Consider the following 56754-nt stretch of genomic DNA (forward strand, 5'->3'; position numbering starts at 1 on the left):
GACGTGAATCAGCGGTCGAGCCGGTGCTTCAGGTGCGTGCGCACCGCCGGCCATTCCGATTCGATGATCGAGAACACGACGGTATCGCGATACGCGCCGTCCTTGCCGATCTGGTTGTTGCGCAGAATGCCGTCCTGTTTCGCGCCGAGCCGCGCGATGGCCGCGCGCGACTGATGGTTCATGAAATGCGTGCGGAACTCGACCGCGATGGCCTTCAGTTGCTCGAACGCGTGGCCGAGCAGCAGCAGCTTGGCTTCGGTGTTGAGCGCCGTGCGCTGCACGCGCTTCGCGTACCACGTATGGCCGATCTCCAGCCGACGATGCGCCGCCTCGACATTGAAATAGCGCGTGGAGCCGACGACATCGCCGCTCTTCGGATCGATGACCGCGAACGGATGCGCGCCGAGCCGCTCGCGCATGTCGATGGCCGCATCGATATAACCGCGCGCCGTATCGGGCGAAGGCACGCTCGTGTACCAGAGCTTCCACAACTCGCCGTCGGCGGCGGCGCTGGCGAGCGCGGCTTCGTGCTCGACGGTCAGCGGCACCAGCTTGACGTGCTCGCCTTCGAGCGTGACGGGTTCGATCCAGCGGCTCATGCGTGCGTGTCCTTTTTCTTTGTCGTTGCGTAGCGTGTCAGCGGTCGGGTCAGCGGTTGTTGCGGTTCATGAAAAGCAGCCGCTCGAAGAGCGCGACGTCCTGCTCGTTCTTGAGCAGCGCGCCGTGCAGCGGCGGAACGATCTGCTTCTGATCCGACGAGCGCAGCGCGTCCGGCGGAATGTCTTCCGCGAGTAGCAGCTTCAGCCAGTCGAGCAGCTCGGACGTCGACGGCTTCTTCTTCAGCCCCGACACGTTGCGCAGCTCGAAGAAGCTCTGCATCGCGGCGGCGAGCAGGTCCTGCTTGATGCCGGGAAAATGCACGTCGACGATGGCTTTCATCGTCGTGGCATCGGGGAACTTGATGTAATGGAAGAAGCACCGGCGCAGGAACGCGTCGGGCAGCTCCTTCTCGTTGTTCGACGTGATGATGACAAGCGGCCGTTGCTTCGCCTTCACGAGTTCCCGCGTCTCGTAGACGTAGAACTCCATGCGGTCGAGTTCGCGCAGTAGGTCGTTCGGAAACTCGATATCGGCCTTGTCGATTTCATCGATCAGCAAGACCGACTGCTGGTCCGACTCGAACGCCTGCCACAGCACGCCCTTGACGATGTAATTGCGGATGTCCTTAACGCGCTCGTCGCCGAGTTGCGAATCGCGTAGGCGCGAGACGGCGTCGTATTCGTACAGACCTTGCTGCGCCTTCGTCGTCGATTTGATGTGCCACTGCAGAAGCGGCATGCCGAGCGCGCCGGCCACTTCCTCGGCGAGCATGGTCTTGCCGGTGCCGGGCTCGCCCTTGATGAGCAAGGGCCGCTGAAGCGTCATCGCGGCGTTCACCGCGAGCTTGAGGTCGTCGGTTGCGACGTACTGCGATGAGCCTTCGAAGCGCATGACGAAGATCCGGTGAGGAAAAAAATCCCAGTATAAGTCAGAAGCCCTTTCCCGATGGACGCCTCGCCGCTATCGTTGCAGCCTCGTACGCGCTCGCGCGAAAGGGCGCGGACAACGCCGTTTCGAGCGAAGCACGCGGCTTGCTGAAGCGCGGACGCGTGCAAAGCGTGCGCGATGTGAAGAGGCGAATTGTCGCAGGTCGAATGTTCGACTTTCAGCCGTTTCCCATTGCCATAGCGGCTTTCAGCCTGTCTCCGATAATGGACGGTGCGGAGGTCGCGCGGTACAATTAGCCCGATTTTTTTGGCCTGCGCGGGCCAGCCTGCGGCCATCGGACACAGTCGGACTGACGATGAACCGCTCAAGAAGCAGCGCGGAAGGCGAGTGCGCTCGGCGCGGGCCGCGCCTTCGGAGCGCCGATTTCCCCTCATGCTAGGTTAGAAGCTATGAACAATTTCGTCGGCAAATGTGCCGTGATTGCAGCGCTGTCGGGTCTTGCCGGCTTCGCGACCCAGGCGTCGGCGGACGTCGTGGGCAACGCCAAGGCCGCTCAGGGCAAGGTCGCGATGTGCATCGGCTGCCACGGCATTCCCGGCTATCGCACGGCTTACCCCGAGACCTACGAGGTGCCGATGCTGGGCGGCCAGAACGCGCAGTACATCGCCAATGCGCTGCACGCGTACAAGAAGGGCGACCGCCACTTCGACACCATGCGCGCCATCGCGGTGACGCTGTCGGATCAGGATATCGCCGACATCGCCGCGTACTACGCCGCGCAGACGCCCGAATCGAAGAACAATCCCGACAAGTGATTCCGGTTGGCCGAATGCGCGGTTGAAAGCGCATCGGACGACGTGGGACAGACAACATTGCATGGGGCGGGGCGACGCGTAGCGAGCGATCCCGGCCGACAGGAGAATTCATGAAGCCCTCTCAGGCACTTCAATCCAGCTTCAAGGCAGCATGCGCGGCGGCGGCGCTCATCGGCATGGCGGCGCTGAACACGGCGCACGCAGCCGACGCGGGCAACGGCAAGGTGCTCTCCGAAAGCCACAACTGCGCGGCCTGCCACGGCCCGAACCTGAACAAGCCGGTGAGCGGCGAATATCCGAAGCTCGCGGGCCAGCACGCGAGCTACATCTACTGGGCGCTGCGCCAGTATCAGATGGGCAACGGCAATCCGAACTTCGGCCGCAACAACGCGATCATGGCCGCGCAGGTGCAGAGCCTGTCGCAAAGCGATCTGAAGGATCTCGCCGCTTATATCGAATCGCTCGACGGCAGCCTCGTGCTGAAGAAGTAAGCGCGATTCGGCTGTACGCATAAACGAAACACCCCGCATCGAGCGGGGTGTTTTCGTTTGGAGCGATGTTTAGTCCCTCGAAGCACGGCGCTCGATGAGCGCGAGGTACGCATCGGTGTCCGGCGGCGTGTTGCTTCGCTGCGCCTCCCAGATCACTTGCCCGAGACATTCCATGATCGCGTGCTGCGCATCGTGCGGCGAGCCGAGCCGTGCGACCAGCTTGTCGTGCGCGCGGCGGATGCCCGGCGGCTGATCGATCGACAACTGCTCGCTGATCGCGAGATGCATCGACAGATGCAGGAACGGGTTGGTGCGGCCTCGGTCGGGCGAATAATCGGCGACGCGGGCGTCGGGATCGGCGAGTTCGGTTTGATATTCCGGATGCTCGCGGATCCAGTCGGCGGCCATGCTTTCGAGCGGCGTGAGGATTTCGCCCGCGCGCTCCTTGCGCCACGTTTCGGTGAAGAACTGGCGGACTTCGTCGCGGCTAGGGTTGAACATAAGCTATTGATTCCATTGCGGCATTCATGCCGATATTGTAGCTGCGCAGCGCTCAGACGACAGGCGCGGGCGTCTTCGGCCGATACTCGCAAAGCGGCTCGATGGCGCAATGCCAGCATTCCGGCACGCGTGCCTTGCAGGTATAGCGGCCGTGCAGGATGAGCCAGTGATGCGCGTCCTGAAGAAACTCTTTCGGCACGTTCTTTTCGAGCGCCGTTTCCACCGCGCGCACGTCCTTGCCGGGCGCGATGCCCGTGCGATTCGCGACGCGGAAGATATGCGTATCGACGGCAATCGTCGGCTGCCCGAAGGCAACGTTCAGCACGACGTTCGCGGTCTTGCGTCCGACGCCGGGCAGCGCTTCGAGCGCCTCGCGATTGTCGGGCACTTCGCCGCCGTATTGCTCGACGAGCATGCGGCACGTCGCGATCACGTTCTTCGCCTTCGTCCGATACAGCCCGATGGTGCGGATATAGTCCGTCACGCCTTCCTCGCCGAGCGCGAGCACCGTGTCGGCCGTGTTCGCGACGGGAAACATCCGGCGCATTGCCTTGTTGACGGACACGTCGGTGGCCTGCGCAGACAGCATCACGGCGATCAGCAGTTCGAACGGAGTCGTGTATTCCAGCTCGGTCTTCGGATGCGGATCGAGGCTTTGCAGCGTCTCGAAGATGGCGCGTCGCTTTTTGGCGTTCATCGGGGCGTGTTTGAACCGCTATCGTTTGGATCGGCGTTTGGATCTTCGTTCGGGTCGCTCATGCGCAGACGGCGGCGGCGCTCCTCGGCGGCGTCGATCTGCGCCTGCACGGCGGCGCTGACATGCTCGGTGTTCTTCGGACCGGCGCCGGTCTTCGCCATCTCTTCCTTCTTCTTGCGCGCGCGTTCGAGCGCGGCCTGGATGATCGCGCGTTTCCTGGCCTCGGCGTCATCGTTCGATACAGCGGCCGGCGCGGCTTCAGGCGCGGCCTGCGCCGCACGCGATGCCTGCCGCGCCGACGCCCGCGCTTCCGCTTCCACGCGTTCCCGTTCGATGCGCGCCATGCGCCGGTCGTGACGCGTGCGCGCGGCATCGGCCTGTTCTTGCGTCCACGCGTCCCAGCCGGTGGCGTCGCCGGTGACGGGGATCATCGCGATGCAATCGACCGGGCAGGGCGGCACGCACAGATCGCAGCCGGTGCACAGTTCCGCGATGACCGTATGCATCTGCTTCGCCGCGCCGGCGATGGCGTCGACGGGACACGCCTGCATGCACAGCGTGCAACCGATGCACAGGTTCTCGTCGATGACGGCGAGCGGCCGCGCGCGTTCGACGCCGTGCGTGGTGTCGAGCGGAATCACCGGCTTGCCGAGCAGCGACGCGAGACGTGCGACGCCCTCCTGGCCGCCCGGCGGGCACTGGTTATAGCTGGCCTCGCCGGCGGCGATCGCCTCGGCGTAAGGCCGGCAGGCCGGATACCCGCACTTGGTGCATTGCGTCTGCGGAAGCAGATCTTCGATGCGCGCGGCGAGCGTCTTGGGCGTCGTGGAAACGGTTGCGGTCACGTGGGGTAAAAAGCAGAGGACTCGAAGTGAAACTTGACGGAACGGCGGCTTCAAAGGGACATTGCTGCGGCATCGCGCGCGTCCGGTTTAATGCTTCAGACGTCATTATCGCCGAAGTCCGCAATGTTCTGCGTCCGTGGCCTTTTATCCCAATTGCCAATGCCTCTGCGATGTGCGCATAATCGAACCGCTTTATCGATTGACCGCAGGACGGTGTTCCCCAATAACTTTGGCGCGCCCGTTCACGTCATGTACCCCAATGCGGGCCGCGTGACGCATATCCGGACAACGCGGCTCCCGACTCATGCCATCATGAATCAGCCGAAAATCAAAAGAGATCCTGAAGGAACCCGCCGCCGTATCCTGCTTGCCGCCGCGGAGGAATTCGCAGCGGGCGGCCTGTTTGGCGCGCGCGTGGATCAAATCGCCCGGCGGGCGGAAACCAATGAACGTATGCTGTATTACTACTTCGGTAGTAAGGAGCAGCTCTTCACAGCCGTACTCGAACACGCGCTCAGCGCGCTTGCCGAGGCCGAGCGTTCGCTCGATCTCGACGGCGTCGCACCCGTCGAAGCCATGACGCGCCTCGCGCATTTCGTTTGGGATTACTACCGCGACCATCCCGAGCTGCTACGTTTGGTCAACAATGAGAATCTGCACGAAGCGAGATATATCAAAGGATCGAATCGGACGCGCGAGCTGATTTCGCCCGTCGTCGATACGCTCACGAACATCCTCGATCGCGGCCAAAAGGCGGGGCTGTTCCGCGCCGATGTCGACCCGCTTAAGTTGTATATCGCGCTGTCGGGGCTGGGGTATTACATCGTGTCGAATCGGTTCACGCTCGAAGCAACCTTTGGTCTGGATTTCAGCGAGCCCGCGCAACGTGAACAAATGGTGAAACTGAATACGGAATTGCTGCTTGCCTATTTGATGCGCCGCTGAAACGCTGCGCCGGTCGGAAACAAAAAAACGTCGCGCCTTTTGCAAGGCGCGACGTTTTCATTTTGAAAATGGAATCGGTACCGAAGCCAATATCAGGCTGCAACCGCTTCCGTTTTCGGCGATTTGTCGTGTTCGAGAATGAACTCGCGCAACTGCGGATACACCATCGTGCGCCAGCGGCGGCCCGAGAAAATGCCGTAATGGCCGGCTTTTTCGGCAGTGAAGTGACGCTGGTTCTTTTGCGGGATGCCGGTGCACAGGTCGTGCGCGGCGCGCGTCTGGCCGCTGCCGGAGATGTCGTCCAGTTCGCCTTCGATGGTGAAGAGCGCCGTGTTCTTGATGTCCTGCGGACGCACCATCTCGCCGTTGACTTCCCACGTGCCTTCCGCCAGCCGGAATTCCTGGAACACGATGCGGATGGTCTCCAGGTAATACTCGGCGGCCATGTCGAGCACGGCGTTGTATTCGTCGTAGAAGCGGCGATGCTGTTCGGCGTCGTCATCGTCGCCGCGCAGCAGGTTTTGGTAGAAGTCCCAATGCGCGGTGAGATGGCGCTCCGGATTCATCGCGACGAAGCCCGCGTGCTGCAGAAAGCCCGGATACACCTTGCGGCCCACGCCCGGATAGTTCGCCGGCACCGTGTAGATGACATTGTTCTCGAACCATTCGTACGAGTGCTCGCTCGCCAGCGAATTGACCGACGTGGGACTGCGGCGCGCATCGATCGGGCCGCCCATCATCGTCATCGTGCGGGGCGTGGCCTCGCCGCGGCTCGCCATCAGCGAAATCGCCGCGAGAACGGGCACGGTCGGCTGACACACCGAGATCACGTGCAGGTCCTTCGCGCCGATGTGGCGGATGAATTCCTGAATGTATTCGACGTAATCGCTCAGATCGAACGCGCCGCTTTCGAACGGCACCATGCGCGCGTCGATCCAGTCGGTGATGTACACCTTGTGGTCCTGCAAGAGCGTGCCGACCGTATCGCGCAGGAGCGTCGAGTGGTGGCCCGACAGCGGCGCGCACACCAGCACGATCGGCTCGTTCTTCAGCTTGGTGACGGTGGCGCTGTCGTCGGCGAAACGCTTGAAGCGCAGCAGTCGGCAAAACGGCTTTTCGACGACCGTCTGCTCGACGATCGGAATGTTGTGACCGTCCTTGACGATCTGATGGATGCCGAACTCCGGTTTCTCGTAGTCTTTCCCGAGACGGTAGAGCAGTTCGTAGCCTGCGGCAAAGCGCGTGGAGCCGGGAACATAGGCGAGGGGGCTGGCCGGATTCACGAACGACTTCGACGCGGCCTGGGCCCATGCAGTGAGGGGAGACAGCATGGCCCGTTGAAATTCGTGGATTTGGTAGAGCATGTTGGCCCCAATGACTTCGGTACGAACCGGTCTGCCCGCCGAATCCGGTGATGCTTCCGTCCGGAGTCGACGGCAATCGAAAAATCCCGGCGGCGCGGTGGCTGACCGTGCCGCAAGGTGCAAAGGTTGCTGGCCGCAGCGCGCCTGCACGCTGCCGCCGTCCATCCGATCAGGCGACAAAACTTGACTGAACGCAAGATTTTCCGCCTATCGGGTGGCCGGTACAACCACCCGGTGAATTTTGCCGGCTTCCGCGCAACAGTTTTGTCGTTGTGCAGTGCATCAATATTAGCGGCAAGCGAAGGGGCTGGCTAATTAAATCAATCGCTTGCATCGTTTATTAACGTTTCCCGCTGGCCGCATCGACGGCGACTTCGGCCCCGCGACGCTCGGAACTCGACGGCTGGCCGGTCGCCTTCGCCATCTCTTCCTCGTGGCGCATCAGGTTCATTCCCGTATGCACGAGCGCCACGTGCGTGAACGCCTGCGGGAAGTTGCCGACCATGCGCTTCGCCACGGTGTCGTATTCCTCCGCGAGTAGCCCAACATCGTTCGCCAGGCCGACCAGGCGCTCGAACCTGGCATGCGCTTCGTCGTGCCTGCCTTGCAGCGCCAGATTGTCGACCAGCCAGAAGCTACAAGCCAGAAACGTGCCTTCCCCCGGCGGCAGACCGTCGGAAACTTCGGTCGTGTGATAGCGCTTCACCAGTCCATCGTGCGTCAGATCGGTCTCGATCGCATGTACGGTGCCGGTCACACGCGGATCATCGGGCGGCAAAAAGCCGAGCAGCGGGATGAGAAGGAGACTCGCGTCGAGCGCATCGCCGTGATAGACCTGCGTGAACGCGTTCATGGCCGGATTCCAGCTTTTCTCGCAGACATCGGCGTGAATGCGGTCGCGCATCTCGCGCCAATGGTCGACAGGACCGGGCAGGCGAAACTTCTCCGCCGATTTGATCGCGCGGTCGTACGCGACCCACGCCATCACCTTGGAGAACGTGAAGTGTTGGCGTCCGCCGCGCACTTCCCAGATGCCTTCGTCGGGTTGTTCCCAGATGCCGTCGAGATGCTGGAGCATCGTGCACTGGATGGACCACGCGGTGTCGTCGCTTTGCAGGCCGCCGACGCGCGCGAGGTGCAGCGCGTTCATCACTTCGCCGTAGACGTCGAGCTGCAACTGATCGACCGCGCCGTTGCCGATGCGCACCGGCTGCGCGTTTTCATAGCCCGGCAGCCACGGAATTTCCCATTCGGGCAGCCGCCGCTCGCCCGCGATGCCGTACATGATCTGCACCTGCGACGGCGATCCGGCCATCGCGCGGCCGAGCCACGCACGCCACGCGCGGGCTTCGTCGTAATAGCCGCCGCGCATCAGCGCGAGCAGCGTGATGGTCGCGTCGCGCAGCCAGCAATAGCGATAATCCCAGTTCCGCGTGCCGCCGAGCTGCTCGGGCAGCGATGTCGTCGGCGCCGCGACGATGCCGCCCGTCGGTTCATACGCGAGCGCCTTGAGCGTGATGAGCGAGCGGCGGATCGCGCCGGCCCAGCGGCCTTTCAGTTCGCTTTGCGCGGACCAGTCGCGCCAGTGGTTTTCGGTGCGCGCGAGCTGCGTGTGCGGATCGTGCGCGGGCGGCAGGCGCAAGTGCGATTGCGAATAGCACAGCGAGAACGGCACGCGCTCGCCTTCGCTGACATCGAAGCAGGCGGTCGTGCGCATGTTCTCGCCGACGAGATCGACCGGCGTGCGCAGCACCGCGAGATCGGGGCCGGCGATCGCGCGGATGCCGCTATCGTCCGGCAGACGGCTGACCCACGGCACCGCCGATCCGTAATCGAACCGCAGCACGAGTTCCAGCTTCATGCGCACGGTGCCGCGCTTGCCGACGACGATGCGCACCAGTTCCGAATGTCCGTTGCGCGACGGCATGAAATCGACGACGGTGACGGCGCCTTCCGGCGTTTCGAAATCGGTTTCGAGGATGAGCGTGTCGTCGCGATAGCGGCGGCGCGTGACGGGCGATTCTCCGTCGGGCATCGAAGGCGCGATCAGCCATCGGCCGTGCTCGGGCGTGCCGAGGAGCGCGGAGAAGCACGCGCCCGAATCGAAGCGGGGCCAGCATAGCCAGTCGACGGAACCGTCGCGGGAGATGAGGGCGGCGGTGTGGCCGTCGCCGACCATGGCGTAGTCTTCGATCAGTGCGGGCATAAGCGAACGTCGTTGCGATCGGCGCGCGAGGCGCCGGGTTGTCGGGGACGGCGCGCCATCGGCGGCCGCGGCGCAATTGCCTTCCAAATATGCATCTGCATGTGGCCGCATTCTGCCGCAATCGTTCATGGCGAGCAGAAAACCGGGCGCTTCCGCCTGGCGGCGGGGTGCGCGAAAAGCGCTGCGACGGCGTGCCGCGCCCGGTTGGCGGATAAACGCTACCCGAGCGCCGATTGCACCGTTGCCAAAAAAATAAGCTGATGTTTGAATGAACGTCCGCGCAATGGTTCGCGCGCCTTCCACGGCGCGATCGCTCACCGTTTCGGCGCATGTCGCGCGGACGCCGCATCGTTTCCTTCACACACCGTTGCCACGCGTTTCGAGGACACATAACTATGCTTAATCCGTCGAAAGCTGACTGCATCGCCATTCTTTCCGCTGCAAGCGGCGTACGCGACACCGACGCCTTGCTCGCGCTCGATCACAAACGTCTCGGCCTCTCGCGCAACGCAATGGACACCGCCGCGGTCTTTCTCACCGAACGCGGATGTTTCCGCCACTATCGCTTCGGCGCGAGCGGTTTGTCCGTCGGCGCGTTGTCCCTGCAAGGGCGCATGCGGCTCGATCAGCTTGCGAACGGCTAACTGACCGAGCGGAATCGGCGCCCGGGTCGACATCGCAAAAGTCGTCCAGAAACGCACGCGTGCGGCTCGAACTGCACGCGTGCGTTTTGCTTTCAGTGTGAAGAAAGCCTTACACGCGGAACCGTTGACGCGAATCGGCGTCACAAGGCAACGTGATCCTCAGAGATGCGCCGCGCCCGTGCCGAACAAGCCGATCAGCCCGATGACGATCAGATAGATCGCCACGATAAAGTTCAGAAGCCGCGGCATCACCAGAATCAGAATGCCGGCGATCAGCGAGATAAGCGGTCCAAGGCTCAGGTGAATGTCCATCTCATCAGCTCCTTTGTTGGTTCAAGTCGTGTAGCCAGTTCATTGGCGTCGAAGCGGCGATTCCCCGTGGTCCGCAACTTGCTGCCGTACAACGCCGATCCGTGCCGGCCGACGCCCTTCATAACAAGCAGCAAATAGACGATGAGGAGGTTTCATGCAACCGACCCCTTCCCGCGCCGCGACGATTCCGCCCTTGCAAGCACCGCGCCAGCCCTCGCCGACGAAGCGCTGGACGAAAGGCATCGCGTTCATGCTGACGCTCGCCGCCGCGCAAGCCTTCGCGCAGACGACGGGCGGCGCGGCCGCGTCGCCGTCACCGGGCGCGAGCGGCGCGCAAGCCTCGGGCACGGGCGAAGTCTATGACCTGCTCATCGGCACCTACACGGGCGGCGGCAAGAGCGAAGGAATCTATGTCTATCGTTTCGATACGGGCAACGGCGAGCTGACGCGCGTGGCATCGGCGCAGACGGTGAATCCGTCGTATCTCGTCGTCAGCCGCGACCGCAACTATGTCTACGCCGTCAACGAATTGCCCGGCGACAACGGCCCCGCGTCGCAGCGCGGCGGCGTGAGCGCGTTCCGCTTCGATCGCGCGAGCGGGCAACTGAGCTTTCTGAATCGCGTGTCGGCGGACGGCAACGATCCCTGCTATCTCGCGATCTCGCCCGACGGCAAATATCTGCTCGCCGCGAACTATTCGGTCGCGGCGAATCCCGGCGGCAGCTTCGCCGTTTTTCCGCTTGCCGGCGACGGACACGTCGGCGCATCCGTGCTGACCGTGCATCATGAAGGCAGCGGCCCGGTCAAAGGCCGGCAGGACAACTCGCACGTCCATTCGACGGTCTTCTCGCCCGACGGCAAATATCTTTTCGCGCAGGATCTCGGTCTCGACAAGCTGTACAGCTATCGCTACACGCCCGATGGCAGCCGCGGCCTGTTCGGTCCGACCGAAGCGCGCTACACGCCGATCAAGGCGGGCGCCGGCCCGCGCCACCTGACTTTCGACGCGAGCGGCAGGCACGCCTATCTGACGTCGGAGCTGAACGCGTCGGTGACCGTGTTCGATTACGCCGACGGCAAGCTCACCGAAACGCAGTCGCTGCCGATGACCGCGCCGGGCTTCAAGGGCAAGATCGGCGGCGGCGCGCTGCATCTGTCGCCGGACGGGCGCTTTCTCTACGCGACGAATCGCGGCGACGTGAACGAACTCGTCGCGTTCGCGGTGAATCCGGCGAACGGGCATTTGAAGCTGCTGAAGCGCTATCCGACGCTCGGCAAGACGCCGCGCGAATTCGCGATCGAGCCGGGCGGGCGATGGCTCGTCGTCGGCAATCAGGACAGCGACAGCGCGTTCTTCTTCCGGCGCGATCCCGCGACGGGCGAACTCGCGTCGGACCCGAAACGCCTCTCGATCGGATCGCCGGTGGACTTCAAGTTCGTCTCGCCGTCGTGATGACGGCACCATGCCGTACCCCGAATAGCCACGCAGTCCATCCACGATGACAAAAATAAAGGTCAAGGCGGTCACGGTTTCACTGTTGTGTCTTTCGTTCGCGGCGCACGCCGGCGAAGCCCAGTGCGATTACAAGCACGAGTGGCTGTCGTCGGCATGCGAGCGCGTGATGCGCGTCGCGCACGACGGCACCTGGGACTTGTACCTAACCGGCTATGGCTGGCACATCGACGGCTATACGAATCGCAGCGAGCTGAACCCGTGGTCGTGGGGCGGCGGGGCGGGCAAGCACTGGATCGACGCGAACGGCAACGAAGACCTGCTCTTCGCGATGGCGTTCTCGGACTCGCATCACAACTTCGAGCCGATCGTCGGATACGCGCGCCAGTGGTACACGAATCCGGCGCTGGGCGGATTGCAGCTCGGCGGCGGCTTTTTCGCGGGCTTCACCGCGCGCAGCGACGTCGCGCATTACCTGCCGCTGCCGCTCGCGTTCCCGGTTGCATCCATACGCTATCGGCGGACGTCGATCATGGGCACGTTCATCCCGCGCATTCCCGGCCTCAACGACGGCGACGTCGCGTTCTTCTTCGGCCGCTACGAGTTCTAGTACGATGCCCCGGCGGTCCGGCAGGCGGGCCGTCATCGACCCTGGTTTTTGAAAGGCAGAAGCAAGATTGGACACCATCCGCATTTCCGACACGCCCTCGCGCACAAGCGCGGACCGCAACGATCCGACGCCGCCGGGCTTCATCAGCGCGTTCGACTTCGCGGGCGGCGAGGCGCTGCGGCTGTCGTGGGATGAGGCGCGCAGGGCCGTCGCCGGCGACGGTCTCACGTGGCTGCATCTTTCCGCAAACGACGATACCGTCGAAAGCTGGCTGGAAACCGTCACGGCGATGCCGGACGTCGCGCGCGAGTTCCTGAACGGCGAGGATAAGCGCCCGCGCGTGCACATGGGCGGCAACTTCATGTACGGCGTGGTGGCGGACCTGGAACTCGTCGCCGCCGCGCCGCAAGCCGCGACGCCCGGCGCGCGCGAGGACAACCGCGCGACCGGCGCGCTGCGCTTTTACGTCGATAAACACCGCATGATCACCGTGCGCGCGCGGCCGCTGCAATCGACCGACCGGCTGCGTCACGCGGTGCTCGAAGGCGCGACCTTCCGCGATACCGTCGATCTCTTCGCGGGCCTGATTCGCGCGCTGAACGAGACGTTCGTGGATCGCATCGACGAAATCGGCGACCGGCTCGACGACGTGGAAGAGGGCGTGCTCGAAAACAGCCACGCGAACTGGCGCGCGCAACTGGGCGACGTGCGGCGGCGTTTAGTCGAGGTCAAGCGGTTTATCGATCCGGAACGCAACGCGCTGACGCAACTCGTGACGCGCCGCCTCGAATGGGCCGAGCCGCGTTCGATGGAAGCGCTCGTGCAGGCCATTCAGGTGCTCAATGGTCTGGGCGGCGGACTCGAAGGGCTTTATGAGCGCGCGAAGCTGCTGCAGGACGAGATCGCGGCGCAGCTTTCCGAGGACATCAACCGGAAGCTGCTTTGGCTCGCGATCATGTCGGCGTTGCTGCTGCCCGCCACGCTCGTGACGGGCATCTTCGGCATGAACGTGGCCGGATTGCCCGGCACGCACGATCCGCATTCGTTCTGGATCGTGGTCGGCGTGATGGCGGGGTGCGCCGCCATCACGATCATGCTGTTGCGCAAACTGCGCTTATGGTGAGTTGAGCGCGCTTCACTCGCCGGGGCCGGGCGGCGCGAGCACTTCGCGATTGCCGTTCGTGCCCATCGGCGAAACGAGTCCGGCCGCTTCCATCTGCTCGACGAGCCGCGCCGCGCGGTTATAGCCGATGCGCAATTGCCGCTGCACCGACGAAATCGACGCGCGCCGCGTGCGCACGACGAACGCGACGGCTTCGTCGTAGAGCGGATCGGCTTCGGCGTCGGGCGCGTCGCCGAACAGGTCCTGCGAGCCGCCTTCCGCCGTCGGCCCGGACAGGATGCCTTCCTCGTACTCCGGCTCGCCGAACTGCTTCAGATACTCGACCACGCGATGCACTTCGTCGTCCGCGACGAACGCGCCGTGCACGCGCTGCGGATAGCCGGTGCCGGGCGGCAGGAACAGCATGTCGCCCGCGCCGAGCAGCGATTCCGCGCCCATCTGGTCGAGAATCGTGCGCGAATCGATCTTCGACGACACCTGGAACGCCACGCGCGTCGGAATGTTCGCCTTGATGAGACCCGTGATGACATCGACCGAAGGCCGCTGCGTCGCCAGAATCAGGTGGATGCCGGCCGCGCGCGCCTTCTGCGCGAGCCGCGCGATCAACTGTTCGATCTGCTTGCCGGCGACCATCATGAGATCGGCGAGTTCGTCGATGACGACGACGATCAGCGGCAGCGTCGAGAGCGGCTCGGGCGCGTCGGGCGTCAGCGAGAACGGATTCGTGAGCTTCTTGCCCGCGGCTTCGGTGTTGCGCACCTTCTGATTGAAGCCTTGCAGGTTGCGCACACCGACCGCCGACATCAGCCGATACCGCTTCTCCATTTCGCCGACGCACCAGTTGAGCGCGTTCGAGGCGAGCTTCATGTCGGTGACGACGGGCGCGAGCAGATGCGGAATGCCCTCGTAGACGGAGAGTTCCAGCATCTTCGGATCGATCATGATGAGGCGCACGTCCTCGGGCTTGGCCTTGTAGAGCAGCGAGAGGATCATCGCGTTGATCGCGACGGACTTGCCCGAGCCCGTCGTGCCCGCGACGAGCATGTGCGGCGCTTTCGCGAGATCGGTCACGACCGGATTGCCGACGATGTCCTTGCCCATCGCGATCGTGAGATTCGACTTCGACGCGCGATACACGTCATGCTCCAGAATCTCCGAGAGGCGGATCATCTGGCGCTTCGCGTTCGGCAATTCGAGGCCCATGCAGGTCTTGCCGGGAATCGTTTCCACGACGCGAATCGACGTGAGGCCGAGCCCGCGCGACAGGTCTTTCATCAGGCCGACGATCTGACTGCCGCGCACGCCGAGCGCCGGCTCCACTTCGAAGCGCGTGATGACCGGCCCCGCCGACGCGCCGACGACCGTCACCGGCACCTTGAATTCCTGCAGGCGCTGCTCGATCAACTGGCCGGTTTCGGCGAGGCGTTCCTCGGAAACGGGCTCGATTTCGTCGGAGGCCGGTTCGAGCAGGTCGAAGGGCGGCAATTCGACCGACGATGCCTGCGGCGCGTGGAATTCGAACGCCGCGCCGGCGGAGCCGCGCACGGGCTGGCGGGGTTCGGGCGCGCTGGCAGGGGTCTCCGGGCGGGGCGAGGGCGCCGGTTGCGGCGCATCGAGCGTCGGGAGCGACGGCGGCGTGGACGCGATGTCGTCGTCGGACCAGGGCGGCGTTTCCATCGTCGACGGCGCTTGCTTGCGATCCAGCAGCGCGTCGGGAAGAGGCGGCGGGAGGACGGGCGCGGCGTCGAACGGATAACTCGCCGGTTCGAACGCGGACGGCGCGGCGGGCATCGGCGCCGGCGTCGTCAAGACGCTTTGCTCAGGCGATGCGGGCGCTTGTGTCGGGATCCATGCGGGCTCGTGAGGGTACGCGGGCTCGGGCGCGCGTTCGGCTGCGAAAGACGTGGTTGCGCGGATAGCCGATGCGGTCGCGGCTGGCGGGAGGCTTTGCGTTGCTTCGCTGCCCGCTGAGAAAGGCGCGGTGTGACGCGGGTCGGCGTCGGTGGCGTCTTGAGCCGGGTAATGCGAACGGTCTGAGTGCGATGCTGCGAATGCGGACGGCGCAGTCGGCATTGCGGCTGCATCCGTTGCATTCGACCATGCAGCCATGCCGGACAACGATTCGAACGAAGGCGGTTCAACGGGCAGTGCGGTCGTGGAGGCCGTCGTGTCCGTGGGGACGGAGGCTGCGGCGAACGGCGCGTTGCCGAGCAGTGCGGCCGGTTCCGGCTCGCTTGCCACCGCCGATGCGTGGTTTCCGTTGATGCGAACGGCGGAAGCATCGACCGGTGCGTTGAGGAGCGCATCGCTGTTGGGCGTGACGGTCTCGATCTTTGGGTCGGTGTGAAGAACCGTAGACGCCGCTGCATCGCTCGACGACGGCTGCGGAATGTTCGAGCGCACTTCGGGCGGCTGCGTTCCGGTAGGACTCTGCAGCGCTGTCGCCAACGCATCATCGCGCGGCGACTGCGGCGCGTGTTCTAGACCTTTTTCCGTCGTCGGCGCCGCACGATCGCCATCGGCTTGCAACGTATCGATACGAGCGTCCTCGTCCGTGCCGACGAGCGCTTGCACGCGCTTCACCATCGAGCGCTCGGCTTCTATCCCACGAGCCGATTCCGCCGCGAAGGACGCGAGCCGGCCCGACGCGAACGGCGCATTGACCTCGGACGCTGCGCCCGCCGGCGCGTGCATCGCGCCTTCTCGAAGCGAAGCGGGCAGGGCGGACAAAGCCAGACCGCTCGCGCCCGACGATGCCGGCTGTGCAACGCCCGCACCATGCTCCGGCAGCGTCTGCGCTTCGTGATCGCGGGCAAGACTCGCCCCGGCGAGCGACGTCCAGAGCGCCGCGTTTTCTTCGATCGAGCGCAGCGTCGCCTGAATCGCTTCCGGTGGCGGCGGCGGCGTGGCGGGCACCGGCGCGCGTGAGAAGGCGGGCGCGGCGAAGGGCTGCGGACGCACATCGCGTGCGGCGGCGGTTTGCGTCACGTTTCGCGACGGCGCGCGCGCGGCGACTGCCCGCGAGACGGGAGACGGCGTCGAACCGGCCGGCGCACGCGACGCGGCCATCGCGCTCGCATTCGTGCCGGTAGAAACAGAAGCCCTGGCCGGCATCGGCGCAGGCGCAGGCTTGACGGACGGGCGGCTGACCGGCGCGCCCGCAGTCGATAAGGAAGGCGCAACGGCAGACGCAGGCATCGCCGCGCGCGCGGGCGACTGCATGCGCGCATCGCCGGCGACGGGCGCGTTGGCCGTCGCCTTGCCCGTCGACATCGACGATCCCAGCGCAGCCGCCGACGTCGACAGCGAATTCAGCCATCCGTCCGGCGCGACAGGCTCGACGAACGCCGCCGGCACCGCCGTGCCCGCGCGCTCGAAGGCCGGGCGCTTCGAGTACGCCTCGGCCGTCTCCGCAATGTTCGCGGCGCCCGTCTCGCCGCGCTTGACCGGGCGCTTGCCCGTCTCAGGCGGACGCCACACCGTCGGCCGCTGATAGCGCCCGCTGCGATTGGCCGACGGCATGCCGAGCGTCGCTTCGTCGTGCGACGTGCGCGAACTCATCGCATCGAAATGTTCGCCGCCGATGCCTCGCACCGACCCGCTCACCGACCCGCTCGCCGCCGGCTCCCGCGTGCGGCGCTCGCGCCAGCGCATCTTGCCGAGCTTGGACTTCGACTTGGCGCTGCCGGACTCGCGAGGACGCGCCTCGCGCTCGGAATCGTCGGGCGGCGTGGTCCAGCTTTGCGGAAGCCCGAAACCGAACGCTTCTTCGACCCAGCGAAGCACCGAGCGCCAGCGGAATTCGACGAGCCACGGCAGGCTGATCGCAAGCAACAGCGCCGCGATGGCGATGGCCCCCGCCGGCTGCGCGATGCCGGCAAGCGCGCTCGCCAGGGCGCGCCCGCCGCGGTTGATGTTCTGCTGCGCCTCGAACGCGCCGGCGAGCCCGCCTTCGAGCGCGGCGCTCGACAGCAGCACGCACAGAAAGCCCAGCCACAGCCGGATGGTGCCGGGGCCGCGCAGCCCCGCGCCGCCCGGCAGCACCGATTTGACGACGCGCCAGAAAAGCGCAAGGAACCAGACGACTGATGCACCGAACCAGCCGAGAACTACCGTGTGCATGCTAAGGATGAACCAAGGTTGGGTGAGACGGATGGGACTGCTGCCCGCCAGCACGCATCGCGCGAGGGCCGGGCGGATCGATCGAGCAGTTTAACGGGTCGCGGGCCAAGCCGACGCGCCTGGCGCGAGCACGCAACATCTACGCACCGGCCGGCCGGCGACGCGCGACGCGCACGCGGTCATTTTTCGTGTCGCGCGAAGGTGAGCACTTCGCCGTCATCGAGCGTCAATCGAAGCGATTGCGGCGGTTTCATCTGGACGCCGCTTTTCGCGATGTGCGCGAGGCCATCGAGATAGGGACGCTCGACTGCGCCGCCCAATGCGTTTGGCCCGGACCCGCACGCCATGCGCGTCCCCGCGAGCGGCCCGAAGCTCAGCTTGCCGTCTTTCAGATCGTATGCGCCGGTGTAGCGATTGCAGCCGGAGAAGCCGCTCGCGCGCCGGCGTCCGCTTTCCGTCGAGAAGACGAGCGTGATGGGCTGCGCGCCGACCGCGGCGGTCGGAATGGCGCGGGGCTGGCCGCTCGCTTCGGTCCAGGCGGTGAGTTCCCACTGCGTGTCGTCGAGCAATTGCGTCGCGGCGGGATTGTAGGGATCGGTCGGCGGCGCGCTCGTGTCGGGATGCTGCGGCATCGCGCAACCGCACATGACGGTCGCTGCGACGAGCGCGGCAACGGCGCAGCGCGATGACCATGAAGAACGCGAACGCGATGCGCGGGGGAATTGCGAGGACATCGATGATCTCAAAGCTGGCGAAAGCGTAAGGGTATCGCACGCGTCCTGTGATTTGTCCAGCGTTGACATGCAACAAAATGATCGGCGGCGGCCTTGTTGATTGATGCCGCCGGGAATTCGGGCGCCAGGCGCGAGTCAATACCGCTTGTCAATATGCCGAACGGCAGAGGGGCTTGCGCGGGCGGTGCGTGTTAACATCGCCGCCTATCGGTTTTGCAGGGCTTTTCATGCCCTTCGCGCCGACGCACAACCCGATTTCACTGGAGTACGCATGCAGACCGATTCATCCGGCAACCACGCAGCGAAAGACTTCGCCTCGTCAATCGGCACGCCGCTTTCTTCGCACGCCACGCGCGTCATGCTGCTCGGCGCGGGAGAACTCGGCAAGGAAGTGATCATCGCGCTGCAGCGGCTCGGCGTCGAAGTGATCGCGGTGGATCGCTACGCGAACGCGCCGGGGCATCAGGTCGCGCATCGCGCGCATGTCATCGACATGACCGATCCCGCCGCGCTGCGTGCGCTCGTCGAGCAGGAGCGGCCGCATTTGATCGTGCCGGAGATCGAGGCCATCGCCACGGACGCGCTCGCCGAAATCGAAGCGTCGGGCGCGGCCACCGTCATTCCGACCGCGCGCGCCACGCAACTGACTATGAACCGCGAAGGCATCCGCCGGCTCGCCGCCGAAACGCTCGGCCTGCCGACATCGCCGTATGCGTTCGCGCAATCGCTCGACGAGATGAAGGCGGCGATCGCGAAGATCGGCTTTCCGTGCGTGGTGAAGCCGGTGATGTCGTCGTCGGGCAAGGGCCAGTCCGTGCTCCGGAGCGAAGCGGATGTCGAACCCGCATGGAACTACGCAATGGCGGGCGGGCGCGTGAATCACGGGCGCGTGATCGTCGAGGGTTTCATCGACTTCGAATACGAGATCACGCAGCTCACCGTGCGCGCCGCCGATTCCGCGAGCGGCAAGACCGAAACGTATTTCTGCGAGCCGATCGGGCATGTTCAGGTGGCGGGCGATTACGTCGAATCGTGGCAGCCGCAGCCGATGAGCGCCGCCGCGCTCGAAAAGGCGCGCGACGTCGCCGCGAAAGTCACGACGGCGCTCGGCGGGCGCGGCCTTTTCGGCGTCGAACTGTTCGTGCGCGGCGACGAAGTCTGGTTCTCCGAAGTGAGCCCGCGTCCGCACGATACCGGCCTCGTCACGCTCGCGACGCAGCGCTTCTCCGAATTCGAGCTTCATGCCCGCGCCATTTTGGGCTTGCCGGTCGATACGGCGCTTTCCACACCCGGGGCGTCGGCGGTCATTTATGGCGGCATCGACGAGGCGGGCATTGCGTTCGAGGGCGTCGGCGAGGCGCTGGCGGTGCCGGGCGCGGACGTGCGGCTCTTCGGCAAGCCCGAGAGCTTCGTGAAGCGCCGCATGGGCGTGGCGGTGGCGACGGGCGTCGATACAGACGAGGCGCGCGAACGGGCGAAGCTGGCGGCGTCGAAGGTGCGGCCGGTTTCGACGAAGTGATCGCGCGCATCGCTCGCGCCGACAGGAGAAACACTGTGAAACGCTTGGGGCTGGCCGCGCTCGTCGCGGCATGCGTGGGATTGTCGGGTTGCGGACTGGCGGCCGCGCCGTGCCGGATCGTATCGGCGGGGCTGAAGATCGTGCCGGTGGTCGGCCATGTCGCCGCCGCGCCGACCGACGCTTGCGCCGATGTCATCGATCCTTGATTAGCGGATACGCGCTCACCACGAACGACGGATCGACCGATGAACAGGTTCCTCGCACTTTCGATCGCCGGCATGGCCGCGCAATGTGCGCAGTCTGCGCTCGCGATGCCGCTGACGGTTCCGCAGATCCAGACGGCATCGACCGAAACCACGCGCTACGACTGCAAGGACGGCAAGACCGTGTCGGTGCAGTACACGAACACGCGCAATCGCCAGAGCTTCGCGGCGCTGACGGTCGACGGGCGCAAGCTGCTGTTCGTGAACGTGATCGCGGGTTCGGGCGCGCGATACGTCGCGGATCAATACACGTGGTGGACGAAGGGTCCGCAGGCGAATCTTTACGACGAGATGGCCGCCAAGGATTCGCCGCCGCTGCTCGCGGATTGCCAGGCACGCCCGAAATAAGGTCGAAGAGTGCCGAAGAGTGCCGAAGAGCGACGAAGGGGCGCGGCGCAGGACCGCAGCGGCGGACGCTTCATGCACCGGAGCGCTTTGCGGGGCGGTGCTACAATGCACGGTTTTCCGGCAATGAAGCCGGTGGCTGCGATGGCGGGCGAACACAACGCGGTCCATGCAGCACCAGAGCCGATCGCAGCAAGCGCGCCGGATCGACCCGATGTCCCGAAAGCGTCATCGAAACGGTGTTCCATGAAGCGCGGATTGCTTGAGCCGGGTAGCCGCGCCGGGCGCGCAACCGAAAAGCGAGGCACCGCCCGGCGCGGACCACCGATTGCACCGTGCGAACGCCGGACGCCGAATCTCTTGCATATTGCGTCGCGGACCATTCCGCGCCACCGAAACACACACGCGTGACCGACCGGACTCTCTCGAACGATCCATCACGCGCGCCGCATCGAGCGGACCTTTAGCGAAAGCCAACATAGTCACCATGTCTGATTCCGTCGCCACGAACACGTCCACCGAAGAATCCACGGCCGCGCTCACGTTCGATCAGTTCGGCCTGTCCGCCGACATCCTGAAGGCGGTGAGCGAGTCGGGCTACACCAAGCCCACGCCGATTCAGGCGAAAGCCATTCCCGTCGTCCTGTCGGGCAGCGACGTGATGGGCGCGGCTCAGACCGGCACCGGAAAGACCGCGAGCTTTTCGCTGCCGATCATCCAGCGCCTTTTGCCGATGGCCAACACGAGCGCATCGCCGGCGCGGCATCCCGTGCGCGCGCTGATGCTCACGCCGACGCGCGAACTCGCCGATCAGGTCGCCGCCAACGTGCAGACGTACTCGAAGCACACGCCGCTGCGCAGCACGGTGGTGTTCGGCGGCGTCGACATGAATCCGCAGTCGGAGGCGCTGCGCCGTGGCGTCGAAATTCTGATCGCGACGCCGGGCCGCCTGCTCGACCACGTCCAGCAAAAGACGCTCAATCTCGGCCAGGTGCAGATGCTCGTGCTCGACGAAGCCGACCGCATGCTCGACATGGGCTTTCTGCCGGACCTCCAGCGCATCCTGAATCTGCTGCCGAAGGAACGCCAGACGCTGCTTTTCTCCGCGACGTTCTCGCCCGAAATCAAGAAACTCGCGTCGACCTATCTCCGCAACCCGCAGACGATCGAAGTCGCGCGCAGCAATTCCACCGCGACGAACGTGCGCCAGATCGTCTACGAAGTGCACGAGAGCGACAAATCGGGCGCGGTGGCGCAGATCATCCGCGAGCGCGAGCTGAAGCAGGTGATCGTGTTCTGCAACAGCAAGATCGGCGCGAGCCGGCTCGCGCGTGTGCTGGAGCGCGACGGCATCGTGGCGACCGCCATTCACGGCGACCGTTCGCAGAGCGAGCGGATGCAGGCGCTCGATGCGTTCAAGCGCGGCGAAATCGAAGCGCTCGTCGCCACCGATGTCGCGGCGCGCGGTCTCGACATCGCCGAACTGCCGGCGGTCATCAACTTCGATCTGCCGTTCAACGCCGAAGACTACGTGCACCGAATCGGCCGCACGGGCCGCGCGGGCGCGTCGGGCGACGCGCTGTCGCTGTGCAGCGCCAACGAGCGCAAGCAGCTCGCGGACATCGAAAAGCTGATCAAGCGTCCGCTCGAAGTGCAGACGCTTCAGGTTGCCACGCCGATGCGTCGCGACGGCGCGCGGCGCGACGAGCGGCCCGCACGCGGCGAGCGCGCGGAACATCGTCATGGCGCGCGTGACGAGGCGGGATCGCGCCGCCGCACGTCGTCGAGTTCGTATGACCGGCCGCGCGGCCGTCAGCAGCCGATCGACGAGTTTTTCCTGAAGCCGTATGAGCCGTCGCCCTCGGCGATGAAGCGGCATGAGGAAGCGCCCGAGCCGGAGCGCAAGAGCGCGTCGAAGCAGCCGCTCGCGGCGTTGCTCGGCGGTCTAGGCATGCCCCGCAAGACGTCCTGAACGTCGTGATTCAAATGTAAACGGCAGCCGGTTCGGCTGCCGTTTTTCCATCTAGCGCCCGAAGCGCCGCGCCCAGTCCGCTGTCGTCAGCGCGTAGAAAGCGTCGAGCGTTCGCGCCGGCGATGCATCCAGACCCAAGTGCCGCGCTGCCTGCACGAGCACATCGAGCGGCGAGTCGAGATCGAGCGGCGCCGCGCCCGTCTGCTTGCTGAGCTTTTCGCCGGCCTCGTTGTTGAGCACCGGCACGTGCAGATACGACGGCGTCGGCACGCCGAGGCATCGCTGCAAATAGATCTGGCGCGCGGTCGAATCCAGCAGGTCTGCGCCGCGCACGATATGCGTGATGCGCGCGTCGGCGTCATCGACGACCACGGCCAGTTGATACGCCCACAAGCCGTCCGCGCGCTTCAGCGCGAAATCGCCGACTTCGGTCGCCAGATCCTGCGACTGCGGACCCTGCCAGCGATCCACGAACGCGATGCACGCCGCATCGCCGTCCGGCACGCGCAGCCGCCACGCGCGCGCCGGGCGGCCGTTCAGGCCATGGCGACAGGTGCCGGGATAGGCGAGCGTCGCGTGACGCGCATGCGCATGCACGAGCGAATCCGCGATCTCGCGGCGCGTGCAGCCGCACGGATAGATGAGACCCGCCGCCTGCAACCGCGCGAACGCCTTCGCGTAGGCGTCGTCGCGCTGGCTTTGCCAGACGGGCGGCTCGTCGGAATGCATGCCGAAATGCGCGAGCGTCGCGAGGATATCGTCGGCCGCGCCTGCGACGGTGCGCGGCGCGTCCACATCTTCGATTCGCACGATCCATCGTCCGCCGTGCGCGCGGGCATCGAGATAACTCGCGAGCGCGCTCACGAGCGATCCCGCATGCAGCGGGCCGGTGGGCGAGGGCGCGAAACGGCCGCGATAGGTCATCGGAGGCGCTTTAAGCCGCCTTCGCTTCGGGGTGGCACGCCGGACACGATTCGCCCGGCTTGTAATACGGCGATTGCTGGTCCTCGACGCTCACGACCGCGCGGCACGCGAAGCATTGCGACGTCGCCGTCGGTTCGAGCTGCGGATTGAGCGCGGTGCGGTAATCGAACACAAAGCAGTCGCCGTTGTAATGCGCGCCGCCCACTTCCTCGAAATACTTCAGAATGCCGCCTTCGAGCTGATAAACATGCTCGATGCCAACTTCCTTCATGTGAATCGCGGCCTTCTCGCAGCGAATGCCGCCCGTGCAGAACGACACCACCGTCTTGCCTTCCAGATCGGCGCGGTTCTGCTCGATCACCGCCGGAAACTCGCTGAACTTGGCGATGCGGTAGTCGAGCGCGTGATCGAACGTGCCGACATCGACTTCGAACGCATTGCGCGTGTCGAGCATCACGACCGGGCGGCCTTCGTCGTCGTGGCCGCGGTCGAGCCAGCTCTTGAGCGTGGGCGCATCGACGGCGGGCGCGCGGCCGAGTTCCGGCTGGATCGCGGGCTTTTTCATCGTGATGATTTCGCGCTTCAGGCGCACCAGCATGCGGCGGAACGGCTGCGTGTCCGAGAGGCTTTCCTTGAACTGCAGGTCGGCGAAACGGCCGCCGAAAAGCGCGTCGGTCCGAATGTAGTCGATGAACGCGCGCACTTCGCGAATCGGCCCCGAAATGAACAGGTTGATGCCCTCCGGCGCCAGCAGGATCGTGCCCTTGAGACCGAGCGCGTTGCAGCGGTCGGTGACGAGCGGCCGCCACGCGGCGCCGTCCTCGATCGTGACGAATTTATAGGCGGAGAGATTCAATATGTTCATGATGAAAAGCCGGCGAAACGGGTAAGAACGAAACACGCGCGGCAGCGGGCCGCCGCGCAAAACCCGTATTATCCCGCAAACGGCGCGCGGGCTTTCACCGGCGCGAGCCGGCCTTCCCGCAAAGCCTTGTCGCCGCTCAATTTCGAGAGTGCGGGAGCGCCTTATCCGTTCGGCCAACGCTGCCCGCGCGGGCTTTTTTGCGACGGCACGGATGTACAATGTCGCCCATGTCAGATCCCCGCTTCGTTCATCTCCGCGTCCACTCCGAATTCTCGATCGCCGATGGCATCGTGCGGCTGGACGACGTCGTCAAAGCCGCCGCGAAAGACGGTCAGGGCGCGCTCGCGCTCACCGATCTCGCCAACGCCTTCGGTCTCGTGCGCTTCTACAAGGAAGCACGCGGAAAGGGCATCAAGCCGATCGCCGGCTGCGATGTCTGGATCACCAATCCCGCCGATCGCGACAAGCCTTCGCGCCTGCTTTTGCTCGTGCGCGACAGGATCGGCTATCTCAATCTGTGCGAATTGCTGAGCCGCGCGTGGCTCACGAACCAGTATCGCGGGCGCGCGGAAGTGATGGTCGAATGGCTCGAAGAAGGGCTCGCCACGGGTTTGCTCGCGTTGTCGGGCGCGCAGGGCGGCGACATCGGCATGGCGCTGGCGGCGGGCAACGAAGCGAGCGCCGAGCGTCACGCCGCGCGCTGGGCGCAACTTTTTCCGAACGCGTTCTATATCGAGCTGCAACGCGCCGGTCAGCCGGGCGAGCAGGCGTATATCCAGGAAGCCGTCGCGCTGGCGGCGAAGCTGCGTCTGCCTGTCGTCGCGACGCATCCGATGCAGTTCATGACGCCCGACGACTTCACCGCGCACGAAGCGCGCGTCTGCATTTCGGAAGGCGATATCCTCGCGAATCCGCGCCGTCAGAAGCGCTTCACGCAGGACCAGTTTTTCCGCACGCAAGCGGAGATGTGCGCGCTGTTCGCGGACATTCCTTCGGCGCTCGCGAATACCGTCGAAATCGCGAAACGCTGCAATCTCACGCTCGAACTCGGCAAGCCGAAGCTGCCGCTTTTCCCGACGCCCGATGGCATGTCGCTCGACGACTACCTCGTGCAGTTGTCGAAGGAAGGGCTGGAAGTGCGGCTCGCGCAGCTTTATCCCGATGAAGCCGAGCGCGGGGCGCAGCGCGAGACGTACTACGCGCGCCTCGAATTCGAGTGCGGCACGATCATCAAGATGGGCTTTCCGGGCTACTTCCTGATCGTCGCCGACTTCATCATGTGGGCGAAGAACAACGGCGTGCCGGTCGGTCCCGGGCGCGGTTCGGGCGCAGGCTCGCTCGTCGCGTATGCGCTCGGCATCACGGACCTCGATCCGCTTCGCTACAACCTGCTGTTCGAGCGATTCCTGAATCCGGAACGCGTGTCGATGCCTGACTTCGACATCGACTTCTGTCAGGAAGGGCGCGATCGCGTCATCCAGTATGTGAAGGGCAAGTACGGCGCGGATGCGGTCTCGCAGATCGCAACCTTCGGCACGATGGCGGCGAAGGCCGCGGTGCGCGACATCGGCCGCGTGCTCGATCTCGGCTACATGTTCACGGACGGCATCGCCAAGCTGATTCCGTTCAAGCCGGGCAAGCACGTGACCATCGCGGATGCGATGAAGGAAGAGCCGACGCTTCAGGAACGCTTCGATTCCGAAGACGAAGTGCATCAGTTGCTCGAACTCGCGCAGCGCGTGGAAGGGCTGACGCGAAATGTGGGCATGCACGCGGGCGGCGTGCTGATCGCGCCGGGCAAGCTCACCGACTTCTGTCCGCTCTACACGCAGGGCGAAGACGGCGGCGTCGTCAGCCAGTACGACAAGGACGACGTGGAAGCCGTCGGTCTCGTCAAGTTCGACTTTCTGGGCCTGACCACGCTCACCATTCTCGACTGGGCCGAGCGTTATATCCGCCGGCTCGATCCGTCGAAGAAGGACTGGAGCCTTGCGCAGGTTCCGCTGGACGATCCGGCGTCCTTCACCATCCTCAAGAAAGCGAATACCGTCGCCGTGTTCCAGCTGGAAAGCCGCGGCATGCAGGGCATGCTGAAGGACGCGCAGCCGGACCGCTTCGAGGACATCATCGCGCTGGTGGCGCTGTATCGGCCGGGCCCGATGGACCTGATTCCGAGCTTCTGCGCGCGCAAGCACGGGCGCGAGATCGTCGAGTACCCGGATCCGCGCGTCGAACCTGTTCTGAAAGAGACCTACGGGATCATGGTCTATCAGGAGCAGGTGATGCAGATGGCGCAGATCATCGGCGGCTACTCGCTCGGCGGCGCGGACTTGCTGCGTCGCGCGATGGGCAAGAAGAAGCCCGAGGAGATGGCGCAGCATCGCGAATTGTTCGCGGAAGGCGCGGCGAAGAACGGTCTTTCGCGCGAGAAGTCCGACGAAATCTTCGATTTGATGGAGAAGTTCGCGGGCTACGGCTTCAACAAGTCGCACGCCGCGGCGTATGCGCTGCTCGCGTATTACACGGCGTGGCTGAAGGCGCATCATCCGGCGGAATTCATGGCGGCCAACATGTCGCTCGCCATGGACGACACCGACAAGGTGAAGATCCTCTTCGAGGACTGCATCACGAACGGCATGGCCGTGCTGCCGCCGGACATCAATCGTTCGGCGTATCGCTTCGAACCGGTCGCGGAGGCCGACGGCAAGCGCTCGCGCACCATTCGCTACGGTCTCGGCGCGGTGAAGGGCAGCGGCCAGAACGCGATCGAGGAAATTCTGCGCGCGCGCGAAGACGGTCCGTTCACCGATCTCTTCGATTTCTGCGAGCGCATCGATCGCCGCGTGGTGAATCGCCGGACGGTGGAAGCGCTGATTCGCGCCGGCGCGTTCGACACCGTTCACGCGAATCGCGCGCAACTGCTCGCGTCCGTGCCGATGGCGATGGAAGCCGCCGAGCAGGCCGCCGCCAACGCCATGCAAGCCGGTCTCTTCGACATGGGCGACGCGCCGCTCGCGAAGCACGAATACGTCGACGAGCCGATGTGGTCGGACAAGAAGCGCTTGCAGGAAGAGAAGACCGCGCTCGGCTTCTATCTGTCCGGCCATCTTTTCGATGCCTACAAGGGCGAAGTGCGCCGCTTCGTGCGCCAGAAGATCGGCGAGCTGAAGGAAGGGCGCGACAAACTCGTCGCGGGCGTGATTTCGTCGCTGCGCACGCAGATGACTCAGCGCGGCAAGATGCTGATCGTCAATCTCGACGACGGCAGCGGCCAGTGCGAAGTCACCGTTTTCAACGAGCAGTTCGAAGCGAACAAGGCGCTCTTCAAGGAAGACGAGCTGCTCGTCGTGCAGGGCCAGGCGCGCAACGACGCGTTCACGGGCGGCATCCGCTTTACCGTCGATACCGCGATGGACCTCGAACGCGCGCGCAGCCGCTATGCGCAATCGGTGAAGGTGGAAATGAACGGCAACGCCGATGCACTGCGCCTCAAGCGCGTGCTCGAAGCGCACACGGCGGGCGCGGAAACGGCGCCGGCGCCCGTCGCGCAGCCGTCGCGCGAGAACGGCCGCTCGCGGCAATCCGCGCCGATTCCGAACGGGCTGAACGTGAGCATCGTGTATCGCAGCGAGCACGCCGAAGGCGAAGTGCGCCTGGGCGATGCATGGCGCGTCAAGCCGACCGACGAACTCATCATGGCGTTGCGCGGCGAGTTCGCGGGCAGCGAGGTCGAGGTTGTTTACTGATTCCCGCGTTGGTTCAGATGCGCGAGCTTGAGGAAGCGGTAATACACAGTCTCCGCATTGAAGACGGCGATCATGAAGCCCGATCGTCCGTCGAGGAAGCCGCGCCGCAGCACGTAGGTTCTGAGAAACGCCCATAGCCCGCGCGTGATCGCCATGCCGAGACTTCCGCGCTTGCCGGCGGCGTGGCGTTGTTGCGCGCCGGCCGTCGAATAGGCATCGAGCTTGCGCGCCACCGTTTCGAAGTCTTCGTACGAGTAGTGCAGCAGCTTGCCTTCGAGCCGCGCGACGGGCGCACCGGTCTGCACGACGAGGCGTTCGTGCACGAGATCATTCGAAAAGCGCGCCGAACCGCGTTTGAAGAGGCGGGGAATCCAGTCGGGATACCAGCCGCTGTGCCTGATCCATTGGCCGCAGAAGCTCGAGAGCCGGTCCACTGAATACACATCGGCGCGCGGATTCGCGATCGCGGCCCGGATGGCCGTGGCCATTTCCGGCGTGACGACTTCGTCGGCGTCGATGGAAAGCACCCAGTCGGTCGCGAGCGCATCGAGCGCGCGGTTTTTCTGCGGGCCGAAGCCCGGCCATTCGCGCTCGATCAGCACGCGCGCGCCGTGCGCCTTCGCGATATCCACGGTCGCATCGGTGCTGCCGCCGTCGATCACGACGATATCGTCGGCGAAGGAGACCGAATCGAGGCATTGCGCGAGCCGCGCAGCCGCATTGTGCGTGATGATGGCGATGCCGAGGCTTGCGTGCGTCATAAGGTCGGGCCGATGCCCTTCGTGGCTGGATGGATCGTGGCGCGTATTTTAAGACCATCGGTTGCGGTTCACGCCTGCAACGCGTAGTGAGTCGCGCGTGCCCGTCGGTTTAGAATGGCGGATTGTTGTGGCACCGGGCTTTGCGGTCCGGCGTGGTTTTTCGCCCGGCTGGCGCGTTCGTTCGCCGGGACAACGCAGCGCAGAGGACGATTTGAGCGAGAAGCAGACACTTAGGAAGACCATCGGCGCGGGCGAGACTTCATCGTCCACGGCCGTCATACGGCGGCTTTGGCCTTACCTCAAGCCGCTCATGGGCTTCGTGCTCTTAGGCCTTCTCGCGATGGGTTTCGTCGCCGCGAGCGAAGCCGGCATTCCGATGCTGCTCAAGCCGCTGCTCGATCACGGTTTCGGCACGAAGGGCAGCGACAAGGCCCGCTGGCTCGTGCCTGTCGCGGTGGTCGGCCTCGCGCTCATTCGCGGCGCCGCGCAATACGCTTCCGGCTATTTTCTTTCGTACGTGTCGAACAAGATTCTGCTGCAACTGCGCTTGCAGATGTTCGACCGCATGATCCACACGAGCGCGGGCTTCTTCCAGCGCGAGACCGCGAGCACGATCATCAACGCGATCGTGTTCGAAGTGAACCAGATTTTGCAGGTGCTGTCGGGCGTCGTCGTGACGCTCGTGCGCGATTCGCTCACCGTCGTGTTCCTGCTCGGGTATCTGTTCATCCTCAACTGGCGTCTCACGCTGATCGTCGCGGTCATTCTGCCGGGCATCGGCTGGCTCGTTTCGAAGATCAACCGGCGCTTGCGGCGGCTCAATCGCGAGCATCAGATGCTGACCAACGAGCTGTCGTATATCGTCGAAGAGACGGTCGGCGGCTACAAGGTCGTGAAGGTGCACAACGGCGAACCGTACGAAATGGGGCGCTTCACGGAAATGAGCAACCGGCTGCGCGGCTACGCCATGCGCATGCAGGTCTCTGGCGGCCTCGCCCAGCCGCTGACGCAGTTTCTCGCGTCGATTGCGCTCGCCATCGTGCTGACCATTGCGGTGCTGCAGTCCGCGAGCGACCAGACGACGGTCGGCGGTTTCGTCGCGTTCGTCACGTCGATGCTGCTCGTCATTTCGCCGCTCAAGCATCTGATCGATGTGAACCAGCCGCTGCAGCGCGGCGTGACGGCAGCCGAGCTGATCTTCGGCCTCATCGACGAACCGCCCGAGCCGGCCGGCGGCGGTCGTTCGCTCACGCGCGCCGAAGGCAGTATCGAATTCCGGGACGTGTCGTTCAATTACGGCACGCAGGATCGCGCCACGCTCGATCACGTCTCGTTCAAGGTCGCGCCCGGCGAGATGGTCGCGCTCGCGGGGCCGTCGGGCAGCGGCAAGACCACGCTCGTGAACCTGCTGCCGCGCTTCTTCGATCCCGCCGGCGGCCAGGTGCTCGTCGATGGCGTGCCGATCTCGGAATACGCGCTGCACGATTTGCGCGCGCAGATCGCCATGGTCAGCCAGGACGTCGTGCTCTTCAACGACACGATCGCCGCGAACGTCGCGTACGGCACCGTGCCCGACCGTGACCGCGTGCTGGCCGCGCTCGCCGCCGCGAATCTCGCCGATGTCATCGCTTCCATGCCTGATGGCATCGATACGCTGATCGGCGGCAATGGCATGCGCCTGTCGGGTGGCCAGCGGCAGCGGCTCGCCATTGCGCGCGCCATCTACAAGGACGCGCCGATCCTGATCCTCGACGAAGCCACGTCGGCGCTGGATTCGGAATCGGAGCGTCACGTGCAGTCCGCGCTCGAGACGCTGATGAAGGGCCGCACGACACTCGTGATCGCGCACCGGCTGTCGACCATCGAGCGCGCGGACCGCATCCTCGTGCTGGAGGCGGGCAAGATCGCGGAGCAGGGCAGTCATGCCGAATTGCTGCGGCTCGGCGGTCTTTACGCGCATCTGCATCGCATTCAGTATCAGCAGCAGGCGGCCTGAGCTTTTCATGCTGCTTGCCTTTTCAAACTCGCCTTTGTCGAACGAACGGTTTCCACCATGCAAGCGATCGCAGAATGAAGCGGGTTTTGATAGTGAAGGTCAGTTCTTTGGGCGATGTCATTCAGGCGCAGGCAGTCGTCGGTGACCTGCATCGCGCGTTTCCGGGCCTCAAGGTCGACTGGGCGACCGACGAGAATTTCGCCGACATTCCGCGCTGGAACGCGGGCGTCGCGCGCGTGCTGTGCGCGCCGCTGCGGCGCTTCAAGAAGGCGCGCAATCTTGACGATCTGAAGGCGATCTGGGCGTCCATCGCCGATTTACGGCGCGAACGCTACGACGCCGTGTTCGATCTTCACGGCGTGTACAAGAGCGCGATCATCTCGTTTCTCGCGCGCTCGAAGCGGCGCTTCGGCTACTCCAGCGTCAATCTGGGCGAGCGCGGCGCCGCGTTCGCCTATACGCATCGCTTCGCGCCGCGCCAGGACGCGAATGCGTGGCGCGGCATGCGCCAGACGCTTGCCGACACGCTCGGCTATTCCATCGACGCCGCGCCGCCCAGCGTCTTCGCCATTCCGAAGCCTGCCGCGCCGCTTCCGGTGACGAAGGACATGCCGTTCGCCTTGCTGTTTCACGCGACGTCGAAGCCGGAAAAGCGCTGGCCGCTCGACAGGTGGATTGCGGTCGGCAAGGCGCTCGCGGAGCGCGGGGTCACGCCGCTTCTGCCGTGGGGTTCGGATGCCGAGCGGCGCGATGCCGAAGCGATCGCGCAGAGCGTGCCGGGCGCGCGCGTGCTGCCGAAACTGACGATCGAGGAGATGGCGCAGCACATTGCGCTGGCGGCGCTCGTCGTCGGAACGGATACGGGCCTCGTGCATCTCGCGAGCGAACTGCGCCGCCCGACCGTGATGATTTTCAGTGCGACCTCGCGGCCGCATTTTGGTGTGGATGTTCCCGGCCTGTGCGTTTCGATCGGCGATGAAGGCAATCCGCCTTCCGTCGATCAGGCGCTTGCGGCCATCGATTCTGTAGGCATGCGTTTTTGAAGATACTTCTGACGAATTTTCACGATGGCCGCGGCGGAGGCCATGACACGTATATCGTTGCAATCGCGCAGGCGCTGTCTGCGCGGCATCAGGTTTTCGTCGCAGCGCCCGGCACGAGCCGGCTGATCGAGCACGTGCGCGGGGTGCCGCGCGTCACGGCGCTGCCGATGGACTTTCCCGCGAAGATCAAGGACTTCCCGCGAATGCGCGCGGCCTGGCGCGCGCTGCGGACGCTGATCCAGCGCGAGCGGTTCGACGTGATTCATGTCAACGGCTCGCCGGACCATCGTCTGTTGCTGCTTGTGATGTTGTGGTGGAAGGGGCATCGGCCGGGCATCGTTTATACGAAGCACAACTCGATTGCGATCAAGCGCGATTTCCTGACACGTCTTCGCGCGATGCGCGCCACCGACGCGGTCATCGCCGTCGCGGATTCGACCGCGCAGCTCGTGCAGCAATCGGTTTATGGCCATTGTCCGGTGACGGTCGTCAAGAACGGCATCGACCTTGGCAAATATGCGCCGCGCGATACTGCGGCAGCGCATGAGCAGCGCAAGGCGTTGCTCGGCTCCGAGCGAGCGAAGCGTTTAGTGATCGGCACCGTCACCGGCTTCGATTCGTACAAGGGAACGACGGACATGATCGCAGCGGTGGCCGCGCTCCCGGCCGACTTGCGCGAGCAGGTTGTCGTGGTCGTGGTCGGCACGGAGCCGAACGATGAGCAGCGGCAGAGCATCGACGCCTTGAACATGAAAGACCATGTGCAAGTCGTCGGCTTCGTGGAAAATGTGGCGGACTTCATCGCCACGTTCGACGTGGGCTTCGTGCTTTCGTATGCGGTGGAAACCGTGTCGTTCGCGTGCCGGGAGATGATGGCAATGGCCAAGCCCGTGATCGTCACGCGCTATGCGGGCCTGCCGGAGAACATCGACGACGGCGTGGACGGCTGGATCGTCGAGCCGCGCAATGTCGAAGCGCTGAGTGCGACGCTCGAGTCGATCATCGCGGGGCGCAGTCAGTTGCCGGCGATCGGCGCCCGCGCGCGTGCAAGAGCGGTGCGCGAGTTTTCGGGCAAGCGGTTCATCGACGCGACCGAAGCGGTGTATCGCCGGGTCGCGCCGGCCATGTCCGCACCGGCGCCGTATGCGCCGCGTCCGATCTCGACGCGTCTTTCAACCTCAAGCTGAGATGCCCGACGCCTTGCGCAAGCCGATCATTCACCTCATCAACGGATTCATGAATGAAAACGGCGGCAGCGAGCAGGAAGCGCTGCACATCGCCCGCCTGTTGCGCGATCGCAGCGATCTCACGCTGTGGTCGCCGTCGTCGCGTTGCTCGCCGGAACTGGCGCGCCGTCATGGCATTCGGCGGATCGGGCTCGGGCTCGGTGCGGGGCATCGTCCGAATGGCGGCACGTTCGTGTTCGTCGGATCGCACTGGCGAAACAAGCTGTGGCCGTATCTGTGCCGCGCGCCGCAGCGTCTCATCTATGTTTTCAACACTTTTCACCCGAAGCTGCTCGCGCTGACCGCGACGCATCCGCCGATGCTGCGCTGGCCGCGCACCGAATACGTGTTCATTTCGGACTTCCAGAAGACGCTGCTCGGCGTGGATGGCGAAGTGCAGCCGTCGCCGATCGACATCGCGCAGTTCTCGCCCGCAGACGGGCAGCATCCGGCGAACGCGCGGCCGGTCATCGGACGCCTGAGCCGCGATACGCTCGACAAACACGATCTCGAAGACATCGCGCTGTATCGCGCCTGGGCCGGCGAGGGCGCCGACATCCGTCTGCAGGGCGCGACGGCGCTGCGCGCGGCGGCCGAAGACGCGCTCGCCGACGCACCGGCCATCCGGATATCGCCCGAAGGCGCGGTGCCTGCAGTCGACTTCCTGCGCGGGCTCGATGTCTTTTATTATCGGACCGGCGCGCACGTGGAGACGTTCGGCCGCGTGGTGCTCGAAGCGATGGCGTGCGGGCTGCCCGTCGTCTGTCACCGGCGCGGCGGCTATGCTGAATGGATTCGTCACGGCGAAAACGGCTTTCTCTTCGATACGACTGACGAAGCGCGGCGTCTCGTCGGCGCGTTGCTCGCCGATCGCGCGTTGCGTGTATCGATAGGGGAAGCGGCGCGGCGCACCGTCGAGTCGATCTATTCGGACGACGCGCTGCGCGCCAGGGCCGATTTTTATTTGCGCAGCGCCAAGTGAGGCAACGGGGTAGCGGAATCACATAATGCAAGTCACATATATTTCGAAGCTGGGCCGGTCGGGCACCGAGTCCTTCCAATTGGTGTTCGCAAGGTGGTTTGCCGTCCTGACGCTTTGCCTCGTGCCGATCTCGACGGCGGCGGTGAATCTCGGCTCGGGCGTGTTCGCGGTGCTGGCGCTGACATCGCCGGAAGTCTGGCGGCGGGCGCGATCGCTGCGCGTCAACTCGCCCGCCGGGCTGGCGGCGCTCGTGCTGTTCGTCGCGCTGTCGTTGAGCCTCGCGTACACGTCGCCGGACATCCACGAGGCGACCGACTTCCTGATGAAGTATCGGAAGCTCCTGTTCATTCCGCTGCTTTACCTCGTTTTCGCCGACGATAAAGCCGCGCCCTGGGCGACGCTCGCCATTTGGGGGCTTTTCGCGTCGCTCGTGCTGACGATGGTGCTCACCTACACGAACTACCTCGGCTGGACGGCGGTGGGACCGGTGCACGGCACGGACCCGGTGACGCGGCCGTGGGTGTTCAAGGACCACATCTCCGGCGGCCTGATGATGGCGTTCCTCGTCTGCCAGTCGTTTTCGCTCGCGAAGTCGGTGAAGCACACCGGTGCGAGCCGGGCGCTCTACGCGGTCGCGATCCTCGCGATGATCAACGTGCTGTTCGTGCTGCAGGGCCGCACGGGACAGGTGGTCGCCATCGCGTATCTGGCGATTTACCTCGTCGTGCATGCGAGCCGGTTCCGCCGATACGACACGCGCACGCGCTGGATCGCCGGTCTCGGCGTGGTCGTCGTGTGCGCGTGCGTGGGCGCTTTCGTGATGCACGGGAAGAATTCGCGCCTGGCCGATACGGCGCGGGAAATCACCCAGTACGAAACGCAGAACAAGAACACGTCGATGGGCGTGCGGATCGAGTTCTATCGACGCAGTATCGAACTGATCGCGCAGCGGCCGATTGCCGGCTACGGCGTGGGCAGCGTGCGCACGCAGTTCGAGCGGCTCGCGAGCATGCAGACGGGCGGTCGCGCCGCGATGGCGGGCAATCCGCACAACGAGTTTTTCCTGATGGGCGTGCAGCTCGGGCTGATCGGCGTGGCGCTGTTCGTGTGGTTTCTCGTCGCCGTGGCGCGCGCGTGCAAGCGCCTCACCGAGCCGGCGCGGGACATCGCCAATGGCTATCTCTTCGCGTTCGTGTTGGGATGCCTCGCGAACTCGCTGCTGCTGAATTTCACGGAAGGCAATCTGTTCGTGTTCCTGATCGGCATTCTGATCAGCGCCGCGCCCAAGCGGAACACGGAGGCGCGGGCGCTTTAAGCAGATGTGCGCGGGAGCGGTGTCACATCAACACGATGTCGTACTGCTCCTGACTCAGGTTCGATTCCACCTGCAGCGAAACGGGCTTCCCGATGAAGTCCATCAGCATGGCCAGATGCTGCGACTCTTCCTCCAGGAAGAGATCGATGACCTGCTGCGACGCCACCACGCGAAACTCGCGCGGATTGAACTGCCGCGATTCGCGCATGATCTCGCGCAGCACGTCGTAGCACACGGTGCGCGGCGTCTTGACCTGCCCCTTGCCCTGACACGTCGGGCAAGGCTCGCACAGCACGTGCGCGAGCGACTCGCGCGTGCGCTTGCGCGTCATCTCCACGAGCCCGAGCTGCGAGAAGCCGTTCACCGTCACCCGCGTGCGATCCCGCGACAACGCCTTCTTGAGTTCACCCAGCACCTGATCCCGATGCTCGACATTCTCCATGTCGATGAAATCGATGATGATGATCCCGCCGAGATTCCTCAACCGCAGTTGCCGCGCGATGGTATGCGCCGCTTCGAGGTTCGTCTTGAAGATGGTGTCGTCGAAATTGCGCGCGCCGACGTAGCCGCCCGTGTTCACGTCGATGGTCGTCATCGCTTCGGTCTGGTCGATCATCAGGTAACCGCCCGACTTGAGATCCACGCGCCGCGACAGCGCCCGCAAAATCTCCGCCTCGATGTTGTACAGATCGAAGAGCGGACGCTCGCCCGTGTAGTGATGCAGCCGCGACGCCACCGCCGGCGTGAACTCCGCCGCGAAATCCGCGAGCATCTGATACGTCTCGCGCGAATCCACCTGAATGCGCGTGGTTTCGTCGTTGACGAAATCGCGCAGCACGCGTTGCGCGAGGTTCAAGTCCTGATACAGCAGCGTCGTGGGCGGCACGCGCTGCGCCTGCGTCACGATGGTCGCCCACGTCTTGCGCAGATAGGCGACGTCGGCGGCAAGCTCTTCGCTCGTCGCGTCTTCCGCGATCGTGCGCACGATATAGCCGCCTTTCTCGTCGGCGGGCAACACGGCGGTCAGCCGCGCGCGCACGGCTTCACGATCCGCTTCGCTTTCGATCTTCTGCGAGATGCCGATATGCGGCTCCTGCGGCAGATACACGAGCGTGCGCCCGGCAATGCTCACTTGCGTCGATAGCCGCGCGCCCTTCGTGCCGATCGGATCCTTCACGACCTGCACCATCAGCGCCTGTCCTTCGAACACGATCTTTTCGATCGGCGTGTGCGTGCCCGATCCATGCGCTTCGCCCGCAATGCGCGGATGCCAGATATCGGCGACATGAAGAAACGCGGCGCGTTCCAGACCGATATCGATGAAGGCCGACTGCATGCCCGGCAACACGCGCACGACCTTGCCGAGATACACGTTGCCGACGCGCCCGCGCGACAGCGTGCGCTCCACATGAAGTTCCTGAACAGCGCCTTGCTGAACCAGTGCGACGCGGGTTTCCTGCGGTGTGACGTTGATCAGGATTTCTTCGTTCATGGCCTGTTTAGAATTCGACGCGCGCCACGCGCAAGAGTGCTGCGGTTTCGCAAAGGGGCAGACCCATGATACCCGAATAGGACCCGTCGATTCGCTCGATGAACGCCGCCGCGCGGCCCTGTATGCCGTACGCGCCGGCCTTGCCGAGCGGCTCGCCGGTGGCGGCGTAGCGTTGCAGCGCAGCACGGTCGATGGCCGCGAAACGCACCGTCGAGCGCGACAGGACCGGTTCGAGCAGCGCGCCCTCCGCATCGACGACGGCGATCGCGGTCAGCACTTCGTGCTCGCGTCCGGCGAGGCGTTCGAGCATCGCGACGGCATCGTCTTCATGCAAGGGCTTCCCGAGAATGAGGCCGTCGATGGTCACGGTCGTATCGGCGACGAGAATCGGTGCGGCGGCATGCTTGCCCGCGACGAGCCGATCGCGCGCGGCCTGCGCTTTCAGCGCGCACACGCGCACGACATACGCGTCGGCAGGTTCGCCGGGCAGCTCGGCTTCGAGCGCTTCGGCGTCTTCATCGGGGCGAGGCAACAGCAGTTCGTAACGCACGCCGAGTTGGCGAAGCAGTTCCTGACGGCGCGGGCTCTGCGAGGCGAGATAAACGAAGGAATGAGCGGTGAAATGAGCGGACATCGGATAGTCGGGATTCGAAGCGCGCGGCCTTCGACGTCCAACTATCGGGAAGGCCTACGCGCGATGGTAGGGGTGATTCTGCGTGATGCTCCACGCGCGGTAAAGCTGTTCGGCGAGCAGCACGCGGACCATGCCGTGCGGCAGCGTCAGGCTCGACACGCGCAGCATGATCTCGGCGCGCGCCTTCACTTCGGGCGCGAGCCCGTCCGCGCCGCCGATCACGAAGGCCACGTCGCGTCCGTCCTGCTGCCAGCCGGGCAGGGTGTTCGCCAGTTGCATCGTGGTCCAGTCGCGGCCGCGTTCGTCGAGTGCGATCACGCGCGCGTTCTTCGGTAAAGCGGCTTCGATACGCTGCTTCTCCGCAGCCATCACGCTCTCGGCGTTGCGTCCCGACGAGCGCTGCTCGGGCTTGATCTCCTTCAGCTCGATGCGCAACTCGGGCGGCATGCGCTTCGCGTATTCGTCGAAGCCATTCGTGATCCAGTCGGGCATCTTGTGTCCGACGGCAAGGATGACCAGCTTCATGAAGACGCCGCGTTACGCCTGCTTGCGCGTGGTCTTGCGCGCCGGGCGTTTGACCGCGGGCGCTTCGTCTTCGTCCTCGTCTTCGTCATCCGCGACGCGCGCGCCGCCGAACATGTTCGGCTTCTGCAGCTTCACGCGCACGGGCTTGTCGCCCCAGACTTCTTCGAGGTTGTAGTACTGGCGCAGCGCCGGTTGCAGGATGTGCACGACCGCGTCGCCGCAATCGACCAGCACCCATTCGCCGATCTCTTCGCCTTCCGTGCTGATGATGTCGCCACCCGCTTCCTTGACCTTTTCGCGCACGCTGTTGGCGAGCGCCTTGGTCTGCCGGTTCGACGTCCCGCTCGCCACGACCACGCGGTCGAACAGCGACGTCAGGTGGGTTGTGTTGAACACCTTGATGTCTTGCGCCTTGACGTCTTCGAGACCGTCGATGATCGCGCGTTGCAGCTTTTGAAGTTCCATAATTACTGTGTCTTTACCGTGTCCGGTACAGGTGATGTTGAACAATATAGTCCCATACGGCGGTTGGGACCTGGGCGCGGACGTTGCCCGAAACCGGGCTCGCCGCTGCCGTCGATGACTGGCGCGCTTCCTCGCGGATCGCCGTGGCGGATACGTCGATGAGAAGCGTTTCGTCGATCAGCACGTGTCCATGCGGACTTGCGCGCAGCACGTCGGGCGACGCGCGGCGCGCCGCGACTTCCGCCGCGACTTCGGCGGGCAGCGTGCCCAAGTCGAAGCCCGGCCGCGTTTCGACGCACACGTGCGCGAAGTCGAAGAGCCGCTTCCAGTCGTGCCACGAATCGAGCTTGACGAGCTGATCCGCGCCGATCAGAAGCGAGATCGACGCCGCCGCGCCTTCGCGCTCGCGCCAGTGAGCGAGCGTGTCGATCGTGTAGGTGGGGCCGTCGCGTTCGATTTCATCGGTGGCGACGGTGATTGCCACGCCGTTCAGATCGAGCGATGCCGCCGCCGCGCGCGTCATCGCCAATCGATGATGCGGCGCCGATACGCCTTCCTTCTGCCACGGCTGGCCCGCCGGCAGCAGCACGAGTTCGGTCAGCCGCAACAGGTCGGCGAAACGCCGCGCGAGTGCGAGATGACCGGCGTGGATCGGATCGAAGGTGCCGCCGAGCAAGCCGACGCGCCTCGCGCACATTGCGTTCGCGGCGTGATTCGACGCGCCGGTCACAGCCATTCCCTGCGCACCAGAAAATCCCGATACAGCCGCGCTTCCGGCGTGCCGGGTTCCGGTTGCCAGTCGTATCGCCAATTGGCGACGGGCGGCATCGACATGAGAATGGACTCGGTGCGCCCGCCGCTTTGGAGACCGAAGTGCGTGCCGCGGTCGAAGACGAGATTGAATTCGACGTAGCGGCCGCGCCGGTACGCCTGAAACTCGCGCTCGCGCTCGGTCCACGGCGTGTCGCGGCGGCGCTCGATGATCGGCAGATACGCTTTGAGGAACGCATCGCCGACGCTGCGCATCATCGCGAACGAGCGCTCGAAACCAGGCTCGGAGAAATCATCGAAGAAAATGCCGCCGATTCCGCGCGCTTCGTTTCGATGTCTCAAATAAAAATACTCGTCGCACCACGTCTTGAAACGCGGATACAGGTCCGCGCCGAACGGTTCGAGCGCGTCCCGGCACACGCGATGAAAATGCACCGCGTCTTCCTCGTAGCCGTAAATGGGCGTGAGGTCCATGCCGCCGCCGAACCAGAAGACGGGCGCTTCGCCTTCCTTCACCGCAGTGAGCATGCGCACGTTCATGTGCACGGTCGGGCAGTGCGGATTGCGCGGATGCAGCACGAGCGATACGCCCATCGCCTCGAATCCGCGTCCCGCGAGTTGCGGACGCGCCGCGCTCGCGGAAGGCGGCAGGGCGTCGCCCTGCACATCCGAGAAACCGATGCCGCCGCGCTCGAAGAATCCGCCGCCTTCGAGAATGCGGGTGACGCCGCCGCCACGCAGATGCGCGCCGGGCTCGCGGGTCCAGGCGTCGGTGGCGAAGGGCGTGCCGTCGAACGCGCCGAGCGCATCGGCGATGGAGCGTTGAAGGCCCGTCAGATAATCGCGGACGGCCGCGATGTCGGGCGATGCGTCCAGTCGTGCCTGGTTTTCCGCGCTGCGGTTCGGTTCACTCATCGATCGATGCACTGCGCCAGCCGGCTGGCGCGTAGGTAAATGATGCGCTTGAAACACGCTGCCGGACACGAGGTCCGGCAGCACGGTGTCGCGTTGAGCTGCGGGGCGCCTCAGCCGTGACGGTCGGCCTGCTTGCGGTTGACCGCGCGGTAGCCGATGTCGCGGCGGTACTGCATGCCGTCGAACGAGATCTGGTTGACTGTATCGTAGACCACGGATTGCGCGCCGCGCACGGAATCCGCGAGGCCCACGACGCACAGCACGCGTCCGCCGGAGGTCGTCAGCTTGCCGTCAGCGAGCGTCGTGCCCGCATGGAACGTCACGGAATTGTCCGTTTCGGCCGGAATGCCGGTGATGCGGTCGCCCTTGCGCGGCGTTTCCGGATAATTGTGCGCGGCGAGCACCACGCCGAGCGCCGTGCGGCGGTCCCAGTCGAGTTCCGCGCCGTCCAGCTTGCCGTCGATGGCCATTTCCACGACCTTCGAGAAATCGCCCTTGAGACGCGCCATGATCGGCTGCGTTTCGGGGTCGCCCATGCGGCAGTTGAATTCGAGCGTTTTCGGATTGCCGTTCGCGTCGATCATCAGGCCGGCGTACAGAAAACCGGTATAGCGGATGCCTTCGTTCTCCATGCCGCGCACCGTCGGCAGGATGACTTCGCGCATCACGCGGGCGTGCAGTTGCGGCGTGACGATGGGCGCGGGCGAGTACGCGCCCATGCCGCCGGTGTTCGGACCGCGGTCGCCGTCGAGCAGGCGCTTGTGGTCCTGGCTGGAGGCGAGCGGCAGCACGTGCTTGCCGTCCACCATCACGATGAAGCTGGCTTCCTCGCCCGTCAGGAACTCTTCGATCACGACGCGCGCGCCGGCATCGCCGAACTGGTTGTCGGCGAGCATGGAATCGACGGCGGCGTGCGCTTCTTCCACGCTCATCGCCACGACCACGCCCTTGCCGGCGGCCAGTCCGTCCGCCTTGATGACGATCGGCGCGCCTTTCGCGTCGATGTACGCGTGCGCGGCGGCGGCGTCGGTGAAGGTTTCGTACTCGGCGGTCGGAATGTTGTGGCGCTTCATGAACGCCTTCGCGAAGTCCTTCGAGCTTTCGAGCTGCGCGGCTTCCTTCGTCGGACCGAAAATCTTGAGGCCGCGCGAGCGGAACAGATTGACGATGCCCGCCGCGAGCGGCGTTTCGGGGCCGACGACCGTCAGCACAACGTGCTCTTTCTCGACGAAATCGGCGAGCGCCGCCGGATCCGTGATGTCGATATTGCGCAGACGCTCGTCCTGCGCGGTGCCGCCGTTGCCCGGCGCCACATAGACGATCTGTACGCGAGGCGACTGTGCGAGCTTCCATGCCAGCGCATGTTCGCGACCGCCGGAACCGACGACGAGTAACTTCATTTGAATCCCCGAAAAACTGTGTGAAAGCAGTGGCGGCGCACCGGCCGGCGCTCGAACGGACGAGCGCGAGAGACACGGCAAGACAACGGCGCCGGACGTCCGGCGGCGCGTCGCGACGGTTCGAAGGCGGCTCGCGCGGACATCGGCTGCGTCACGCGCCTTCTCAACCGTCAAGCCTCAAGCGAAAGGCATTCCAATGCCGCGAGGCGGCTTTGCCGCGCGGTTACGCCTCGTTGATCGCGGCGTTTGTATAGACTTCCTGCACGTCGTCGAGATTTTCGAGCGCGTCGAGCAGTTTTTGCATTTTCACCGCGTCGTCGCCAGTGAATTCGACTTCCGTCTGCGGTTTCATCGTCACTTCGGCGAGTTCGGCCTTGAAGCCGGCGGCTTCGAGCGCGTCTTTCACCTTCTGGAAATCGTTCGGCGGGCACACCACTTCGATGCTGCCGTCTTCGTTCGTCACGACGTCGTCGGCGCCGGCTTCGAGCGCCGCGTCCATCAGCGTGTCTTCCGGCGTGCCGGGCGCGAACAGGAACTGGCCGACGTGATCGAACATGAACGATACCGAGCCGTCCGTGCCCATGTTGCCGCCGAACTTCGAAAACGCGTGGCGCACTTCCGCGACGGTGCGGGTGCGGTTGTCCGTCATGGTGTCGACGATGATCGCCGCGCCGCCGATGCCGTAGCCTTCGTAGCGGATTTCTTCGTAGTTCGCGCCATCCACGCCGCCGACGCCGCGCTGGATCGCGCGGTTGATGTTGTCCTTCGGCATGTTGGCGTCGTAGGCCTTGTCGACGGCGAGCCGCAGACGCGGGTTGGAGTCGATGTCGCCGCCGCCCATGCGCGCCGCGACCTGGATTTCCTTGATGAGGCGCGTCCAGACCTTGCCTTTCTTCGCGTCGGCCGCGGCCTTCTTATGCTTGATGTTGGCCCATTTCGAATGACCCGCCATTACCTTTCTCCGTCGCGCGCGGCGAGAAACCGAGCGCCAAATGTGCTGTGATGCGTGCTGAAAATGTCCGCGCCGCCTGCGTTCGCGCCGCGTTGCCTGTCAGGCGGCGGCGGTGTTGCCGGCCGACGCGGCGGCGTGCGCGCGTCTTCGGCGAGGCGTCTCTACGACGCGCCGCCAGGGCTCGAAGGCCCGCTTTGCCGGCTAGGAACAGACCGAAATTTTATCATGACCCCAAGCCGCGGCAGCAGCCACGGGCTTCATTGGGCGATGAAAACAGAACCGCCGCACGGGCGTGCGGCGGCGGGAGAACCGTTTCGCGCGGTTCAGTTTCTCGTGCCGAACAGGCGATCGCCGGCATCGCCCAAACCGGGGACGATATACGCATGCTCGTTCAAATGCGAATCGAGCGACGCGACGTAGAGCTTCACGTCCGGATGCGCGTCCTGGAACACCTTCACGCCTTCCGGCGCGGCCACGAGCGCTACGAAGATGATGTTCTCGTCCAGCACGTTGCGGCGCTTCATCACGTCGACGGCGTGCACGGCGGAATAACCCGTCGCGACCATGGGATCGCAGAGAATGAACACGCGCTCTTCGAGATCGGGCGGCAGGCGCACGAGATATTCGACCGGCCGGTGATCGTCCGCGCGATACACGCCGATATGCCCGACGCGCGCCGACGGAATCAGGTCGAGCAGGCCGTCCGACATGCCGATGCCCGCGCGCAGCACCGGCACGATCGCAAGCTTCTTGCCGGCGATGACCGGCGCGTCGATCTCGACGAGCGGCGTGGCGACGCGTTTGGTCGTCAGTTGCAGGTTGCGCGTGATCTCGTAGCCCATCAGCAGCGTGATTTCGCGCAGCAGTTCGCGAAACGTGCGCGTGGACGTGTCCTTGTCGCGCATGTGGGTGAGCTTGTGCTGGATCAGCGGGTGATTGAGGATGAAGAGATTCGGAAAGCGGCTGTCTTGTTTCATGGGTCTCGCGCGATGCGCGTCCTGCTCGGGTGATGGTTCTGCCGTGGGCGATCGCGGCGGCGCAAGCGGCGCGCCGGGCAAGGCAGTGGCGACAGTTTACCGAAAAGGCCGCCATCGCTTAGGAATAATCTTCCGCGGTTTGCCCGTCAACGCACGCCGACGTTGCCGCCCCGATTCTTCTAGAATGCGCGAGAGGCGTTTCGAAGCGCGCAACGCACGACGCTTCGGGCCGACGATTCGAACACGCAACGACGACAGGAGATGGACGATGGACATGGGAATCGCGGGGCGCACGGCGCTCGTGTGCGCAGCAAGCAAGGGACTCGGGCGCGGCTGCGCGGAAGCGCTCGCCGCCGAGGGCGTGAATCTCGTGATCACGGCGCGCACGGCCGAGACGCTCGAAGCGACCGCCGCGAGCATCCGTTCGCAATACGGCGTGAACGTGCAGGCCGTCGCGTGCGACATCACCACGCCCGAAGGCCACGCCGCCGCGCTCGCCGCGTGCCCGCAGCCGGACATTCTCGTGAACAACGCGGGCGGCCCGCCGCCGGGCGATTTCCGCAACTTCACGCACGACATGTGGATCAAGGCGCTCGAAGGGAACATGCTGACGCCGATCGAGCTGATCAAGCGGACCATCGACGGCATGATCGATCGCGGATTCGGGCGCATCGTGAATATCACGAGTTCCTCGGTGAAGGCGCCGATCGACGTGCTGGGTCTCTCCAACGGCGCGCGTTCGGGGCTGACGGGCTTCGTCGCGGGCGTGGCGCGCAAGGTCGCGTCGACGGGCGTGACCATCAACAATCTGCTGCCCGGCACGTTCGATACGGACCGCATCGCCGTCACGTTCGAGGCGCAGGCGAAGGCGCAGAACGTTTCCATCGACGAAGTGCGCGCTCGCCGCGCGGAAGCGCTGCCGGCCGGCCGCTTCGGCAATCCGGACGAATTCGGCCGCACGTGCGCGTTCCTGTGCAGCGTGCACGCGGGTTACATCATCGGGCAGAACATACTGATCGATGGCGGCGCTTATCCGGGGACCTATTAAGTCATGAGCACACGCGTCGCGCTGATCGCGCACGACATGAAAAAGGACGACATCGTGGCGCTCACGGGCCAGTATGTCGACACGCTCGCGCAGTGCCAGCTCGTCGCGACCGGCACGACCGGCTCGCGCATCTCGGCGGCGCACGGGCTGGACGTCGAGCGCAAGCTGTCCGGCCCGCACGGCGGCGACCTGCAGATCGGCGGGGAACTGGCGGAAGGCCGCGTCGACGTGGTGATCTTCCTGCGCGACCCGATGACGCCGCAGCCGCACGAGCCGGACATCAACGCGCTCGTACGCGCCTGCGACGTGCACAACGTGCCGTGCGCGACCAACGTCGCGACGGCGCGCATGATTCTCGACGAACTGCGCGCGCGCCTCGTGCACGCGGGCTGATGCATCCACGAAACCAGGAGACGATCGAGCGATGACCAAGGCAATCCGATTCGACAAGACAGGCGGCCCGGAAGTCATGAAGTGGGTCGATGTGGACGTGGGCGCGCCGGGCAAGGGCGAGATCCGCGTGAAGCATCATGCGGTGGGGCTCAATTTCATCGACGTGTATTTCCGCACCGGCCTTTATCCGATGCCGCTGCCCGGCGGCCTCGGCATGGAAGGCGCGGGCGAGGTGACGGCGGTCGGCGAGGGCGTCACGCAGTTCAAGCCGGGCGATCGCGTGGCGTATGCGTCGCGTCCGCCGGGCGCGTATGCCGAAGAGCGGGTGATGGCCGCGGATTACGTCGTCAAGCTGCCGGATGCGATCGGCTATGAGGATGCCGCGTCGATCATGCTGCAAGGGCTGACCGCGCAATATCTCTTGCGCCGCACGTATCGCGTGAAGGAGGGCGATACCGTGCTGATTCACGCGGCGGCGGGCGGCGTCGGCATGCTCGCGTGCCAGTGGGCGAAGGCGCTCGGCGCGACGGTCATCGGCACGGTCGGTTCGGACGAGAAGGCCGAAATCGCACGGGCGCATGGCTGCGATCACCCGATCGTCTATACGCGCGATAACTTCACGCAGCGCGTGCGCGAGATCACGAACGGCGCGGGCGTGCCCGTCGTCTACGATTCGATCGGCAAGGACACGTATATCGGCTCGCTCGATTGCCTCGCGCCGCTCGGGCTTTTCGTGAGCTTCGGCAACTCGTCGGGGCCGGTGCCGCCCATCGATTCGTCGGAACTCGCGGGACGCGGGTCGCTGTTCTTCACGCGTCCGACGCTCTTCAGCTACATCGCGAAGCGCGCCGATCTCGATGCGATGGCCGCCGAGCTGTTCGAAGTCGTATCGTCGGGGAAGGTGAAGACGAATGTGCGGCAGCGGTATCCGCTCGCGGACGCGGCGCGCGCGCACGAAGACCTGGAAGCGCGCAGGACGACGGGCTCGACCATTCTGTTGCCTTGAGCGAGCCGTCATTCACCGTCGTCCTGATCGAGGACGAGAAGCAGATTCGCCGATTCGTGCGCGTGTCGCTGGAAGCGCAGGGCATGACGGTGCACGAAGCGGAGAACGGCCAGCAAGGGCTCGTCGCCGCCGCGACGCGCAAGCCGGATCTCGTGATCGTCGATCTCGGCTTGCCGGACACGGACGGCATCGACGTGATTCGCGAACTGCGCGGCTGGACCGACGTGCCGGTGATCGTGCTGTCGGCGCGCACGCAGGAAGAAGAGAAAGTCGCCGCGCTCGATGCCGGCGCGGACGACTATCTCACCAAGCCCTTCGGCGTGTCCGAACTGATGGCGCGGATTCGCGCGCATCTGCGGCGGCACAATCAGGCGGCCGGCAGCGAGACGCCCGTCGTGACGTTCGGCGATGTCAGCGTCGACCTCGCGTTGCGGCGCGTCACGAAGAACGGCGAGAACGTGCATCTGACGCCGATCGAATATCGTCTGCTCGCGACGCTCGTGCGCGACGCGGGGCGCGTGCTGACGCACCGGCATCTGCTGCGCGAGGTGTGGGGGCCGTCGCATGTCGAGAGCCCGCATTATTTGCGCATCTACATGGCGCATTTGCGGCAGAAGCTCGAACGCGATGCCGCGCAGCCCGAGCATATCGTCACCGAAACCGGCGTGGGGTATCGGCTGGTCGGCGTGAGCTAGCTTCGCTGAATGTGCCGCGCGAGCACGGGCGAAAGCGGATCGGTGGCGAAGAGCGCATCGAGCGCATGGTCGATCGGCTCGTTGCCGCCGACAAAGCCGATCGTGATGTCCTTCACGCCGCGCATCACGCATCGCACCGCCAGTTCGGCGACATCTTCCCGCGATACAGCCGGCAAGTTCAGCGTCCGCTCGCCGGCCAGCGCGATGCCGCCGTGCGCCGGTTCGTCGGAAAGCGGACCGGGCCGCAGAATGGCGTAAGGCACGCCGCGATGCGCGATGTAATCGTCGGCTTCGCGTTTCATGCGCGAATAATGGCGCAGCGCGAACGGACTCTTCTCCGGATGCGACGCCAGGAGCGCGCTCACGACGACGAGCTGCCGCACGCGTCGGCGCTTCGCGTAGTCGGCGGTGCGCATGACGGCGTCGCGATCGATCGCGCGCTCTTCCTGCACGCCTTCCGTCTCCGCCGATCCGGCCGCGTAGATCACGTGCGTGATGTCGTCGAACGCGTGGGAGAAGTCGTTGTTCAGGTCGCCGAGCACGATCTCCGCGCCGAGCGCCGCGAACTCGCTTTTCTGCGCGGACTTGCGCAGCAGCGCGCGAAAGGCGATGCCGTGTTGATGCAGCCTTCGCGCGACAGGACGGCCCGTGCGGCCGTGCGCGCCGATCAGCAGGACTTTCATCGCTAACATTCGGGTCGCTCCGTTCCGGTTACCGTTTCGAACACCGTAGGCGATTTTCGCGGCGCGCGCCACGTGAACTTGCAACGGCTCACGTGGACGCGCTTGCCGGATCACTCGGCTGCGCGCGCCGCCTGCGCACCGCCCTTGCGGCGCGCGCGCCGCGCTTGCGCACGCACGCGGAAGCGGTCCATGTACAGGTAAACCACAGGCGTCGTGTAGAGCGTGAGCATCTGGCTGACGATCAGCCCGCCGACGATCGCAATGCCGAGCGGCGCGCGCATCTCCGAGCCTTCGCCGGTGCCGAACGCGAGCGGCAGCGCGCCGAGCAGCGCGGCGGCGGTGGTCATCATGATCGGGCGAAAGCGCAAGAGGCACGCTTCCTCGATCGCATCGCGCGATGTCTTGGCGCCGTGTCGCGTCGCCTCGATGGCGAAGTCGACCATCATGATCGCGTTCTTCTTCACGATGCCGATGAGCAGAATGACCGCGATCAGCGCGATGATGCTGAACTCCGTCTTGAACAGCAGCAGCGCGAGCAGCGCGCCGACGCCGGCGGAAGGCAGCGTGGAGAGAATCGTGATCGGGTGGATATAGCTCTCGTACAGGATGCCGAGCACGATATACACCGCCGCGAGCGCCGCCAGAATGAGCAGCGGCTGATCGTTCATCGACTGCTGGAACGCCTGCGCCGTGCCCTGGAAGCTGCCGTGGATGGTCTGCGGCACGCCGATTTCGGCCATCGTTTCGTAGATCGCGGCGGTGGCGTCCGAGAGCGATTTGCCCGGCGGCAGGTTGAACGAAATGGTCGACGCGACGAACTGGCTCTGGTGGTTCACCGACAGCGGCGTGTTGCCCGGCCCGAACTTCGCGATGGCCGAGAGCGGCACCATCGTTTCCTTCGACGTGGACACCGCCGCGCCCGACGACGATCCCGACTTGCCGCTCGCCGCGATCGCGTTGGTCGCCGAGTTGCGCACCGATTCGAGCGCGAGTGCGGAGGTGGTGTCCGCCGCGCTCGTCGACGAACCGCCCGCGCCGGTCGATCCGGTGGCCGTGGTGGACGCGGTGCTCGTCGCGCTGGACGTGGTCGTCGAATTCGTCGATGCCGACCCGCTCGCCGTGCCGCCCGACGTGCTGATGTAAAGCTGCTTCAGCATCTCGGGGTCTTGCCAGTACTTCGGCGCGACTTCCATCACCACGTGATATTGCGACAGCGCGTTGTAGATGGTCGAAACCTGCCGCTGGCCGAACGCGTCGTAGAGCGTGTTGTCGATCTGCGCGGGCTTGATGTTCAGGCGCGCGGCGGTCGCGCGGTCGAACGTGACCATCGCTTCCAGCCCGCCTTGTTGCTGGTCGGAATTGACGTCGGTCAGCTCGGGGCGCTTCATCAGCGCGTCGGTGAGAAGCGGCCCCCATTTGTACAGATCGGCCGTGGTGTCCGAGAGCATCGTGAACTGATACTGCGCGTTCGACTGCCGCCCGCCCACGCGAATGTCCTGCACCGCCTGGAGGAAGGTGCGCGCGCCGGCGACATCGGAAAGCGGCTTGCGCAGGCGATTGATCACCTGATCCGCCGAGACCTTGCGCTCCTTCTTCGGCTTGAGCGAGATGAACATGAAGCCGGAGTTGGTCGAACGCCCGCCCGTGAAGCCGGCGACGCTGTCGACCGCCGGATCGGCTTCGACGATGCGCATCATCTCCGAGAACTTCGTCTTCATTGCCTGGAACGACGTGCTCTGGTCCGCCTGAATGCCGCCGATGATGCGCCCCGTGTCCTGCTGCGGGAAAAAGCCCTTCGGCACGATCACGTACAAATATACGTTCAGCCCGATGGTCGCGATCAGCACGAGCAGAATGAGCAGCGGATGCCCGAGCGCCCAGCCGAGCGTGCGCGCATAGCCGCGCTGCAGGCGGTCGAACTGCCGTTCGAGCCAGCGCGCGATGCGTCCTTCCTCGCGCTTTTCGTGCGATTCGGCGAGCAGTCGCGAGCACATCATCGGCGTGACGGTGAGCGAGACCACGAGCGATACGCCGATGGCGAGCGAAAGCGTCAGCGCGAACTCGCGGAACAGCCGCCCGACGATGCCGCCCATCAGCAGGATCGGCAGGAACACGGCGACGAGCGACACGCTGATCGACAGCACCGTGAAGCCGACCTCGCGCGCGCCGATAATCGCGGCCCGTCTGCGCGGCACGCCGTTTTCGACATGCCGCGAGATGTTTTCCAGCACGACGATCGCGTCGTCCACCACGAAGCCCGTCGCGATGGTCAGCGCCATCAGCGAGAGATTGTCGAGCGAGAAGCCGAGCAGATACATCGCCGCGAACGTGCCGATGATCGATATCGGCACGGCGACGCTCGGTATCAGCGTGGCGCGCCAGTTGCGCAGGAACAGGAACACGACCATCACCACGAGCGCGACCGCGATCACGAGCGTGAGTTCGGTGTCGTGCAGCGACGAGCGGATGGTGGTGGAGCGATCGGCGGTCGGCGTGATCTGGACGTCGGCGGGAAGCGCGGCCTGCAGTTGCGGCAGCATCGCCTTCACGCGGTCGATCGTCTCGATAATGTTCGCGCCCGGCTGGCGATACAGAATGACCAGCACCGCGCGCTTGTTGTTGATGAGGCCGAGATTGCGCAAGTCCTCGACCGAATCGACGACTTCGCCCACGTCCGAGAGCTTCACCGCCGAGCCGTTGCGATACGCGACGACGAGATCCTTGTACTGCGACGCCTTGCTCGCCTGATCGTTGGTGTAGAGCTGGACGTGCGTGCCCTTGAACTCGATGGCGCCTTTCGGGCTGTTCGCGTTCGCCGACGCGAGCGCCGCGCGCACGTCTTCGAGGCCGATGCCGTAGTGAAACAGCGCGCCCGGTTCCAGTTCCACGCGCACCGCCGGATTCGCCGAGCCGCTCACGTCCACTTCGCCGACGCCCGGCACCGTCGAAAGCGTCTGCTGCAGCACGGTCGCGGCGGAATCGTAAAGCGAACCCGCCGTGCGCGTGGGCGACGAAAGCGCGAGCACGAGAATCGGCGCGTCGGCGGGGTTGACCTTGTGGTACGTCGGGTTCTGGCGCAGCGAGGTCGGCAGGTCGGCGCGCGCGGCGTTGATCGCGGCCTGCACGTCGCGCGCGGCGCCGTCGATGTCGCGGTTCAGGCCGAATTGCAGCGTGATGCGCGTGGTGCCGACCGAACTCATCGACGTCATTTCGCTCACGTCGGCGATGCTGCCGAGATGCCGTTCCAGCGGACTCGCGACGCTCGTCGCCACCGTCTCGGGGCTTGCGCCCGGCAGCGTCGCCTGCACGGAGATGGTCGGGAAATCGACCTGCGGCAGCGGCGCGACGGGCAGCTTCACGAACGCGAACATGCCGGCGAGCGCGATGCCGATGGCGAGCAGCGTCGTCGCGACGGGCCGGTCGATGAAAAGGCGCGACAGGTTCATGGCTTACTCCACGTCGCTCGCGGGCCGGGCATCGGGCAGGCCGCGCCCGAAGCGCGCGCGCAGCCGCTGTCCGAGCGAATCGAACGCGAGATAGATCACGGGCGTCGTGAAGAGCGTGAGCAATTGCGAGACGATCAGACCGCCGACGATCGCAATGCCGAGCGGATGCCGCAACTCGGAACCCGCGCCCCAGCCGAGCATCAGCGGCAGCGCGCCTAATAGCGCGGCCATCGTCGTCATGAGAATGGGGCGAAAGCGCAGCAGACACGCCTGGAAGATCGCCTCGCGCGGCGGCTTGCCCTGATCGCGCTCCGCTTCGAGCGCGAAGTCGATCATCATGATCGCGTTCTTCTTCACGATGCCGATCAGGAGCACGATGCCGATGATCCCGATGATGTCGAGATCGTGCCCCGTGACCATCAGCGACAGCAGCGCGCCGACGCCCGCGGAGGGCAGCGTCGAAAGAATGGTGATCGGATGGATGAAGCTCTCGTACAGCACGCCCAGCACGATATACATCGTGACGATGGCCGCGAGAATCAGGAACAGTTCGTTCGACAGCGACGCCTGGAACGCGAGCGCCGCGCCCTGATAGCGAATCTGGAACGAAGCGGGCAAGCCGACCTCGTTCTTCGCCTGTTCGATGGCCTTCACCGCCGCCCCGAGCGATGCGCCCTTCGCGAGGTTGAACGACACGGTCGTCGCGGGGAACTGGCCGAGGTGCGTGACGAGCAAGGGCGCCGCGCGCTCGTGGAACTTGGCGATGGCCGAGAGCGGCACCTGCCCGTTCGTCGCGGTGGAGGAGGGCAGATAGATGCCGTTGAGCGTCTCGCTGTAGTGCGCGTCGCTCGGTTCGGCTTCGAGGATCACGCGGTACTGGTTCGACTGCGTGAAGATGGTCGAGATGATGCGCTGGCCGAACGCGTCGTAGAGCGCGTTGTCGACCGTCGCGGGCGTGATGCCGAAGCGCGCGGCCGTCGCGCGGTCGATTTCCACGTACACCGACTGGCCGTTCTGCTGCAGGTCCGTCGCGACGTCCGTGAGGATCGACGTGTGTTGCAGCTTTTCGACGAGCTTCGGCACCCATTCCGCGAACTCGGCGGCGTTCGGGTCCGTCAGCATGAACTGGTATTGCGTCGGGCTGACGGTGGAATCGATCGTCAGGTCCTGAACCGGCTGCATGTACAGCTTGATGCCGGGAATGTTCGCGACTTCGTCCTGAATGTTGCGGATGATGTCGCTCGACGTGTTGCTGCGGTCGTCGCGCGGCTTCAGATTGATGAGCATGCGCCCGCTATTGAGCGTGATATTCGTTCCATCGACGCCGATGAACGACGTGAGACTCTCCACGTCCGGGTTCTGCAGGATCTGCTTCGCGAGAGCCTGCTGCTGCTCCGCGACCGCCTGGTACGACGCCGCCTGCGGCGCCTGCGTGATCGCCTGAATGACGCCCGTGTCCTGCGTCGGAAAGAAGCCCTTCGGAATGTAGACGTACAGGACGGCGGTGAAAATGAGCGTGAGCACGAACACGAGCAGCGTCGCGCGCTGCCGTTCGAGCACCCATTCGAGCGCGACCGCGTAACGCCCGATCACGTAATCGATGAACTGGTGAGCGCGTGCTTCGAAGCGCTTGCTTTCCTTCGGCGGCGTGTGGCGCAGGAGTTTCGCGCACATCATCGGCACGAGCGTGAGCGAGACGACCGCCGAAATCACGATGGTCACCGCGAGCGTGATCGCGAATTCATGGAACAGCCGGCCGACGACATCGCCCATGAAAAGCAGCGGAATGAGCACGGCGATGAGCGAGACCGTCAGCGAAATGATGGTGAAGCCGATCTGCTTCGATCCCTTCAGCGCGGCTTCGAGCGGCGATTCGCCTTCCTCCACATAGCGCGCGATGTTCTCGATCATCACGATGGCGTCGTCCACCACGAAGCCGGTCGCGATGGTCAGCGCCATCAGCGAGAGGTTGTCGAGCGAGAAGCCGCACAGATACATGACCGCGAGCGTGCCGACGAGCGAGAGCGGCACCGAAAGGCTCGGAATGATGGTCGCGTAGACGTTCGCGAGGAACAGATAGATGACCATCACGACCAGCACGACGGACAACGCAAGTTCGAACTGCACGTCGCGCACGGACGCGCGGATGGTCGTGGTGCGGTCGGTGACGACGCGAACGTCGAGTGCAGCCGGCAACGACTGCTGCAACTGCGGCAGCAGCTTCTTGATGCCATCGACCACCTGAATGACGTTCGCGCCCGGCTGACGCTGCACGTTCAGGATGATCGCGGGCGTGGAATCGACCCACGCGCCGAGCTTCGTGTTTTCCGGCCCCTGCACGATGCTCGCGACGTCCGTCAGCATCACCGGCCGGCCGTTGCGGTACGCGACCACCGCGCTCTTGTACGCGTTGGCATCGGTGAGCTGGTCGTTCGCGTTGATGGTGTACGCGCGCGTCGGACCGTCGAAGTTGCCCTTCGGCGTGTTGACGTTGAGATTGGAGATGGTCGTGCGCAGATCGTCGATGTTGAGCCCGTACGACGCCAGCGCGCGCGTGTTCGCCTGAATGCGCACCGCCGGGCGATTGCCGCCGCTGATCGACACGAGGCCCACGCCCGCCACCTGCGAAATCTTCTGGGCGAGGCGCGTATCGGCGAGATCCTGCACCTGCGTGAGCGGCAGCGTCTTGGAACTGATCGCGAGCGTGATGATCGGCGCGTCGGCCGGGTTCACCTTCGCGTAAATCGGCGGCGCGGGCAGGTCGGACGGCAGCAGGTTGCCCGCCGCGTTGATCGCGGCCTGCACTTCCTGCTCGGCGATATCGAGCGGCAAATCCAGACTGAACTGCAGCGTGATGACCGATGCCCCCGCCGAACTCTGCGACGACATCTGGTTGAGACTCGCCATCTGCCCGAACTGCTTTTCGAGCGGCGCGGTGACGCTGGAGGTCATCACGTCGGGCGACGCGCCGGGATAGAACGTCTGGACCTGGATGGTCGGATAGTCGACGGCGGGAAGCGCGGACAGCGGCAGAAAACGCAGCGCGACGAGGCCGACCAGCATGATCGCCGCCATCAGGAGCGCCGTGCCGACCGGACGCAGAATAAAAATGCGGGAGGGATTCATGCGTTGGCCTGACGATTACTGCGGCTGCTGCTGATGCCGATGATGACGCGCGCCCGACGCAGCCGATGCCGGCGCGGCAGCGGAAGCGGCCGAAGCGCCCGACGCACCGGAAGCGCCCTTGGGCTTGTCGGCGGGAATGGTGATCTTCGCGCCTTCCTTCAGGCGATCCGACCCGTCGATGACGACGCGCTCGCCCACTTGCAGCCCGGACTTGATGCTGGTGCGCTCGCCATCGACGGGGCCGGTCTTCACGTTGCGCACGGTCACGGTGTTGTCCGGCTTCACGACATACACGAACGCGCCCGACGACCCGTTCAGCACCGCCGACGTGGGCACGATGGTCGCGTTCTTGATGACATCGACGAGCAGCTTCGTGTTCACGAACTGGTTCGGAAACAGCATGCCTTCCTTGTTCTGGAAGGTGCCGCGCAGTTTGACCGTGCCGGTGGTGGTGTCGATCTGGTTATCGACCGTTTCCAGATAGCCCGCTTCGATCGCGGTGGTGTTCGCGCGGTCGTACGCGGTCACGGACATCTTCGAGCCCGTGTGCAGCGGCTTGAGAATGGCCGCGAGGTTGTCCTCGGACGTGGTGAAAATCACGCTGATCGGCTGCAACTGCGTGATGACGACGACGCCGTTCGTGTCGCCCGTGGTCACGTAGTTGCCGGGATCGACCTGACGCAGGCCCACGCGGCCCGACACCGGCGCGGTGATGCGCGCGTAGGTCAGATCGAGCTTGTAGGTATCGACGTTCGCCTGATCGGACTTCACCGCGCCTTCGTATTGCTTGACGAGCGATGCCTGCGTGTCCACCTGCTGCTTCGCGATGGAGTCCTGCGAAAGCAGCGTCTGATAGCGCTGCAAGTCGAGCCGCGCGGTTTGCAGCAGCGCCTGATCGCGCGCGAGCGTGCCTTCGGCGTTGCGCAGCGAGATTTCGTACGGACGCGGGTCGATTTGCGCGAGGAGATCGCCTTTCTTGACCATCTGGCCTTCGGTGAACGCGACGTTCATCAAGGTGCCGTTCAACTGCGTCTTGACCGTGACGTTCGCGAGCGGCGTGACTGTGCCGAGCGAATTGATGACCACGGGCATTTCGCCTTGCGCGACGGTGGCGACATGGACCGGCTGCGGCTGATTCATCGGGTTCGCGCCGCGGCGTCCGCCCTGACGCGCTTCCTGCGGCTGGCCCGGCGTGCCGCCGCGATTCCACGGATGCCACCACGCCACCGCCCCCGCGACGATCAGCACCGCGACGACGAGCGGCACGAGCCGGCGGCGGCGCGGCGGCGTGGCGGCGGTGACGGGCGGGGCGGGATCGGCGGGACGCGTGGGTTGCTGGCGTGACTGCGCGGGAGTGGTCTTTTGATCGTCCATCGTTCGGTGGCTGGGTGTTTCCAAGTCTGTCGTGCGGGGCGCGGATGGGCGGCATCTCGCGATGCGGGCGGGGCGGGGTCCGGGAAAGTCGGCGGCGGACGAAGCCCGCCGGTTCGAAGAAACCAATATGCAGCAAGCGTTCGGCCAGCGTTCCCGCGCGACCCCGGTGCGCGCGAAGCATGATGCTACGTCCCGCGCCGATGCCCGTCCACACGGCATTCTTTCTGTTGATTACGGCTGTTACATGAAGCCTTCGATCCGGCTTTCGATGCCCGCCGATTTTCGCCGGCGACGACTTCGCGCAACGGCGCGGCCATCGCCATCCGGCGCGACAGTTTACTTAATCTCGCGCAGAGGCGTCTTGTTGCCCGCCGTGCCGCCGATTTCGCGCGCGATGTAGTCGACGCATTCGAGCAGCGCCGGAGCGACGGTGCCGATGAGCATTTCGTGCGGGCATTGATGCGCGGCGCCGCCGCAGTTGACCGAATAATGCTCTTCCGACGGACCGACGAAGCCCGCCGCCACCGCGTTCAGCCCGAGATGCCACTCGCCGAGCGATATCGCGAAGCCGTGGCGGCGCGCATCTTCGAGACCGCGCTGCAGGCCGCCGGCAATCGCCGGCCAGTCGTCGCCCGATGCGGTCTGCAGGCTTCCGATGAGCGCCAGCCTGTCGGCATCCGGCAGCACCGACAAATACGCGCGTCCGACCGCCGTTCGGCTAAGATCCATCCTTCCGCCGACTTCGAGCCGCGAAACGAGCACGGCCGAGCGCGGCCGGATTGCGTCGATGACCACCATTTCGAGCCGGTCGCGCACGGCCAGATGCACGCTCAGGCCGGTGCGCTCCGCCAGCGCGATCAGAAAGGGCCGCGCCCGCGCGCGGATGTCGAAATTGCGCAGGAAGCCGTTGCTCAGTTCGAGCACGGAGGCGGTGAGCACGAAGCGCTCGCTGTCGGGCAGGCGAAGCAGCAATCCGGCGCCGACGAGCGTAGCCGTGATGCGCGAGACGGTCGGCTTCGGAATGCCGGTCCAGTCGGTCAGTTCGCGATTGCTGACCGGCGCGTCCGCCGCGGCGATCCGGCGCAATACGTCGAGTCCGCGTGCGAGCGCGGTGACTTCATCGCTATCTTTCTCTCTCGTCTTGTCCCGGTTCGGCGACCGGTTGCTCATCGTATGCATTTGTATTTGTGAAACATCGTTTCGGATGCGAGTTTCGTGGGCGACTATGACGCCGCCGCTGCAAGTTTGCAAGCCATGCAAGCCCCGATCATAAGTGGTACGGCGTATGTAACTTTTTGATGATACGTCGCCGCAACACACCCTTCGGGCAGATGCCCGGACGCAGAAATTTTGCTTGACTTGAGCAGTGATCCCGTAAAAAATGGAACCCGATTTCGAAACCGGCCGGCGATGTGCGCGAGCGCTTTCCGCCCCGAAACTCGGATACAGGCTCTCAGGTTCTAGCACGGCCCTCGGAATGGCTAGAACTTTTAAGGCGCTACGGAAACGTAGCGCCTTTTTTTTCGCCGACGATTTTTCGGTCGA

General features: G+C 65.0%; 48 protein-coding genes. 21 read left to right on the forward strand and 27 right to left on the reverse strand.

Going from position 1 to position 56754, the window contains the following annotated elements; genetic code table 11:
- Nucleotides 1-8: 8 nt before the first annotated feature.
- Nucleotides 9-599: a GNAT family N-acetyltransferase gene (locus NCR39_RS04290; RefSeq protein ID WP_250450901.1), complete on the reverse strand. Its 591-nt coding sequence runs from the start codon at nt 597-599 to the stop codon at nt 9-11.
- A 49-nt stretch (nt 600-648) separates the two neighbouring features.
- Nucleotides 649-1491, reverse strand: a complete 843-nt coding sequence (locus NCR39_RS04295; RefSeq protein WP_250450902.1) for an AAA family ATPase — start codon at nt 1489-1491, stop codon at nt 649-651.
- Nucleotides 1492-1937: 446 nt separating this feature from the next.
- Between NCR39_RS04295 and NCR39_RS04300 the strand changes: the two genes are divergently transcribed.
- Both NCR39_RS04300 and NCR39_RS04305 read left to right on the forward strand, forming a co-directional pair.
- Nucleotides 1938-2303, forward strand: a complete 366-nt coding sequence (locus NCR39_RS04300; protein ID WP_035960766.1) for a c-type cytochrome — start codon at nt 1938-1940, stop codon at nt 2301-2303.
- A gap of 110 nt (nt 2304-2413) precedes the next feature.
- Complete coding sequence (locus NCR39_RS04305) at nt 2414-2794, forward strand: c-type cytochrome (protein ID WP_250450903.1); 381 nt, start codon at nt 2414-2416, stop codon at nt 2792-2794.
- Nucleotides 2795-2863: 69 nt separating this feature from the next.
- Here NCR39_RS04305 and NCR39_RS04310 read toward each other — a convergent pair whose 3' ends face one another.
- The 3 genes from NCR39_RS04310 to rsxB are packed head-to-tail and all read right to left on the reverse strand — an operon-like array spanning nt 2864 to nt 4891.
- On the reverse strand, nt 2864-3295 hold the full coding sequence (locus NCR39_RS04310) for a DUF1841 family protein (RefSeq protein WP_250450904.1): 432 nt from the start codon (nt 3293-3295) through the stop codon (nt 2864-2866).
- A 52-nt stretch (nt 3296-3347) separates the two neighbouring features.
- Nucleotides 3348-3992, reverse strand: coding sequence for an endonuclease III (nth, locus tag NCR39_RS04315; RefSeq protein WP_250450905.1), 645 nt, complete (start codon nt 3990-3992; stop codon nt 3348-3350).
- Nucleotides 3989-4891: an electron transport complex subunit RsxB gene (rsxB, locus tag NCR39_RS04320; protein WP_284507086.1), complete on the reverse strand. Its 903-nt coding sequence runs from the start codon at nt 4889-4891 to the stop codon at nt 3989-3991. The genes nth and rsxB overlap by 4 nt, the downstream gene beginning before the upstream one ends.
- A gap of 258 nt (nt 4892-5149) precedes the next feature.
- Between rsxB and NCR39_RS04325 the strand changes: the two genes are divergently transcribed.
- Nucleotides 5150-5782, forward strand: a complete 633-nt coding sequence (locus NCR39_RS04325; protein ID WP_250450908.1) for a TetR/AcrR family transcriptional regulator — start codon at nt 5150-5152, stop codon at nt 5780-5782.
- A gap of 92 nt (nt 5783-5874) precedes the next feature.
- On the opposite strand, the gene NCR39_RS04330 is transcribed toward NCR39_RS04325, so the two are convergent.
- Together NCR39_RS04330 and NCR39_RS04335 are read right to left on the reverse strand one after the other, a co-directional pair.
- The gene (locus NCR39_RS04330) at nt 5875-7146 is read right to left on the reverse strand and encodes a polyhydroxyalkanoate depolymerase (protein WP_250450909.1); all 1272 of its coding nucleotides are present in this window, start codon (nt 7144-7146) and stop codon (nt 5875-5877) included.
- Between the two features lie 340 nt (nt 7147-7486).
- Nucleotides 7487-9352: a glycoside hydrolase family 15 protein gene (locus NCR39_RS04335; protein ID WP_250450910.1), complete on the reverse strand. Its 1866-nt coding sequence runs from the start codon at nt 9350-9352 to the stop codon at nt 7487-7489.
- 395 nt (nt 9353-9747) lie between these two features.
- Here NCR39_RS04335 and NCR39_RS04340 point away from each other — a divergent pair, with 395 nt between their 5' ends.
- Nucleotides 9748-9996 (forward strand): hypothetical protein, encoded by a 249-nt coding sequence (locus tag NCR39_RS04340; RefSeq protein ID WP_250450911.1) that lies wholly within the window; start codon nt 9748-9750, stop codon nt 9994-9996.
- Between the two features lie 159 nt (nt 9997-10155).
- On the opposite strand, the gene NCR39_RS04345 is transcribed toward NCR39_RS04340, so the two are convergent.
- A complete protein-coding gene (locus NCR39_RS04345; protein WP_250450912.1) occupies nt 10156-10308 on the reverse strand; it encodes a DUF3096 domain-containing protein in 153 nt (50 codons plus the stop codon).
- Nucleotides 10309-10462: 154 nt separating this feature from the next.
- Here NCR39_RS04345 and NCR39_RS04350 point away from each other — a divergent pair, with 154 nt between their 5' ends.
- The 3 genes from NCR39_RS04350 to NCR39_RS04360 all read left to right on the forward strand — a co-directional run bounded on the left by NCR39_RS04350 (nt 10463) and on the right by NCR39_RS04360 (nt 13494).
- Nucleotides 10463-11761 (forward strand): lactonase family protein, encoded by a 1299-nt coding sequence (locus NCR39_RS04350; protein ID WP_502800156.1) that lies wholly within the window; start codon nt 10463-10465, stop codon nt 11759-11761.
- 46 nt (nt 11762-11807) lie between these two features.
- Nucleotides 11808-12371, forward strand: a complete 564-nt coding sequence (locus NCR39_RS04355) for an antimicrobial peptide resistance and lipid A acylation PagP (RefSeq protein ID WP_250450913.1) — start codon at nt 11808-11810, stop codon at nt 12369-12371.
- A 67-nt stretch (nt 12372-12438) separates the two neighbouring features.
- The gene (locus NCR39_RS04360; protein ID WP_250450914.1) at nt 12439-13494 is read left to right on the forward strand and encodes a transporter; all 1056 of its coding nucleotides are present in this window, start codon (nt 12439-12441) and stop codon (nt 13492-13494) included.
- Nucleotides 13495-13506: 12 nt separating this feature from the next.
- Here NCR39_RS04360 and NCR39_RS04365 read toward each other — a convergent pair whose 3' ends face one another.
- Both NCR39_RS04365 and NCR39_RS04370 read right to left on the reverse strand, forming a co-directional pair.
- Nucleotides 13507-17616, reverse strand: coding sequence for a DNA translocase FtsK (locus NCR39_RS04365; protein ID WP_250450915.1), 4110 nt, complete (start codon nt 17614-17616; stop codon nt 13507-13509).
- 179 nt (nt 17617-17795) lie between these two features.
- Complete coding sequence (locus NCR39_RS04370) at nt 17796-18350, reverse strand: META domain-containing protein (protein WP_250450916.1); 555 nt, start codon at nt 18348-18350, stop codon at nt 17796-17798.
- 271 nt (nt 18351-18621) lie between these two features.
- Between NCR39_RS04370 and purT the strand changes: the two genes are divergently transcribed.
- The 4 genes from purT to NCR39_RS04390 all read left to right on the forward strand — a co-directional run bounded on the left by purT (nt 18622) and on the right by NCR39_RS04390 (nt 22449).
- Nucleotides 18622-19869 (forward strand): formate-dependent phosphoribosylglycinamide formyltransferase, encoded by a 1248-nt coding sequence (gene purT, locus NCR39_RS04375; protein ID WP_250450917.1) that lies wholly within the window; start codon nt 18622-18624, stop codon nt 19867-19869.
- An 8-nt stretch (nt 19870-19877) separates the two neighbouring features.
- The gene (locus NCR39_RS04380; protein ID WP_502800174.1) at nt 19878-20075 is read left to right on the forward strand and encodes a DUF6726 family protein; all 198 of its coding nucleotides are present in this window, start codon (nt 19878-19880) and stop codon (nt 20073-20075) included.
- A gap of 39 nt (nt 20076-20114) precedes the next feature.
- The gene (locus tag NCR39_RS04385) at nt 20115-20480 is read left to right on the forward strand and encodes an MliC family protein (RefSeq protein WP_250450920.1); all 366 of its coding nucleotides are present in this window, start codon (nt 20115-20117) and stop codon (nt 20478-20480) included.
- A 484-nt stretch (nt 20481-20964) separates the two neighbouring features.
- Entirely contained in the window at nt 20965-22449 is a 1485-nt protein-coding gene (locus NCR39_RS04390; protein WP_250450921.1) for a DEAD/DEAH box helicase, read from the forward strand.
- Between the two features lie 51 nt (nt 22450-22500).
- Here NCR39_RS04390 and gluQRS read toward each other — a convergent pair whose 3' ends face one another.
- Nucleotides 22501-23373, reverse strand: coding sequence for a tRNA glutamyl-Q(34) synthetase GluQRS (gluQRS, locus tag NCR39_RS04395; protein WP_250450922.1), 873 nt, complete (start codon nt 23371-23373; stop codon nt 22501-22503).
- 10 nt (nt 23374-23383) lie between these two features.
- Entirely contained in the window at nt 23384-24238 is an 855-nt protein-coding gene (locus NCR39_RS04400) for a sulfurtransferase (RefSeq protein ID WP_250450923.1), read from the reverse strand.
- A 218-nt stretch (nt 24239-24456) separates the two neighbouring features.
- Between NCR39_RS04400 and dnaE the strand changes: the two genes are divergently transcribed.
- The gene (gene dnaE, locus NCR39_RS04405; RefSeq protein WP_250450924.1) at nt 24457-27984 is read left to right on the forward strand and encodes a DNA polymerase III subunit alpha; all 3528 of its coding nucleotides are present in this window, start codon (nt 24457-24459) and stop codon (nt 27982-27984) included.
- On the opposite strand, the gene NCR39_RS04410 is transcribed toward dnaE, so the two are convergent.
- Nucleotides 27978-28745 (reverse strand): glycosyltransferase family 2 protein, encoded by a 768-nt coding sequence (locus NCR39_RS04410; protein ID WP_250450925.1) that lies wholly within the window; start codon nt 28743-28745, stop codon nt 27978-27980. The two genes, dnaE and NCR39_RS04410, sit on opposite strands and share 7 nt — an antisense overlap.
- Nucleotides 28746-28986: 241 nt before the next feature.
- Here NCR39_RS04410 and msbA point away from each other — a divergent pair, with 241 nt between their 5' ends.
- The 5 genes from msbA to NCR39_RS04435 all read left to right on the forward strand — a co-directional run bounded on the left by msbA (nt 28987) and on the right by NCR39_RS04435 (nt 35307).
- Nucleotides 28987-30741, forward strand: a complete 1755-nt coding sequence (msbA, locus tag NCR39_RS04415) for a lipid A export permease/ATP-binding protein MsbA (protein ID WP_502800175.1) — start codon at nt 28987-28989, stop codon at nt 30739-30741.
- Nucleotides 30742-30815: 74 nt separating this feature from the next.
- A complete protein-coding gene (waaC, locus tag NCR39_RS04420) occupies nt 30816-31784 on the forward strand; it encodes a lipopolysaccharide heptosyltransferase I (protein WP_250450927.1) in 969 nt (322 codons plus the stop codon).
- Entirely contained in the window at nt 31781-32971 is a 1191-nt protein-coding gene (locus tag NCR39_RS04425; protein ID WP_250450929.1) for a glycosyltransferase family 4 protein, read from the forward strand. The genes waaC and NCR39_RS04425 overlap by 4 nt, the downstream gene beginning before the upstream one ends.
- 1 nt (nt 32972) lies before the next feature.
- On the forward strand, nt 32973-33992 hold the full coding sequence (locus tag NCR39_RS04430) for a glycosyltransferase family 4 protein (protein WP_250450931.1): 1020 nt from the start codon (nt 32973-32975) through the stop codon (nt 33990-33992).
- A 25-nt stretch (nt 33993-34017) separates the two neighbouring features.
- Nucleotides 34018-35307 (forward strand): O-antigen ligase family protein, encoded by a 1290-nt coding sequence (locus tag NCR39_RS04435; RefSeq protein WP_250450933.1) that lies wholly within the window; start codon nt 34018-34020, stop codon nt 35305-35307.
- 22 nt (nt 35308-35329) lie between these two features.
- Here the strand turns inward: NCR39_RS04435 and rng are convergent, their stop codons facing one another.
- The 9 genes from rng to upp form a co-directional block, all read right to left on the reverse strand.
- Nucleotides 35330-36799 carry a ribonuclease G gene (rng, locus tag NCR39_RS04440; protein ID WP_250450934.1) on the reverse strand — a complete coding sequence of 490 codons (1470 nt, stop codon included), beginning with the start codon at nt 36797-36799 and terminating at the stop codon, nt 35330-35332.
- A gap of 7 nt (nt 36800-36806) precedes the next feature.
- On the reverse strand, nt 36807-37433 hold the full coding sequence (locus NCR39_RS04445) for a Maf family protein (RefSeq protein WP_250450935.1): 627 nt from the start codon (nt 37431-37433) through the stop codon (nt 36807-36809).
- A gap of 54 nt (nt 37434-37487) precedes the next feature.
- Entirely contained in the window at nt 37488-37958 is a 471-nt protein-coding gene (gene rlmH, locus NCR39_RS04450) for a 23S rRNA (pseudouridine(1915)-N(3))-methyltransferase RlmH (RefSeq protein WP_250450936.1), read from the reverse strand.
- A gap of 12 nt (nt 37959-37970) precedes the next feature.
- A complete protein-coding gene (rsfS, locus tag NCR39_RS04455) occupies nt 37971-38423 on the reverse strand; it encodes a ribosome silencing factor (RefSeq protein ID WP_250450937.1) in 453 nt (150 codons plus the stop codon).
- Nucleotides 38424-38436: 13 nt separating this feature from the next.
- Nucleotides 38437-39159, reverse strand: coding sequence for a nicotinate-nucleotide adenylyltransferase (locus tag NCR39_RS04460; protein WP_250450938.1), 723 nt, complete (start codon nt 39157-39159; stop codon nt 38437-38439).
- Complete coding sequence (gene hemF, locus NCR39_RS04465) at nt 39150-40109, reverse strand: oxygen-dependent coproporphyrinogen oxidase (RefSeq protein WP_250450939.1); 960 nt, start codon at nt 40107-40109, stop codon at nt 39150-39152. The genes NCR39_RS04460 and hemF overlap by 10 nt, the downstream gene beginning before the upstream one ends.
- A 110-nt stretch (nt 40110-40219) precedes the next feature.
- On the reverse strand, nt 40220-41509 hold the full coding sequence (gene purD, locus NCR39_RS04470) for a phosphoribosylamine--glycine ligase (protein WP_250450940.1): 1290 nt from the start codon (nt 41507-41509) through the stop codon (nt 40220-40222).
- 223 nt (nt 41510-41732) lie between these two features.
- Nucleotides 41733-42461 (reverse strand): YebC/PmpR family DNA-binding transcriptional regulator, encoded by a 729-nt coding sequence (locus NCR39_RS04475; protein WP_250450942.1) that lies wholly within the window; start codon nt 42459-42461, stop codon nt 41733-41735.
- 323 nt (nt 42462-42784) lie between these two features.
- Nucleotides 42785-43438, reverse strand: coding sequence for a uracil phosphoribosyltransferase (gene upp / locus NCR39_RS04480; protein ID WP_250450944.1), 654 nt, complete (start codon nt 43436-43438; stop codon nt 42785-42787).
- Nucleotides 43439-43706: 268 nt separating this feature from the next.
- On the opposite strand from upp, the gene NCR39_RS04485 reads away from it, so the two are divergent.
- Genes NCR39_RS04485 through kdpE form a run of 4 tightly spaced genes read left to right on the forward strand, consistent with a single transcriptional unit; the run spans nt 43707 to nt 46580 of the window.
- The gene (locus tag NCR39_RS04485; protein WP_250450946.1) at nt 43707-44486 is read left to right on the forward strand and encodes an SDR family oxidoreductase; all 780 of its coding nucleotides are present in this window, start codon (nt 43707-43709) and stop codon (nt 44484-44486) included.
- A 3-nt stretch (nt 44487-44489) separates the two neighbouring features.
- A complete protein-coding gene (locus tag NCR39_RS04490; RefSeq protein WP_250450948.1) occupies nt 44490-44879 on the forward strand; it encodes a methylglyoxal synthase in 390 nt (129 codons plus the stop codon).
- Between the two features lie 31 nt (nt 44880-44910).
- Nucleotides 44911-45885, forward strand: a complete 975-nt coding sequence (locus tag NCR39_RS04495; protein WP_250450950.1) for a quinone oxidoreductase family protein — start codon at nt 44911-44913, stop codon at nt 45883-45885.
- Entirely contained in the window at nt 45882-46580 is a 699-nt protein-coding gene (kdpE, locus tag NCR39_RS04500; RefSeq protein WP_250450953.1) for a two-component system response regulator KdpE, read from the forward strand. The genes NCR39_RS04495 and kdpE overlap by 4 nt, the downstream gene beginning before the upstream one ends.
- Here the strand turns inward: kdpE and NCR39_RS04505 are convergent.
- The 5 genes from NCR39_RS04505 to NCR39_RS04525 form a co-directional block, all read right to left on the reverse strand.
- Complete coding sequence (locus NCR39_RS04505; protein ID WP_250450954.1) at nt 46577-47272, reverse strand: SDR family oxidoreductase; 696 nt, start codon at nt 47270-47272, stop codon at nt 46577-46579. The two genes, kdpE and NCR39_RS04505, sit on opposite strands and share 4 nt — an antisense overlap.
- A gap of 101 nt (nt 47273-47373) precedes the next feature.
- Nucleotides 47374-50709 carry an efflux RND transporter permease subunit gene (locus tag NCR39_RS04510; RefSeq protein WP_250450955.1) on the reverse strand — a complete coding sequence of 1112 codons (3336 nt, stop codon included), beginning with the start codon at nt 50707-50709 and terminating at the stop codon, nt 47374-47376.
- A 3-nt stretch (nt 50710-50712) separates the two neighbouring features.
- The gene (locus NCR39_RS04515) at nt 50713-53835 is read right to left on the reverse strand and encodes an MdtB/MuxB family multidrug efflux RND transporter permease subunit (RefSeq protein ID WP_250450956.1); all 3123 of its coding nucleotides are present in this window, start codon (nt 53833-53835) and stop codon (nt 50713-50715) included.
- A gap of 15 nt (nt 53836-53850) precedes the next feature.
- Nucleotides 53851-55209, reverse strand: coding sequence for an MdtA/MuxA family multidrug efflux RND transporter periplasmic adaptor subunit (locus NCR39_RS04520; protein WP_250450957.1), 1359 nt, complete (start codon nt 55207-55209; stop codon nt 53851-53853).
- Between the two features lie 336 nt (nt 55210-55545).
- Nucleotides 55546-56388, reverse strand: coding sequence for an IclR family transcriptional regulator (locus tag NCR39_RS04525; RefSeq protein WP_250450958.1), 843 nt, complete (start codon nt 56386-56388; stop codon nt 55546-55548).
- Nucleotides 56389-56754 lie beyond the last annotated feature (366 nt).

It is taken from the genome of Caballeronia sp. ATUFL_M2_KS44 (genome assembly GCF_023630965.1).
GTDB classification, from domain to species: Bacteria; Pseudomonadota; Gammaproteobacteria; order Burkholderiales; family Burkholderiaceae; genus Caballeronia; species Caballeronia concitans.

Excerpts from the sequence above, each read along its gene's own strand:
- NCR39_RS04410 (WP_250450925.1), bottom strand. The coding sequence starts at position 28,745 with ATGACGCACGCAAGCCTCGGCATCGCCATCATCACGCACAATGCGGCT.
- purT (WP_250450917.1), top strand. The coding sequence starts at position 18,622 with ATGCAGACCGATTCATCCGGCAACCACGCAGCGAAAGACTTCGCCTCG.
- NCR39_RS04305 (WP_250450903.1), top strand. The coding sequence starts at position 2,414 with ATGAAGCCCTCTCAGGCACTTCAATCCAGCTTCAAGGCAGCATGCGCG.
- NCR39_RS04365 (WP_250450915.1), bottom strand. The coding sequence starts at position 17,616 with ATGCACACGGTAGTTCTCGGCTGGTTCGGTGCATCAGTCGTCTGGTTC.
- NCR39_RS04340 (WP_250450911.1), top strand. The coding sequence starts at position 9,748 with ATGCTTAATCCGTCGAAAGCTGACTGCATCGCCATTCTTTCCGCTGCA.
- waaC (WP_250450927.1), top strand. The coding sequence starts at position 30,816 with ATGAAGCGGGTTTTGATAGTGAAGGTCAGTTCTTTGGGCGATGTCATT.
- purD (WP_250450940.1), bottom strand. The coding sequence starts at position 41,509 with ATGAAGTTACTCGTCGTCGGTTCCGGCGGTCGCGAACATGCGCTGGCA.
- NCR39_RS04505 (WP_250450954.1), bottom strand. The coding sequence starts at position 47,272 with ATGTTAGCGATGAAAGTCCTGCTGATCGGCGCGCACGGCCGCACGGGC.
- gluQRS (WP_250450922.1), bottom strand. The coding sequence starts at position 23,373 with ATGACCTATCGCGGCCGTTTCGCGCCCTCGCCCACCGGCCCGCTGCAT.
- NCR39_RS04295 (WP_250450902.1), bottom strand. The coding sequence starts at position 1,491 with ATGCGCTTCGAAGGCTCATCGCAGTACGTCGCAACCGACGACCTCAAG.
- NCR39_RS04435 (WP_250450933.1), top strand. The coding sequence starts at position 34,018 with ATGCAAGTCACATATATTTCGAAGCTGGGCCGGTCGGGCACCGAGTCC.
- NCR39_RS04345 (WP_250450912.1), bottom strand. The coding sequence starts at position 10,308 with ATGGACATTCACCTGAGCCTTGGACCGCTTATCTCGCTGATCGCCGGC.
- NCR39_RS04510 (WP_250450955.1), bottom strand. The coding sequence starts at position 50,709 with ATGAACCTGTCGCGCCTTTTCATCGACCGGCCCGTCGCGACGACGCTG.
- NCR39_RS04495 (WP_250450950.1), top strand. The coding sequence starts at position 44,911 with ATGACCAAGGCAATCCGATTCGACAAGACAGGCGGCCCGGAAGTCATG.
- NCR39_RS04400 (WP_250450923.1), bottom strand. The coding sequence starts at position 24,238 with ATGAACATATTGAATCTCTCCGCCTATAAATTCGTCACGATCGAGGAC.
- NCR39_RS04325 (WP_250450908.1), top strand. The coding sequence starts at position 5,150 with ATGAATCAGCCGAAAATCAAAAGAGATCCTGAAGGAACCCGCCGCCGT.
- hemF (WP_250450939.1), bottom strand. The coding sequence starts at position 40,109 with ATGAGTGAACCGAACCGCAGCGCGGAAAACCAGGCACGACTGGACGCA.
- rsfS (WP_250450937.1), bottom strand. The coding sequence starts at position 38,423 with ATGGAACTTCAAAAGCTGCAACGCGCGATCATCGACGGTCTCGAAGAC.
- NCR39_RS04355 (WP_250450913.1), top strand. The coding sequence starts at position 11,808 with ATGACAAAAATAAAGGTCAAGGCGGTCACGGTTTCACTGTTGTGTCTT.
- NCR39_RS04370 (WP_250450916.1), bottom strand. The coding sequence starts at position 18,350 with ATGTCCTCGCAATTCCCCCGCGCATCGCGTTCGCGTTCTTCATGGTCA.
- NCR39_RS04490 (WP_250450948.1), top strand. The coding sequence starts at position 44,490 with ATGAGCACACGCGTCGCGCTGATCGCGCACGACATGAAAAAGGACGAC.
- NCR39_RS04390 (WP_250450921.1), top strand. The coding sequence starts at position 20,965 with ATGTCTGATTCCGTCGCCACGAACACGTCCACCGAAGAATCCACGGCC.
- NCR39_RS04300 (WP_035960766.1), top strand. The coding sequence starts at position 1,938 with ATGAACAATTTCGTCGGCAAATGTGCCGTGATTGCAGCGCTGTCGGGT.
- NCR39_RS04475 (WP_250450942.1), bottom strand. The coding sequence starts at position 42,461 with ATGGCGGGTCATTCGAAATGGGCCAACATCAAGCATAAGAAGGCCGCG.
- rlmH (WP_250450936.1), bottom strand. The coding sequence starts at position 37,958 with ATGAAGCTGGTCATCCTTGCCGTCGGACACAAGATGCCCGACTGGATC.
- NCR39_RS04430 (WP_250450931.1), top strand. The coding sequence starts at position 32,973 with ATGCCCGACGCCTTGCGCAAGCCGATCATTCACCTCATCAACGGATTC.
- NCR39_RS04335 (WP_250450910.1), bottom strand. The coding sequence starts at position 9,352 with ATGCCCGCACTGATCGAAGACTACGCCATGGTCGGCGACGGCCACACC.
- dnaE (WP_250450924.1), top strand. The coding sequence starts at position 24,457 with ATGTCGCCCATGTCAGATCCCCGCTTCGTTCATCTCCGCGTCCACTCC.
- NCR39_RS04445 (WP_250450935.1), bottom strand. The coding sequence starts at position 37,433 with ATGTCCGCTCATTTCACCGCTCATTCCTTCGTTTATCTCGCCTCGCAG.
- NCR39_RS04385 (WP_250450920.1), top strand. The coding sequence starts at position 20,115 with ATGAACAGGTTCCTCGCACTTTCGATCGCCGGCATGGCCGCGCAATGT.
- NCR39_RS04330 (WP_250450909.1), bottom strand. The coding sequence starts at position 7,146 with ATGCTCTACCAAATCCACGAATTTCAACGGGCCATGCTGTCTCCCCTC.
- NCR39_RS04520 (WP_250450957.1), bottom strand. The coding sequence starts at position 55,209 with ATGGACGATCAAAAGACCACTCCCGCGCAGTCACGCCAGCAACCCACG.
- NCR39_RS04290 (WP_250450901.1), bottom strand. The coding sequence starts at position 599 with ATGAGCCGCTGGATCGAACCCGTCACGCTCGAAGGCGAGCACGTCAAG.
- NCR39_RS04525 (WP_250450958.1), bottom strand. The coding sequence starts at position 56,388 with ATGCATACGATGAGCAACCGGTCGCCGAACCGGGACAAGACGAGAGAG.
- upp (WP_250450944.1), bottom strand. The coding sequence starts at position 43,438 with ATGAAACAAGACAGCCGCTTTCCGAATCTCTTCATCCTCAATCACCCG.
- NCR39_RS04515 (WP_250450956.1), bottom strand. The coding sequence starts at position 53,835 with ATGAATCCCTCCCGCATTTTTATTCTGCGTCCGGTCGGCACGGCGCTC.
- NCR39_RS04460 (WP_250450938.1), bottom strand. The coding sequence starts at position 39,159 with ATGGCTGTGACCGGCGCGTCGAATCACGCCGCGAACGCAATGTGCGCG.
- NCR39_RS04350 (WP_502800156.1), top strand. The coding sequence starts at position 10,463 with ATGCAACCGACCCCTTCCCGCGCCGCGACGATTCCGCCCTTGCAAGCA.
- rng (WP_250450934.1), bottom strand. The coding sequence starts at position 36,799 with ATGAACGAAGAAATCCTGATCAACGTCACACCGCAGGAAACCCGCGTC.
- nth (WP_250450905.1), bottom strand. The coding sequence starts at position 3,992 with ATGAACGCCAAAAAGCGACGCGCCATCTTCGAGACGCTGCAAAGCCTC.
- NCR39_RS04310 (WP_250450904.1), bottom strand. The coding sequence starts at position 3,295 with ATGTTCAACCCTAGCCGCGACGAAGTCCGCCAGTTCTTCACCGAAACG.
- NCR39_RS04485 (WP_250450946.1), top strand. The coding sequence starts at position 43,707 with ATGGACATGGGAATCGCGGGGCGCACGGCGCTCGTGTGCGCAGCAAGC.